Source organism: Velocimicrobium porci (assembly GCF_009696045.1).
GTDB classification, from domain to species: Bacteria; Bacillota; Clostridia; order Lachnospirales; family Lachnospiraceae; genus Velocimicrobium; species Velocimicrobium porci.
In genome coordinates, this window is record NZ_VUMT01000001.1 from 115,343 (window position 1) to 173,013 (window position 57,671).

A 57,671-nucleotide genomic window follows, 5' to 3' on the forward strand; every position below is an offset into this window, starting at 1 on the left:
TTTCTGCCTGTGAAACAGATGATGAAGCTACAATAGAAAAAGCAAAGAAAAAAGTAGATGATGCTATTTCTTTACTTGATGACTATAATAAAGCATTAGAAAAACTGGCAAAAGAAAAGGATATGAAAATAGAATACTAAGAGCATTTAAGAGAAATACAGATGTCACAAACTATCTGTTCCAGATAGATTTGTGGCATCTTTTTTATTATTGTAAATTTTCCATTTATTATATTGACAGTCGCCAAATAGCGAGTATAATAGACAGTGTTGCGTTTAGTTTTACTAAACTTCAAGTTTATTATTACTTTTATAAAAAAGAGGTGGTCGCACCAGATGAATATCGGTCATAAAATCAAAACATTACGGATTCAAAAGGGACTCACACAAGAGGAACTGGCAGATCGTGCAGAACTGTCAAAGGGCTTTATTTCACAGGTAGAACGGGATTTAACTTCCCCCTCTATCGCCACACTAGTCGATATCCTGCAATGTCTTGGAACAAATCTGGAAGAATTTTTTGTAAAATCAACTCCGGAACAAGTGGTATTTAAGAAAAACGACTACTTTGAGAAATTAGATACCGAATTAAAAAATAAAATTGAATGGATTATCCCAAATGCACAAAAGAATATGATGGAACCAATTTTACTTACACTAGAACCTGAAGGCTCCACTTATCCGGATAATCCACATGAAGGTGAAGAATTTGGTTATGTTATAAAGGGAAGTATTCTTATTACAATTGGTAATAAAAATTATCCTGCAAAGTCGGGTGAATCTTTTTATTTTACACCAAACCAAAAGCATTATATCACCGCAAAAAGTAAGGGAGCCACGATTCTATGGGTATCAACTCCCCCAAGTTTTTAAGAATAGAAAGCCTTTAATGGCACATGGAGGTAATTATGGCAAATAAATTAATTGAATTAGTAAATATTTCTAAAACTTATGGGGATAATGTCGTCTTAGATGATTTAAACCTTTATTTTAATGAAAATAAATTTTTAACATTATTAGGTCCCAGTGGATGCGGAAAAACAACAACGCTTCGTATCATGGGAGGATTTGAAACGCCCGATACCGGAAGTGTTTTATTTCAGGGAAAAGATATTAAAAGTATTCCTCCAAACCACAGACCATTAAATACAGTTTTTCAAAAATATGCTTTGTTTACTCACATGACAGTTGCTGATAACATTGCATTTGGATTAAAAATCAAGAAAAAAAGCAAGGCTTATATACAGGATAAAATAAAATATGCCCTAAAATTAGTAAATTTGGACGGATTTGAAAATCGTATGCCGGATTCTCTTAGTGGTGGACAGCAACAGCGTATTGCAATTGCACGGGCAATTGTAAATGAACCTAAAGTGCTTTTATTAGATGAACCACTCGGTGCATTAGACTTAAAACTACGGCAAGATATGCAATATGAATTAATTCGTTTGAAAAATGAATTAGGAATTACATTTGTATATGTTACACATGACCAAGAGGAAGCACTTACAATGTCTGATACAATCGTTGTAATGAACCAAGGATACATTCAACAAATCGGATCACCGGAAGATATTTATAATGAGCCTGAAAACGCCTTTGTAGCAGATTTTATTGGTGAAAGTAATATCCTTTCTGCAACTATGGTAGAAGACAAATTAGTTAATATTTTAGGTGTAAATTTTCCTTGTGTTGATACAGGTTTCGGTCAAAATAAACCGGTTGACGTCGTAATCCGCCCGGAAGACATTGATTTTGTTGCTCCAGATGAGGGGCAATTAAAGGGTCGTGTTACTTCCCTTATATTCAAAGGTGTCCATTATGAAATGGAAGTTATGGCAAATGGATTTGAATGGCTTGTCCACAGCACAGATATGCAGCCTGTTGGAACTGAAGTTGGAATGAAGGTGGACCCATTTGATATTCAAATTATGAATAAACCTACATCTGAAGATGAGGAGGCAGTAAAAGTCGATGAATAAAAAATTTTTTGCAACTCCATATATTATTTGGATGACCGGATTTACCATTATCCCTTTACTGCTCATCCTATATTATGGCCTAACAGACAAAACAGGTGCTTTTACAATTGATAATATTGTATCAATTGCCACACCGGAACATGCAAAAGCCCTTTTTTTGTCTATTGGTCTTGCATTAATAAGCACATTAATATGCCTTATTCTTGCCTATCCATTAGCAATGATTTTAAAAAGTCTGCAGGTAAACCAAAATCGCTTTATTGTATTTTTATTTATTCTTCCAATGTGGATGAATTTTCTGCTCCGTACAATGGCGTGGCAGACACTTTTGGAAAATCAGGGTGTTATCAATGCAATTTTCCGATTTCTCGGATTGCCACAAATGAAATTAATTAATACAAGTTATGCAATCATATTTGGTATGGTCTATAACTTTCTCCCATTTATGATTCTTCCAATCTATAATGTATTAATTAAAATTAGTGATGATATTATTAACGCAGCGAAAGATTTAGGAGCAAATCAGTTCCAAGTATTTTTAAAAATTATATTTCCTTTAACACTTCCCGGTGTTATTAGTGGTATTACTATGGTATTTATTCCAGCACTTACTACCTTCGTAATTTCTAACCTGCTAGGTGGAGGAAAAATCCTCTTAATAGGAAATGTAATTGAGCAGGAATTTACATTCTCTGGAAATTGGCATCTGGGTTCAGGGCTTTCTCTTGTATTAATGATATTTATCCTTGTAAGTATGGCACTTCTCGCCAAATATGATAAGAACGGGGAGGGAACTGTATTCTGATGAAAAAGTTTTTTAAATATTTATATCTTGTACTTATATTTATATTTTTATATGCACCAATTGCTACTTTAGTTGTACTTTCATTTAACCGCTCAAAATCCCGTGTCCGCTGGGGAGGATTTTCTTTGCGGTGGTATGACCAGTTGTTTGGCAGTTCTACTATAATGACTGCACTTTATAACACACTGTTAATTGCTTTTTTATCCGCATTAATTGCTACTATTATTGGAACAATGGCAGCGATTGGAATTAACAAAATGAAAAAAGTTCCAAAATCAATTGTAATGGGTGTAAATAATATCCCTTTACTAAACGGAGAAATCGTAACCGGTATCTCTCTTATGCTTTGTTTTATTGCATTTGGCATTTCTTTGGGATTTAAAACTGTTTTAATTGCACATATTACGTTTAACATTCCTTATGTTATTTTAAGTGTTATGCCGAAACTAAAACAAATTACACCCGGAACCTATGAAGCAGCTTTGGATCTCGGAGCAACTCCTACTTACGCCTTTTTTAAAGTTATTTTTCCCGAACTGCTTCCCGGAATTTTATCAGGTTATTTATTGGCATTTACTATGTCCTTAGATGATTTTATTATCACTCATTTTACAAGAGGGGCTGGTATTAATACACTTTCTACATTAATTTATAGTGAAGTAAGACGAGGAATCAAACCAACGATGTACGCATTATCTACATTACTGTTCGTTTCCGTACTTGTTCTGCTGCTTTTTATAAATCGACCAGTAAAACCGAAAAAGAAAAAAAATTAATTTTATAATCTCTCGGAATCTTGAGTGATTATGATTACACACTTGAAAAACGAACTTTGAAAAGTAAATATTATCATTTTTGAGCCAAAAGTAAAAAAATGAGCATGAGAAACAGACATAACTGTCGCCATGTCTTGAAAAAAGATATATAATAGAAATTGGATTATGCCGTTGTACGAATTAACTTTTTCAGGGCTGATTCATAGGGCAAATCCCATGCATCAAGATGTTGCAGCATCATGATGTGATAGAGGCGGCAGTACCACATCTTAGAAGAGCGGTGTCTGCCGTTTTCTAATAGAAAGTCTAATTTCTCACGTTTATTGGAGCGTTCTGCAGAGGTTCTTGCATGAAATTCAGTTTTCCATTCAATACTGTCACGAGGTGGTATGTTAATGAATCGAGGGTTATCCTTCATGGCAAGATGTACGGTTCTGCCATATTTGGAATCGGAACAGGGATGTTCACATGAGCATCCATATTTTCTGCTTGCAAGAGGACAGCGATATTTAATTCTGTTTTTTGAAGGCTCAGAGCCATCATGATTCATACGTCGACCCTCTTTGCATACAGGAACCCCATCTTTGCCAATGGTAAAGTCATCCTTGTATTTTACTTTGATACCACGTTTTTCATTCAGGTCGATGAAAGGTGTAATCCCTTTGCGTTTGCAGTATTTATAAACCGGCATGGCATCATGTGCAGAATCAAGAAGCAGCTTTTTGACATGAAAATCAGGAAGAAAACTTTTCATTCTGAAAAAGGTGTGAATAAAACCATGAGAGTCATGCCTGGAAGCAGGATTCAGTAAAGGAAAGACAGGAAGGTCACTTTCTGAATCAGAAGCAACCAGCATATATAAATCGTATCCATGATAAAAACAGGAACGGGATGAATCCCATCCGATGTCACAATCAGGCTGGGAAAAGTAGCGGTCACAGGAACAGTCACTGATACCTTTAGAGGCACAATCACAAACACGATGCTTCCGTTCCCTGGCAGAAGTAACAAAAGGAGTACCGTCACCGGCAAGAGCCAGCGTATCGGGATTAATAAGCTGTTTAGAAACAGACTGCTGTAGGAATTCCCGATTATAAAGGTCAAACAGGGAACCATAAGGCTGTTCTTCAATGGAAAAAACGGTATTTTCCAGTTCATTCAGCAACTGTTCTACAGAAACTTTTTCAACAGACTTGGCTTTTGCGCCTTTTTGAGAAGGCTTTTTTACAGAAATTTTGGGTGGATGTAAATGAGGAGAGAGATTGTTTTCATCCGAATCCCACAGACGGTCAATAAAGTCATAAAAGGTGCCGATACCAGGGGTGTCACCAAAATCAAAACCACTAAGAATGGCATAAAGAGGATTGATTTTAAGCTGTGCAGCCCATTTCGTGAGGGAAGTAACCTTAAAGGCAAGTGACAGCAGGTAGGAACGATGCATACAGGAAGGAATTCTTGGTTTCGGACCAAAGATGGAATATTTAGACCTGAGTTTCTCATCGGTATAAGAAAGATCGAGATTCCAGAAACGGTCGATGATATCCCATGTGGAACGTGCAATGGAGTCAGGTTCAGGATAAAATTTACGAAGATTAGTAACAACAAAGTTCTGGTAGTCAGCATGACTGCCACAGTTAACAGGTAACAAAAAATCGCCTCCAATCGAAAAATATGCTTATAAATAAGGGCGCGAAGCGCCGCATTTTTCGATGGATTTGTCAAGTGTTTTGGCAAAAAAAGTGGGGGATTTTAATAGAAAAGGAATCTGAAAGCCTTATATTTACTGGCTTAAAGATTCCGAGAGATTATTTTTAATTTGAGGAGGATTTTTAATGAAAAGAAAAGTTTTATTTCTACTTCTTGCAGTTACTTCTGCCTGTTTTTTATTTGGATGTGGCAATGGTAAAAAGGCAGGAGAAAATGGAGAGGTTAAAGTCTATAACTGGGGAGACTATATTGACGAAGAAGTAATTCATATGTTTGAGCAGGAAACCGGAATTAAAGTTGTCTACGATATGTTTGAAACAAACGAAGAAATGTATCCTGTTATTGAAGCTGGCGGCACAAAATACGATGCAGTCTGCCCATCCGACTATATGATTGAAAAAATGATTCAAAATAATTTATTACAAAAAATTAATTTTGACAATGTACCTAATATTAAAAATATTGATAAGCAACAATTAAAGGATTCAAAGGCATTTGATCCTGACAACGCTTACTCCGTTCCTTATACTTACGGAACACTTGGCATTTTGTATAATAAAACTTTGGTAAATGATAAAGTTGACAGCTGGAATATTCTCTGGGATAAAAAATATAAAGATAATGTGCTGATGTACAACAGTGTACGTGATTTATTTGTACCTGCTCTGATTTTAAATGGGGAATCTTTAAATACTACCGATGAAAAGACTTTACAAAAAGCAAAACAATTGTTAATTGAACAAAAACCTCTTGTACAGGCTTATGTTATGGATCAGATTAAAGATAAGATGATTAATGGTGAAGCTGCACTTGCAATGGCTTATTCCGGTGAATATCTGGCTATTCAAGAGGACAATCCGGATATTGAGTTTGTTGTTCCGAAAGAAGGAAGCAATTGTTTTATTGATTCCTGGGTTATTCCTGCAAATGCGGAAAATAAGGAAAATGCGGAAGCTTGGATTAATTTCTTATGCAGACCTGATATCGCTAAAATGAATTTTGAATATATTACCTATTCTACTCCTAATAAAGCTGCTTATGATGAAATTGACGACGATTATAAGAAACTGGAAGCTGTTTTCCCAACAAAAGAAACACTCTCCAGATGTGAAGTATTTAAGTATATCGGAGAAGATGCAGATAGTATCTACAGTGAACTCTGGAAAGAAATTAAAGCAAATTAATTTTATTTTCATCAACTACAATCATAAAAGGACTATGATAGAAAGAAGTAAATTTCTTTCTACCATAGTCCTTATTTTAGTTTTCTATTTTCTGTTATCTTCTTCTTCCAACAGGGTTATATTCTTCTTTTTGTCTATAAACTTTACCTAATTTAATTGTTTTCTTTGAAGTTGTAATTGTAAGTTTTACTTTAAGTGTATCTCCATAACCAGATATAATTAAAATTTCATTCTTACCTTTCTTAATACTTGTTTTTTTGTTAAATGTTGAATTTTTTAATGTATCTGAAAATGGCACCCAGTCCTGATTTGGTGGTACCATATAAAACTCAGCATACCGAACATCATTTACTACTTTTACATTTATTTTCATTTTTCCCTTAGCCTTTGAATACAAGTTAAGCTTCATAGTTTCTCCGGCATACACTGTAATTGTTTTAGTAACTTTGTTCGTGTAAGATGCAGCATCAACCGTCTTAGGTACTAATGTCAATACCATACTAAATGCTACTACAAGAGCTATCATTTTTTTTGTTAAATTTTTCATAACTTTTCCTCCTTTTCTTTCTGAAATTCTCTTTTGTTGTCTGTTTCTTTTATATTATAACGTAAATTTTCTGTTTTTTTACATTTTGGTCTGAACAGTCATTTTTTTGGAACGAATGATAATTTTCCCGTTGCCGGATTATCAATAAGGCTACCATCTTCTTCAAATCTTGAACCATGACAAGGACAATCCCATGTCCGCTCAATTGGATTCCATTTTAATGCGCAGCCCAAATGAGGACAACGTTTGAATGTAGGTGTTAATAAATTTAGCGTAGCTTCTATCCCATTTAAAAAGAGTTGAGGATGCCATATACTTCGGCTTGGAGAGAAAACTCTGCTCCATTCGTTTTCTTTTTCCTGAACTAAATCACTCAAAAGCATTGCCGATACCATCGCAGATGTCATACCCCATTTATTAAAACCGGTTGCTACATACAAGTCTTTTGCATGTTTTGAATATTGTCCAATATAAGGCACACTATCCAGGCTCATGCAATCTTGCGTCGCCCAATGATAACGCTCCGTTCCTTCCAGATAGTACTCCTTTGCAAAGGCTCTTAATTCATCATAATTTCCGCCCTGTTTTCCTGTTCTATGGCTTCCTCCACCAAGTAAAAGCAAATTATCATAGTTTCGGAAAGAAAAGCCTTGTTTTGCCTCATCGACATACATTCCGTTTACATTTTGTGCATGTTCCAATGCTATAACATAAGAACGATGTTGATACAATTTTAAAAAATAACTTCCATTTTTATTGATAAATGGAAAATGGGTTGCAACGATAATTTTATTTGCATAAATCTCACATTCTTCATTCCAAGCTTTATTTGGTGCAATCTCCGTTATAAACGTATGTTCATATATGTTTAAGTTTTTCGCAAGTCCGGCAATAAATTGAAACGGATTAAATTGTGCCTGCTTTGAAAATTGAATTGCCCCTTCTGTTTCAAAAGGAAGTGGTAATTTTTCCACAAACTTTGCGGGAAAACCAAGGGAATTAACTGCACTTACCTCTTTTTCAATCCATTCACGATTTTTCAGTGTATAAACAAAGGAATTTTTTTCTTCAAATTTACATGGTATTGTTTTTGCAAGTTTACGATACATTTCAAGTGCTTGTTCATTTGCCCGAAGATATACCAGTGCCTGTTCTTTTCCTTTGTTCCTTATCATTTTGTCATAAATTAATCCATGCTGGGAAGTAATTTTTGCTGTTGTATTTTTAGTAATACCACTTCCGATTCGTTTTCCCTCTACAAGTATATAATCAACACCTGCAAGTTCTAAGAAATATGCACATAAAATACCAGATAAACCACCACCAATAATTAAAACGTGCGTTTTTTTCTTTTCTTCCAATTTATGAAAATCCGGTAATTTGATATGGTCTGTCCAAACTGACTGCGACATAAAAATCCCTCCATTTTGAAAAATACTTTTTTATAGCTTTTCCAAAAAATGGAGGGATATACTTATTTTAACTTTGTCAAAATTTTATTATCCGATTTCTTTTAATAGTTTTTCTGCAAGCTCTTCTGTAATCGGCATTGGAGAATTGCCGGCAAATCTTTCTTCTGAAACTTTTTTTGCATTGGACAATAGTTCTTCTTTTGTAATATTTAATTTAGAAAAGGATTCCATACCAAGTACTTCATCACGAAACCATTTGAATTTTTCGGAAGTAATCTTTCCAATCTCAGAATCCGTTGCATTTTCTGGAAATTTAGCTCCAAGAATATAACCGATTTCTTTTATTTTTTTCGCTTTCACAGAAGCCGTATATAGCATTGTTCCAGGTAATGCATAGGCACATGCTGCTCCATGTGGGATTTTATACTCTGGTCCAATCACATGAGCTAAGGAGTGTCCTACATGAGTTCCTGCATTATTAAGCATCCAGCCGGCTAATGCTGCTGCAACCATCATTCGTTCTCTTGCCTCTAAGTCTTCTCCATTTTTAACTGCATTTGGAAGGTATTTTACAATTAGATACATAACTTTTTCACAAATTGCATCGGTAATCGGAGAAGACAAATTGGAAGTATATCCTTCCATCGCATGAGCAAATGCATCTAAGCCGGTTGAAATTGTAAGCCCTTTTGGCATTGTTACCGTTAATTCAGGGCAAAGAACTGCATATTCACTCACTGCATTATCGGATAAAACAGCTAATTTTTCATGGGTATGGATATCCGTAACAACCGCTGCATTAGATAATTCACTTCCGGTTCCGGATGTTGTTGGTACCGCAATTAATCCATCACAAAAAATAGGGACTTCTTTTTCTATTACATAATCTTCAATCTTTCCGCCTAATGTACGAACAATATTAATTCCGCGAGCCGTATCAATTGCACTTCCTCCACCGATACCGATAATACTGTCACAACCATTTTCTACAAACAGACTTGCTCCGGTATTTACCAAGTCTGTTGAAGGATCGGAAACAACTTTATCATAAATACAAACCTCTATTTTATTTTCTTCTAATGTTTTTAATAATGCTTTTACCATTGGCATTTCCAGTTGAAATGTTCCGGTTGCAATCATTGGTTTTTTATATTCTTTTTCTTTCAAGATTTCTAAAATTGTTGTTGAAAGTTCATGCGTTACTGAAACTTTTACTTTCTGCTCTAATTTAAAATCCATAATAGACCTCTCTTCTTCTTTCTTTTTGATTCAACCATAAGATTCCCGATAACTTAATACTCATGATACAACAAAATTATAGTCCTATTTCCTTTGCTGCTTTATCTGCTCTTTCACAAAATTCTTTTACCTTTGGAATATCTTTTTCCATTACTCCGTCATTATATTTGTAGCTTGTTTTTGTCAAAGAATCAACTCCATAAGGTTTTACTGTTTTGATACATTCTTCTACGTTATCTGGTCCTAGTCCTCCGGCAATAATAACAGGAATATTAACCGATTTTACAATTTCAGCATCAATGCTCCAGTCGTGTGTCTGACCACTGGCACCAATTCCTGTATCTGCTGCCAAACCGGAATCAGTCAAAATATAATCACAGAATTTTGCATATTCTTTTGCACGGTCTACTGCTTCTTTTCCATCTACCAATACTGCCTGCATTAATTCTACACCAGGGCATTCTCTATGAAGTCTTTCTGCAAATGCTTCATCAGCAGTAAATTCCATTCCGGCAATGTGAAGAATATCCGGTTTCACACGTTTTGTAATAAAAATCATCTCATCCGGATCTTTATTTAACATAATTGCCACACATTTTACGCCTCTGCGTTTTGCTTCATCAAAAATACGGTCTACTACATCAAATGGTACTCTATGTGCCGGTACTCCACCACTTTGCATAGGAACAAGTCCGATGTGGTCTGCTCCTGCATCCATTGTAGCAACACTTTCATTGTAATTAACTAAAGAATAAATCTGTTTTTTCATTTTTTAATCTCCTATTCTTGTCTCGTTCTATTAATAAAATTTTGTTATTTTTCTTTACTATTTCTTATAATCTATTAAAATTAATTGTTTCCAAGTTTTGAATCACCAAATTTTTTTGCACGCTCTATTACATTTTCTACACTTAATTTTGGTGAAACAGATTCTTCTGCTTCTACTGTCAGGCTGGCTGCTGCCTGTGTCAATTGACCAATTTCTTTTAGTGAAAGTTTGTCCTGGTAGTAAAACCTTGCCCATGCAATTGTTGCCATACTGCAATCTCCTGCACCATTTACACTGACAATATTAGAAGGCAATATTGGAACTATGCTAATCTCACCATCTCTAGAACACAAAATTCCTTTTTCTCCTAAGGAAATAAACACATTGCGAATACCTTTTTCATTCAAAGCCCTCGCTGCCTCCTGTGCAGTTTTCTCATCAACAATATCAATTCCCGTCATAAGCCCCGCTTCTAATTCATTTGGTTTAAATGTATCAATTCTTTTTAATACATTCTGAAATCTTGTCATCTTTGCAACTGATACCGGATCAGCAAAAATTGGTACCGTACAATGCTCTGAAAGCCATTCTATAGACTCTTTCGAAACATTTCCATCAATTACACATAAAGAAGCCTTGTTAATAAAATCAATTTTAGTGCCTAAAAATTCCGGTGTCATATATTCCAAAATTTTCATATCGTTTACTGCAGTAACCATATCTCCTTTCTCATCTGTCACGTACAGATACGATGAGCTTTTTTCATTCGGAATACATTCGGAATAGTCAAGATGAATGTTATTATTCTTACATTCTTCGGAAAGAATCTTTCCAAAATAATCATCGCCATATACAGTAATCAAGTAGGTTGGAACATTTAGTTTTACTAAGTTCTGAGCAATATTTTGTCCAACTCCGCCAACTGTCATTCGAATTTTTCCAATATTAGAATCTCTTTCCCTATAAATATTTCCGCACAGTCCTGCCAAATCGAGATTCAAACCACCAATTACTACTACATAACCATCCGTTGGCATTTTGGCACCTCCCTTATTTTGTTTTCTGTCTATATTATATACCATTTCAAAATCTTTTTCAACATTTATTTATAAACTAAACTTATGTTTATATCTTTACTTATAACATTGACAACAAATGACTCTGATTTTATGATACTAAGGTCAAAATTGAGACCCGCAAAAACATGAGAAAGTAGACTAAACAGGGCGGATTTCGAATGTCTTTAGGATGATGGAAGCACAAAGTGCGTAGTCATCCGTAGGTATCAGGGGGCCAAATATGTTTTGACCCAAACATCATTTCCCACTGTTTTTCATTTCATAAAGAAAAATTTATCAATTATTTTCTATTTTAAAAGAATAACTTTCCTATAATACGAATAGACTGTTGTAAAATCAATTTCTTTTACAACAGTCCATTCCAATTACAAATCTAAAATTCATTTTTAAGACTTCGGGTAAATAATTTATCCAATGTTTCTTTCGGTTCTTTTCTATTATATAATACATCATAGACAGCATTACAGATTGGAAGTTCCACATGATATTTTTTTTCTAAATCAAGCAGTGCTTTTACCGTATAGTATCCTTCTGCAAGACTATCATATTTTTCGCCTTTGACAAACATCTCACCATACATTCTATTATGACTGAACTCTGAAAACACAGTTGCTTCAAAATCTCCTAAATGACATAATCCGTAAGCAGAAAGCTCATTTCCTCCCATTGCCTTAATCAATCTCGCAACCTCTCTTGTTCCTCTTGACATTAATGCACCTTTTAATGTTGAAAGATTCAAACCATCAAGCATACCTGCTGCCACACCAATTACATTTTTTGCAGCACCTCCAATTTCATTTCCAATTAAATCCTGCCCATAGTAGAACCGAATTAAATCACTACTAAATGAATCAACCAATTTTTGCTTCGTTTCCTCATTTTTGCTGTCAATTACCATACAGTTAGGAATTCCTCTGCAAAACTCCTGAACATGTCCCGGACCAAGCCATACAGCAACAGAACAGGTTGAAGACATATTATCTTCTACAATCTGAGATAATCTTCTTCCCGTTCCAATCTCTATTCCTTTCATACATAACACAAAGATTTTATTTTCTAAATTGTATGATTTTAACTCATCCATTAATCCCTGTAGACCTTGTGAATTAATTGAAATCACAATGACCTCTGCATTAACAGCCTCTTCCAGCGAAGTTGTTAATCGGATTGAATCATTCAAAGTAAGCAGACTATTTTTTCTCGTAGTTAAAAATTCATTCATTTTCTTTGAATCTGTTCTTCCATAGAGTGTAACCTCATGTTTAATGCGGTCTAAATACCATGCGATAAAAGACCCCCATCTTCCACATCCAATTACAGTGATTTTCATATTGTTTCCTCCCAAACTAGTTAGTTTCATTTCCGTCCATTGTAACATTCCCAAAAGGAATGTTCAATCTAATTTTTACTACTTCAGCTCCTCAATCTTAAAAGTTGTATATCCTTCTAGCCGTTCTACAGCCAGTACACAATATCAGCAGAAAAAAAGTAAAAGAGGATAATGCTTTTAAAAGACACTATCCTATCCCATTAATTATTTACTGTCTCACTGTTACTTCTATATTTGCGCTAATAAATGCTACAATCGGAACCGTCAAAATTATTCCAACACTTCCAGCTATTCCTTTCATAATCTCAATCGCAATTAAGTCAGTATTCATTAACTGTGTATATGGAATTCCATAAGAATAAATTAATAACAACAAATTCAATGAAGCTCCTGTAAATGCTAATATCAATGTGTTTGCCATAGTTCCCATCGCATCTTTTCCAATATTCATACCAGATAAAAATAATTGCTTTGATGACAATGTTGGATTTACTTCATGAAGCTCATGAATCGAAGAAGCAATACTCATAGCAACATCCATGACCGCGCCAAGAGACGCAATCAAAATCCCACAAACCAGCAGATTTTTTACCTTTAAGCCATCATCTCCGGCAATCAAAAGGAGTGTTTCCGCCTCTTGTGTCTGGAAACCTGTTAAATGTCCAAATAAACCAACAAAATAAGCAAGCAATCCCGAAACCATGACACCAGCAATTGTTCCCAGGCATGCGGAAACTGTTTTTTTATTGATACTGTCAATTAATATATAACCAATTAATGTCATAGCGACAATCATAACCAATGTAACTGTAACTGCCGGATACCCTTTTATATATAGTGGTAATAAAACAAAGAAAATTCCAATCAGCATTACAATTAAACTAAGCAATGCGGCAAACCCTTTTCTTCCTCCAATTACACACAAGAGAATTGCAAACAATAAAATAACACTATAAATTAAAACTGTCCTGTCATAATTATAAATTGTATAAGTAACACCTGATGTATCCTTTGATGCACGAATAATAAGAGGTGTTCCTTCTTTCGCATAAACATTATATAATGCACTTATATAATTGTCTAAAACTGCTACTTCTCCCTTATGCTCTCCGCTTGTAATTTCTACTTTTACCTTTTGAGAACCACGTAATACTCCTTCTGTTTTTTCATCTTCTTCCACATTATCTTCTATAATTTCTATTGCTTTTCCATGATAATAACTAATATTTTTTTCTGTATTCCTAAGACCCTCTGTATCAATAAATTTTATCGTTACTATCACTAATAAAACGGTTATAATCAATGTAACCGTCTTTATTTTTGTATCCCGGTTCCAAAATTTTCTCCAATCCATCGTTGTATCCTTTCCCTTAAAAAGCAGGGGCGGTTCCCCGCACCTGCTTTTATCCTATTCCTTCCTTTTATTTCACCGTTATTTTTGTATGGTAAGTTTTCTTTTCCTTATTAATAACAACGGTCGTTTTAATCATAGTTGTACCTTTTTTCTTTGATGTCACCTTTCCTGTCTTCGATACCGTAGCAATTGATTTATTTTCTGACTGATATGTAATCTTTTCTTCACCTTTTGCATCATATGGCAATGTGACATTTATTGTTCCTGATTGTCCCTTTTTCATTGTTTTCGATGTTGTTACTTTTGTACGGTCAACCAATGTTGAAACAAGCTCACTGCTTGCTTTTTGAGGAACTATTACATATTTGTCACCACGCTTAATTTGGAATGAAACATACCCATCCTTATCAATCTTTACTTCTGTTTTTGGAATTGTTTCTAATTGGTTCTTTCCTACATGATAAACATAAACTTTTTGACCTTTTACATATCTTTCCCTATCATTCATGTTTACTTTAAATGTTGCCTTTGCCGGAAGCTGTCCCTTTTGTGAAAAATCAAGTAAAATTCCATTTTGCTTATCGTTTACAACCGTCTTTGTTGATTCTCCCAGTATAGAATCATTAGCACCAATTGTAGATAAATCAATTACTGTATTCACACTTTTTATATTAGTCGTATTGCTTAAATCTTTTGCTTTAAACTTCCATGAATAATTTGTCTTGCCTTTTTCATCTGCAATTCTAAATGTAACTGACTTTTTTTCCTCTTTTGCAGTCTTTAATACATCTTTTGATAAATTAACTGCTTTTAATGTTACATTGGAAGAATTCTTTATTGTATTTGGCACTTTAATAGCAACTACTACAGATTTTACATCTTGATGAGCCATTTGTTCTGTAATATCTTTGTCTGCTATATTTAATGTTACTGATACCGGCTTTCCTTGATCTTCTTTACGGATGGATTCTAAGAATTTATCAGTAATAAGAAGTTCCAAATTCGCTGTAGTCTTTCCTGATTTTCCTTCCATACATTTTGCTTCAATATCTGCATCATATCCTGTAACTGCTCCATTTTTATCTTCTTTTGTTCTAATTGTAATTCTAGATTCTGTCGCTTTATCTTCTATGATAACTGTGCTATCCTTTTTATCCTCTTTTGGTTTGCTACTTGTATCATTCGAAGAATGATTAGAACCAGAAGAACTTACCGGTACAACCTCTGAGCGGTCACGTACACGGATTCTTGCACCATCCGGATCGTAAGATACTAAACCGACTGCACTTATTTTCTTACCGACTACTGCAATATCTTCTAACTTTTTACTATTTTCATTCGAATATTTTACATATCCATCAATAAACACTCTTGCTTCCACACCACTATTGTCCTGTACTTTAATTGTTTCAACAATACCTTCTTTTTGAATTACATCTGTAATGGTACCTTCTACACGAACAAGGCGCCCACCTTCTTTGGCATAATCCATAGCATCTTTTGTAGATACTTCCTTTGGTTTAATTGGATTCATTGTAGTATCAATTACATTTGCCTCAATTACCCGTAACTCTAAATCACCTAAATATTCATCAACTGCTCCGACAACACGAACTTTCTGCCCAACTTTAATATCTCCTTCATTGATTGGGAAAATATTAATTCCTGCTGTATCATCTTGAATATAAATTGTATCAAAGAACGCATTTCCTTCTGTCGTACCTGCAGTTACCGTTCCTTCTACTGCAAAAACATCACCTTTGTTAGCAGCTCTTACTTCAGAAATATTCGTTGTATGCATTACTTTCTTTACATTATCTAAAATATTTTTCATAATGTTATAGTTCATATATGGTAAATCCCATATATTATCCAATTCTGCCTTTACTTCAAAGTCGGACATAAATACTGTACCGGAAACAAATATATCACTCTTTCCTACCGTTTCATGTACAAGCATTACTGCATTTCCTTTTTCAATTTCCTTATAATATTCATCAAACTTTTTTGTATTTTCAGAAAATGTAGTTTCATGCCCTTTAATTAATGCCGTTGCTTTTCCGGCAGCTTCGGCCTCTTTATCAATTAAAACTGTACAACCACTATATGCACTGTATTTTTGACCCTCTACAATCCCCTTTGTAAATTTAGAATCCTTATCATAATCTGTAGGATATAAACGATAACGTTGCCCACCATTATTCGTATCGTCAACAGCCTGGTCACTGTTTACTCTGGTTGTTGCACCCATCGTTTCTAATAATTTGTTTAGTTCTGTCGAAGTCTGACATTCTTCTCTATCCTGATAGTCCGCAATACCAGATAAAATAACGGTTCCGCCTTTATTAACATAATTCTTCACTGTCTGAATAAACTCATTTTCAAAATGAGACACCGTATATGTTCCGGTATTAGAACTTCCACCTTTTTTAGCTGGTGCAGAAATAATAAGCAAATTACAGTCTTTTAATGTTTCATCTGTAATGGTGTCCTTTGCAATCTCTACTTTAACACTTTCCTGTGCCGCAATTTTAGAGAAGTTACCCATATTCCCACCATAATAACCAGTTACATAATCATTCGAATGGCTTCCATCAATAATAACCTTTGTTATCATGCCTGGATCAACATATTTTAAATTTAACACACCTTTATAAATTTTAGAAACTCCATTCAATTTACCTTTTAATGTAACATTTATATTAACTGATCCTGCCTGATTATAAGTATAATCAAATGTATATTTTTCTGTTGTACAGGAAGCAATTGATGTGAATCCTTTTCCCTTTAAATCTGCTGTATGTATTACCTGATTATCAATACTAAATTCTAATGAATCTAATTCTAACGGAGTTTGTTCATTATTATAAATTTCCGTTGTAATATCTAATGACTGACCTTTTACTGGAAGTGTTTCTGTTGTTGAAACACCTGAAATACCTACTGATTCTACTTTATCGATCCAGACTGGTGCTGTAACAGCGATATCTTTATCATCTTCAGTTACACGAACATAATAGTAAGAATAATCAGCCGGAAGCTTAAATTCAACTGTTCCTTCGTTGCCTGTAACTTTCTTTTCGGCAATACTTAAACCGCCATTTACAATAACTTCTACTTTTCCTACAGAATTGTCGGTTGGATCTTTTACATCGACCTTAATATTAACCTCATTTGGTTTACTATCTAAAATCGTTCCCATACATTCATCATTTAAAGTATACTGAATCTGTAAATCATTATCTTCCGTAGCATAAGTTCTCATATTATTTAATGCTTCATAAACATTATCTCTTGTCAGGCTGTCTGCTAAAACAACCGTTCTTGCAGTATTGGCATCGCCCCATTTTCCTTTATGATTATCCTGGTTATTCGTTGGAGCTACATGCCATCCTTTGTCCAATGCACGAGTATAATATTCGTAAGATGGGAAATAACCGGATGACCCAATTGCACCCTCACCATTACCAACTTCAATTAAAGTAATTAAATTATCAAGTTCCGGATCATAATAAGAAAAATCAGTAAAATCTCCAAAAGTTGCTCCTGGATGATTAAACTGGCTGAATGAATTTGGTACTGTTTTCAATCTTGCATAATAGTTTTGTAATGCAGTATTTCTAGTGGAAAACTCAGATTGTGTTCTACTTTGGAAACCATCTGTTTTAAATGTATTCATATGACCTAATCCGTTTGACCAAGTCATCTCATAGCCATAAATACCAACGAACTTATCATCTGTAAACTTATCTGCTAATTCATGTCCTTCTTTCCACTCTTCACTCATTGAACCGTCCAAAATATTAGCTTTATCAGCATTATCAAAAGAGTTGGAATGGTCTGTTACTGCCAAAAAGTCAATTTGTTTTGCTGTATTTTTTGCATAATCGAATGCCTGTTCACAAGTTCCTGCACCATCAGAATAACTTGTATGGGAATGAACCTGACCAAAATAAATATTATAATTTTCGTTCATCCGCTGAGTAAATTTTACTTCCGACTCTGCACTATCTAAATACCCATCCTTTGTTGCTTTCATTTTAAATGTAATTGGAAAAGTATCCAGTACAATTTTTTTCGTGTAATCTTTCCATGTGACACCATCGTCTGTTGAATATAAAATAGTTGCACCTTCTGTTTCGCTTGATAAAGATACTTCTGTTCCTTTTACCCTTGCTCCACCGTTTGGGCTTGCTTTTACCGGAGCAACCTGTAGCTGTGTATACTTATAGGTAATCGGAAATCCTTTCACACCATTGTTCATTGTATAAGCAGTAATTTCTGCCGGTAACTCATCAAGAATAAGTCCTTCTTCTGTATTATATTCCTGTTCGTCTTTGTCATTATATGTATAATATATAGCACTTGAAGTTGCTGTTGTAAGTGTTACTTTCTGTCCTTTTATAACATTACCGGATTCAGGTGCTGCATTTACAATTGAGATAACAGACTCATCCGGACTTCCAGTCATTACAATATCCATAAATCGATGAGTTGCTGTTGCTGTTATAGCCCCTCCATTTATTGCCTTATCAGAAGAAACTGTAAAACGGATATACAACTGCTCCTGATTTCCTGTCCCTTCCGGAAGATTTGTTACAAATGGTAACATCTCACTATCCTTACTAATTTCTACATCTGCTTCTTTATCTGATATTGGCTCATAATTTAAACCATCTGTACTATAACTTACTTTAAAAAATTTAGGACATGCTTTCGACCCCCTCATTGAATAAGAAAGCATAATATCTTTAAAACCTTTTGTTGATGTAACAATTTCATAATAACTGTCTTTCACCGCTCCTGTCGATCCAAGCCAGTTATTTGCCGCAAATGGATACGTAGGAATAAATGCCCCTGCTCCATCCGATTTCATAAAAGTAAAATAAGAATTCCTATCTGCAAAATCGTTTGCTTTTTCACGATCTGCATAGATTTGAATATCTGTTCCCCCTTTCACCTGACCACTTCCAGCCCATGATGCTAATGAAAGTCTTTTACTTGTCTGTTTATTGTCTTCCCTCGTAACTTTTGTTTCATCAGCACTTACCAGCACCACATTATTTGTGAAAATACTGCTGAACAAAAGAACCATCGCCAAGAAGAAGGCAATAGAACGTCGTTTTTTCACTACCATAACTTTAACCTCCTCTAAAATTTTATTTATGCATTCTATAAATGCTATCTTATATTAGCATTTTTTATATTTCCATCAAAGGACGCAAGACCTTTTATTGTTTATTTTTACTTATAATTATGTTTTTTTGTTTCTCTTTTTGTTTATTTATAACTATACTTTTGCTCCTGTTATTTTATTTATTGTATATTTTTTAATGGATATTTATAAGTTTTGTTATTTTTTAGCAGTTAAATACTAAAATATTCTCACTTTTTCTAAAAATTATTATCTTCTACTTATAAAATATTCAATTTTGTAGTATGATATTCTCGTACAATGAAATAAATAGTAGTAAAGTGAGGAAAACTTATGCAACCAAAAATCGGAAAATTAGTTTTGATTGGTGCCGGAAATGTAGGCTCCGCCGTATTAAATTCTTTAATGCAATTAAACGTAGTAAATGAAATTGTAGTAATTGACTATAATAAAGACAAAGCTTTAGGTGAAGTATTAGATGCAAGCCATACAACTGCCTTCGTATACAGTTCGAATGTAGTTGTAAGAGTTGGTGATTACAGCGATTGTGCTGATGCACAAATTATTATTATGACAGCCGGACCTAGTATCAAACCAGGTGACAAACGTGACCGAATGGTGCTTCTTGATAAAAATGTTACTGTTATGTGTGAAACAATGGAGAAAATCACTTCTTATACACGAGAAGCAATTATTATTAACGTATCAAATCCTCTTGATATCTTAACTTATGTTGCACAAACAAAATTCGACTATCCAAAAGAAAAGCTTTTCGGAACAGGAACCTTATTAGATACCGCCCGCTTTAACAGAATGATTGCAGATATTTGCCACGTAGATGCTAAAAATGTAACCGGTTTTGTTCTCGGTGAGCATGGAACAACTTCTTTTGTACCTTGGAATACGGTAAACATTGTAGGAGTTCCTTTTGAAGAATTCAAAACCCAATTCTCATTAACAGAAAATATTAATAAAGAAAAAATTCTAAATGATATCAAAGAAGCAGGTATGGATATTTTACAATTAAAAGGTTATACAAGCTCTGGTATTGCCTTAAGCGTATGCCGTCTGGTTGATGCAATTATTCATAATGAACATTGTGTACTTCCTGTTTCTATCCTTTTAAATGGTCAATATGGTATCCACGATGTTTCTCTAAGCCTTCCTTGTGTCATCACCTCAGGGGGAATTGAACGTGTTCTTGAACTCCCTCTTGATGAAAATGGAAAGAAGGATTTACAGATTTGCGTTGATAAATTAAAGAATATTATAAAAGATTTAAACCTATAGACTTACATTGTAAAAAGTTTCTCGCAAAGCGAGATTCTTCGCCTGAGGCGGGTCGTTTTAGCGATATAATTCATCGCCGAGAACTCACAAAATCTCATATAAATGCTACGTTTTCATGGGTTCTCGGCATTTTATTTTTCACTAATTTCCAAAACAAACGCTTTTCTAAATAAAAGAATCTAAAAATGCCTGATACGAACAAAGCCCTGCTTTATACCATCTGCAAGTTCCACATATTCTATCAAATGTAGCTTCATCCATCTTTTTTCTCAACAGTTCTCTCAACTCGTTATAAGAATATGTCTTGCCTTGTAATGATAAAGCCTCTATCACATTTTTATCTTTTGCATCAACATCCTTTGTTCCAAGTCGACATTGGTTTTCCCCTATGCAATTCGGACAATTTTTACAAATCACATCTGCTTTTGTTATAATTTCTACTTCTGTACCAGAAGCTCTTGTTTTTTGTATAACCGATTTCATGCCTTCGGTAAACTTATCATTATACCCTTCTCCTTTAAATAACTGCATACAAAGTAAATGATGTCCTCTTATTTTCATCTTTTTATTAACTCCCTTTATCTCTTCGTTCAATCCATTTCTGACTTTTTTTAATCTAATATTTTAGTTAACTCCTCTTCCCACGCTTCTTGAAGTAATTGCTCTTTATATTTTATTCCTTCTATCCTTCTCAAAAAATCAGTAAAGTCATATTGGATTCTTGCATCTGAATATACTTTTGGTTTTTCAACCATTTCCTCTTCAACAAAAAATACGAATTGAAATAATCCTTTTTTTGTTTTCTCCTCAAATATAAGACTACATTTCGGACTTTCTCCAAAAATCCAGAAAGGTTGTTTATATTTTACCAGATAATTTTTATCTTTAACACCTTCTATATATTCTTCTTTTTCTATTGCAAATCGTTCTAAAAAAATTTCTGTAATTGCTTTCTTCAGACCTGGTATCTGAATCATTGGATTGAATTCTTTTAAATTCACTACCCTTGCACGCACAGATTCGACACCGTTAAACTTTAATTTTTTTACATTTACTTTAAGAGAATGCGCTAAATGTTCCATATTTATATCAACCAGCAGCGTTCCATGAAGAATTCTCTTATTATCCTCTTCATAATAGGCAATACCGGAGAATTTTTTATGTCCCACTAATAAATCATTATTCACATGCTCGATGTGTTTTACCTGATAAGAATTTAATGCTTCCAAAATTCCATCTAAAAAACATTGCTCTAGTTTCTGTCTTTCACTTTCTAACCTGTTACCTTTATCATATAAAAAAGAATAATTTAAATTTCCCAAATCTTGATATACACATCCCCCACCTGACAATCTCCTTGCAATATTAATCTGATTTTCTTCACAATAAGAAATATTGCACTCCAAATATGCACACTGGTTATTTCCAAGAACAATCGTTTTCTCCGACTGCCACAAAAATATAATCGCTTCATCGGCTTTTAAATTTTTTAATAGCTCTTCTTCAATCGCTAAATTTTCATAGATAGAATCTGTTGTTGAAAGAATAACTCTATTCACAGTAATGGATTGCTCCTATTGATAAGCCAAGAGAAGCTTCATGAATCAATTCTCCCAGTGTTGGATGTGGAAATACCGTACGGAGAAGTTCTTACCTTTCTTATCCATCGTCAATTCATTTTTGTCTTTTTTCTAAGGCGTAGTATACCACTACATAAGCTGTGTTTTCTATCGGCAAAGAAACATCCATTTTTGTTCTTGCCCAAAGAAACACAGCTTATTTATTAATCCGGCACTCTGACCCGATATTCTAATGTAACTCTGCCTGTTCCAATAATTCTTTTGCTCTGTTATAATCCATTTCTGAAACAAACACGTCTAACCCTTTTACCACACCAGCTCTGATTCCTGTCTGGCTTATCGGATTCGTTCTGTCAATCCTACTTTCTTCTGAACTTTTCTCAATGTCTTCGTTGCGTAATATTGTGCCTTTTCATCATTCATTTTAATCATGCTATCCAAATATTTCTTATCTTTTAACAACTGTTGATACTTGTCTTGTAATGGTTTTAACATAGATGCAACTGCCTCTCCGACTGCAAGTTTAAAATCACCATATCCTTTTCCATCAAATTCCCGTTCTACTTCTTCTCTTGTTTTTCCGGTTACAGAACTATAAATATCAATTAAATTACAAATACCAGGTTTTTCTTCTGAATAAACTACTTCACATCCGGAATCAGTAACTGCACGTTTGAATTTGCGAATAATCGTATCTGGATCATCCATTAACAAAATACTTGCATTCGGATTTTCGTCTGATTTAGACATCTTCTTTGTTGGGTCTTGAAGACTCATGATTTTAGCACCTACTTTTCCGATATAAGGTTCTGGAATTGTAAATACATCACCATAAATACTGTTAAAACGCTCAGCAATATCTCTTGTAATCTCTAAATGCTGTTTTTGGTCGGCTCCAATTGGAACTACATCTGCCTGATAAAGAAGAATATCTGCTGCCATTAACACAGGATACGTAAATAAACCTGCATTTATATTATCAGCATGCTTTGCAGCTTTATCTTTAAATTGAGTCATTCTGTTTAATTCACCCATATAAGTAAAACAACTTAGAATCCAGCTCAGTTCTGCATGTCCAGACACATGTGACTGATAATAAATACAATTTTTTTCCGGGTCAAGACCTGCTGCTACATACAGAGCATACAAAGCTCGTGCCCTCTGTCTGAATTCTGTAGGATTTTGTCTGACTGTTAAAGAATGAAGATCCATTACTCCATAAATACATTCATATTCTTCGTTCAACGTTACCCAGTTCTTTAAAGCTCCAAGATAATTCCCCAATGTTAAATTCCCGGTTGCCTGCATACCACTATAAAGAACTTTTTTTCCATCTATCATGTTTCTCGCTCCTGTCTTATTTCAATATTTTTATTACCCATTATAGCCTATTCCATCCCAAATGTCCAATCGAACCAAACGCAAACAATACCGACTTGAATATAGAAATAAATTATCGTTTACAAACAAATTAAGTTTATAAAACAAAAAATATAGTAAAGACATTCCTTTTGTATACACAAGTGAACCTTTACTATATTTTCAGTTAATATGATTTTTTATTCTGCAAACATTGCTGTAGACAAATACCGCTCTCCCGTATCCGGTAATAATGCAACAATCGTTTTTCCTTTATTCTCCGGTCTTTTTGCAAGCTCAGAAGCAACAAAGGCACTTGCTCCCGATGATATACCAACTAAAATTCCATCCTTTCTTGCAATCAGACGCCCTGTTTCAAATGCCTCCTCATTTGTTACCGTAACAACCTCATCATATATTGTCTTATCTAAAACATCTGGTACAAAACCGGCACCAATTCCTTGTATTTTATGTGGTCCAGCAGTACCTTTTGATAAAACCGGAGAATCCGCCGGCTCTACTGCCACAATTTTAACATTAGGATTTTGTTCTTTTAAATATCTTCCAACTCCGGTAATTGTACCGCCTGTTCCGATTCCGGCAACAAAGATGTCTACCTTCCCATCTGTATCCTTCCAGATTTCCTGTCCTGTTGTCTGATAATGTATCGCCGGATTTGCTTTGTTTTCAAATTGGCTTGGAATAAAACTATTTGGAATCTCTTTCGCAAGCTCTTCTGCTTTTGCAATTGCCCCTTTCATACCTTTTATTCCTTCTGTAAGAACAAGTTCTGCACCATATGCTTTCAATAAATTTCTTCGCTCCACACTCATTGTATCCGGCATAGTTAATATAATCCGATAGCCTTTTGCCGCTGCAATCGAAGATAATCCAATTCCTGTATTTCCACTTGTAGGTTCGATAATCACAGAACCTTCTTTTAATAATCCTTCTTTCTCCGCCTCTTCAATCATTGCATTCGCAATCCGGTCTTTCACACTGCCTGCCGGATTAAAATATTCCACTTTTGCCAAAATAGCATTATCTAATCCTTTTTCTTTGCTTAAACCTTTCAATGTCACTAACGGTGTATTTCCTATTAATTCTGTAATTGATTGATATATTTTCATCGTATCTCTCCTTTTTCTTTATATAGTTTTCCTATCTGTTTAGTATGATTATATAATCTATTTTTCATTTTGTCAAACATTTTTTATTCCAAATGATGTCGGGGGCAAAAGATATTTTTTAATTTCCCTCTTAAATACAATAATCTCCCTCTGTAAATCTTTTGCTTTGTTCAACCAAATCCTCTAAAGTGACACTGTCCACATAATCATTAATTACGTTATAGAGTCCCTGCCAAAAAGGAAGCGTCATACAGAACTCTTTTCTTTCACATTGATTTGGCTCATCCTCCAAACAGGCAACTGGAGCAATGCTCCCTTCTGTTATTCTTAATATATCCCCTGCTGTATATTCTTTTGGATCTTTTGCAAGTCGATATCCACCATTATTTCCACGAGAACTTTTTAAATAACCTGCTTTATTCAATAATGGAACAATCTGTTCCAAATATTTTACTGTAATCCCCTGACGTTCAGCGATTGCTTTTAACGGAATAAACTCTCCCGTATCATAAATCGCTAAATCCAGCATAACTCGCAATGCATATCTTCCCTTTGTTGATATTTTCATAGTTCTATCCTTGCCTAAACCGCCCTGCCTCATACTAAAAGACAAGTATCAGCATTATCCTTTCTTTTATTTCTTTACTTATATTATATAGTTTAAAATATCGAATAGCAATACAGGCATTTTTTATTTTTTTTTGCATATAGTATTGGTAAAACAATAATTAGGAGTTCTTATGGTTCAAAAACATTCCTTTTTAAATCACCACACCATTGAAATGATGAAAACTGCCCTTCCATATATGAATCCACAGGCTCAAAAGTCCATTGAAGTTCTCGTAAAGACAGAAGAACTGTTAGATACCGTTCATGTACTGGAACAGCCTAGCGAACTATCTGCCTGTAATGTGAATAAAGAACCATTTGATATGGAAGCTATGCTTCTGCAAATGAAGCAAGTCGGTACAAAAAAAGAACAGGAAACAATCGACAGTCTGCTAAACTTTATGAAAATGCAGAAACTTCTTCAAGCATATAGTCTTTTTATAAACAAAAAACAGACTACCGATTCCAATTCTGAAACAAAAGATGCTTCTGGCTCTCAGGATACGTTAATGGAATTTCTTATGTCACAACTTAGTCCCGAGCAAAAATCAAACTTTGAGAATATTAATTTAGTATTAAATGCAATGAACAATTAGGAGGAATTATATGAATGATATGACATGGCTACATAATGAAGCCTTGAAAAATATTGATCCACAAAAAATGGAAGTCATTAACAATCTGGTAAAAGAAACAAACGGCAAACCAATCGCCCAATCCATTCCTTATTTAATGAAAGCCAACAAAGAACTTAGTAAAAAAGGATTAGAATTTACACCCGATGAAACTGCATTAATTATGGAAATTCTCACAAAGGATATGACCATTGCTGAAAAAGAACAGGTAAAAAAGATGCAGACGCTTATCAATTCTCAATTAAAAAAATAAAAAAAGAAACCAGAAATCAGAGTCCAACTATTGATTCTGATTTCTTTTTTTATTTTTTTACAATTAATTGTTGCATCTTGCCAAAATCTTATTATAATAATAATTACGTTTAAAAGACATGGAGGTAGAAAAACTATGAAAACAATTCGATTGGCTACATTAGAAGATGCTGAAAGAATACTGGAAATCTATAATCCTTTTATCACAAATACAACGGTTACATTTGAATATGAACCGCTTAATGTAGAAGATTTCAGGCAGCGAATGCAAACGATTATGTCTAAATATCCTTTTATTGTATGTGAAATTGACAATCAGATTGCCGGATATGCTTATTGTAGCCCTTTTAACCCCCGTGCGGCTTACTCTTGGGATTGCGACAGCTCCATTTATGTTGATCCATCTTTTCACGGAAATGGAATTGGACGCTTTCTATATGAATCACTATTTAAGATTATGAAAGAACTTGGCTATTATAATATTTACGCTCTTGTGACAGATCCTAATCCAACCAGCCTGGCATTTCATAAACGGCTTGGATTCATTCTTGAAGGCTTTCACGAGGCTGCCGGTTATAAATTCAACCGCTGGCTTGGAATTAACCGATTGGTAAAACGGATTGGAGATTTTGATAAAACACCAGAACGAGTAAAATCCATTCAAGAGGTTGATATCAATTCTTTGATTGGAATGTGTAATCAAAATTACCAAAAATAGTAAATTTTGTCAAAAAAACGGTTGAAGATCCAAATTACAGTTCTTCAGCCGTTTCTTATTATCCTATACAATTCGCAAATAATTCTGTTGACAAATATCTTTCCCCGGAATCCGGAAGTATAATAACGATATTTTTTCCTTTATTTTCATCCCTTTTTGCCAGTTTCACTGCTGCACAAACAGCGGCGCCCGCTGAAATTCCAACAAGGACACCGTCGGATTTCGCAATTTTTCTGGAAGTATCCATTGCTTCCTCGCCGCCAATTTTAATAATTTCATCTACAATTGAAGTATCCATTACTTTCGGAATAAATCCGGCTCCAATTCCTTGTAATTTATGTGCTCCTGCCGGCTCTCCTGACAATACAGCAGAAGTATCCGGTTCAACTGCAACAACTTGAATATTAGGATTTTTTGCTTTTAATGCTTTTCCTGTTCCAGTTAATGTACCACCTGTTCCAACACCTGCGACTAATATATCAATTGCACCGTCTGTATCTTTCCATATTTCCTCTGCTGTCGTTTCCATATGTATTTTAGGATTTGCTTTATTTTCAAATTGCTGAGGAATAAACGCATTTCCATACTCTTCCTTCAACTCTTCTGCTTTTCTTATCGAGCCTGCCATTCCCTCTTGTCCGGGTGTCAGAACAACTTCTGCACCTAATGCCGCTACAATTCTCTGACGCTCCACTGACATTGTATCCGGCATCGTTAGAATAAGTCTAAGACCTTTTACAGCAGCAACAAACGCCAATCCAATCCCAGTATTTCCACTCGTTGGCTCAATTAAAACTGTATCTTTATCAATTTTCCCCTCTTTGATTCCTTCTTCAACCATTGCGTATGCAACCCGGTCTTTAATACTTCCAAGCGGATTAAAATATTCTACCTTTGCTAAAAGAGTCGCATCCAAATTTTCTTGTTTCTCAAAATTTGTTAATTCTAACAACGGTGTATTTCCAATTAATTCAATCAATGATTTCGCAATTTTTGACATCTTTTCTCTCCTCTTTTCTTTGTTATGCTTTTTATACTCCTATTTTTTCCCCTTGTCAATCTTACGAATAAAAATTTCATATATTTTTTCTCTTAACAAATCTCTATTTTGCCGATATACTATTATATGTCAAAAACAAATATTTTATAATGTTAAGATAAATGAGGTGTAATTCATGAGTATTTCCAGTAATCGAATATCATCTTCCCAACCTGCAATTAACCAGACATCAACTAACAAAGCTTCTACCAGATCCGTTGGAAGCTTAAGTAATTACGCTACTTCCACTCCTGCCAAACAAATATCGGTCGGAGAAGTAATCAAAGGAGAAGTAACTGACTTAAGAAATAATGAAGTTACTGTCACACTAGAAGACAATACTGTCGTAACCGGGCATTTAGAAAATGGAGAACAACTTGCAATTGGTGATATGGCAGCATTTCGAATTAAAGATATATCTATCAACGGAATTGTTTTAGAAGCACTTCCAAAAAGCCAGGCACTAATTGAAAATAGTACAATAACCAAAGCACTAGAAGAAGCCGGATTACCTAAAAATGATAAAAACAGATTAATTGTCCATGAGCTTATGAAGCAGGGAATGCCTATAAATAAGCAAAGTATCCAATCCATTTTGATACAATCTTATACACACAAAACACTTGATATCAGTACCATTGTGCTAATGGCAAAACATCATATATCCATGGAAAATGGTGCAGGAGAACAACTGCAAAACCATATCAACAATACTCACTCCATGATTCCGGAAATTAAACAGCTTGCTGAATTGGTAACCGATTTTTTTGAAGAACAGCTTCCTTTCTTTTCCACAGAGCAAACTGTATTATTGGGAAAAGAGATGCTACAGATTGTTTTATCAAACGAAAGTCCAAACTTTCATGCTCAAAAAACTCCAGACCTTTCTTTTCTTTCAATAAGTCAAAGAGAGGAATTAACCGAGCTGTTAGAATCTTTCTCACTTGATGAAATTCAGAAAAATGATGTTTTAAATGGTTCAATTTCACTTCGGGATGCAAAAAATCTGATTCTTCTTAATATGGAATCGGCAAAAGAACTTGATTTTCAAAAGCAAGAAGAACTGCGAAATTCAATAATAGAAGAAGCGGAACATTCTAATGTTCCCGTTGATGAAGCCGTACTAGAGCAAGAACTATCTTCTTTGCCAAAAACAATCGACCTTTTTGATTCTCCGATTGTAAAATCAATTTTTGAATCCTATCATAATTACCAGCTAGATCAAAATGAGCTGGCGGCTTTTTTACAGCCAGAAGAAATAAAAAAACTTGGAGAATTACTGGAAAACTTTCCTATTAGTCCAACTTTAAAAGAACTCATTTCTTCTGGAGATGCATCGGTAAAAGAAGTGCTGACAACTTTAAAAAATGTTCTCTCTTTTACTCCTGCCAATGAAACCAAAGAGCTATTCCATTCAAAAGAATTCCTTAAAATCTTTCAGACTTTTCTTCTTTCTGAATGGACACTGACTCCAAAAGATTTAAAAGACCCACAAAAAATGAACTCTTTTTATGACAAGATGTACCAACAGCTTGAACATTTAAGCAAATTAAATCTTGGAAGAGGTTCTGGCGAAACGGCTTCCAATTCTTTAAAACAGAACCTATTATTTACACAAACATTAAATGATATATTTACTTATATTCCACTTCCGCTCCGCTTAAAGGAACAACTGACACAAGCGGATTTATATGTTTATACGAAAAAAAAGGATTTAGCAGCCAATTCCTCTAATTTAAGTGTACTATTACATTTAGACATGGAGTTTCTAGGTTCCTTGGATATTCATCTTACCTTAAATAACAATCGAATTAATGCTAAATTTTATTCCGAAGAGGAAAACACAAAACAACTTCTACTCAATAATATTGCTGATTTGGAACATAATCTGAATGAAAAAGGATATCTATTCCAGTCTGAATTTTCCATTCAAGAAAAATCAGTTGATATTGTAAAAGATTTTATGGAACAGGGTGTTAAATCAACTTCCCTAAAACGCTACACATTTGATATCAGAGCTTAGTATAATTTTACATTTGGAGGATTTTATGTATCATACATTACTATTTGATTTAGACGGAACGATTATCAATTCAAAAGAAGGAATTACAAAAAGTGCCCAGTATGCTTTATCCTTTTTTGATATTCATGAATCCGATTTAGATAAATTGGAAGTATTTATCGGTCCGCCACTTGGTCAGTCATTTCAAGAATATTATCACTTATCAGACGAACAGACAAAAAAAGCGGTTACTCTCTTCCGTGAACGCTACGCTTCCATCGGTGTTTACGAAAATGAAGTATATGATGGGATTGAAGACTTGCTTGCCTCATTAAAAGAAACCGGAAAGAAGATAGCTTTGGCAACCTCAAAGCCTGAAAACTTTGCAATTGCAATTTTAGAAAAATATAATCTTTCTTCTTATTTTGACCTTATTGTTGGAAGTAAATTAGATGGAAGCAGAGATTCAAAAAAAGAGGTGATAGAAGAAGTTTTCCACCGCCTTTCCTACTCTGAAACAGACAGGAAGGAATGTATTATGATTGGCGACAGAAAGCATGATATTTTAGGCGCTGCTGCCTGTAATATAGATTCCATTGGCGTTCGTTACGGATTTTCAACCGGGCAGGAATTGGAAGAAACTAATGCGACTTTCGTTCTCGAATCGGTACAAGAATTAAAGCAGTTCCTGCTTACCCATTAACAGAAAAAATTATCATTATCCAATAACTAACTCAAAAGTCTGTTGAAAGTACATGCACAGATATGATTTTTGTTAGAGGAATAACAAATACATCATATAATTGCTTCAATTTTCAACAGACTCTTTCTTCTTTACAATACTTGCAGATGCTCAAGCAAAATCTTTGTACCAATCAAAACCAGTATAGCTCCGCCTGCAAATTCTGCTTTATTTTTATATTTTACCCCAAACTGATTTCCAATTAAAACTCCTATAATCGCAAGCACCATAGTTATAATTCCAATAATAGAAATTGCCTCTATTATATTTGTTTTTAAAAATGCAAATGTTACTCCAACTGCAAGCGCATCAATGCTTGTTGCAATCGCAAGCATTAATATTTCTTTTAAATCAACTTTTATTTCTTCACATTCCACTTCCTCTGACCGGCGTGATTCCAATATCATATTTCCTCCAATAAACGCCAAAAGTCCAAATGCAATCCAATGATCAACGCTCGTAATATATTGTTCAAATTGCTGACCTAAAAGCCAGCCAAGAAGTGGCATCAATGCCTGAAAACCACCAAAAAAGGCAGCAATAATCAGCGTATATTTATAGTCTACCTTTTTCATATTTAATCCCTTACAGACTGACACCGCAAAAGCGTCCATTGCTAAACCAATTCCAATTAAAGAAAGTTGAATAAAATCCATTTTTCTCCTCCGTATTCTCTAAATAATATTATATGAAACCAGGGTCAAAAGGTCATGCTTTTTGCAACAATACTCCTTTCGCATCTGTGCACATCCTCGCGGAGCGTTTTTGCTTTATAGGAGACGAAGTTTCCTATAAAGCAAAAAATAAAGCAAAAAAGTCGGGTAACAAACTGTACCCGACATAATATCTTATCAAAAAACCCAGGTACAGCACTAAAACTGTACATGAGTCTTGTTATTTAATGCAAGCCAGACCATTTGGTCAGTATGTTGACTTACCACGTTTTCACGCCAACTACTCCTCATGACTGTATCTATTTTACCATATTTTTCGTTCTTGTCAAGAAATTTTATCAATAAGCAATAACAGAGCTTATATTTCTTCTAATTCATTGAAAAGAATATCGTTTACTGACGATGGATCGGCTTTCCCTTTCATTTCTTTCATTACCTGTCCGACAAGGTAACCGATTGCTTTCTTCTTTCCACTCTTATAATCTGCAACTGACTGTGGATTTTTTTCAATAACTGCTTTAATAATTTCTTTCAGTTTATTCTCATCCTTCACTGTCTTTAAGCCATTTTTTTCAACATAACTTTTAGGATCGATATCTTCAGAAAAAATAAGCTCAAAAACTTCTTTTGCAACAGTTCCTGTAATTTCTTTTTTCTCAACCAATTCAATCAAGTCAGCCAGATGAACTGCGGAAAAAGAGAGTTCCTCCGGTTCCATTTCCCGTTCATTTAATAATCGCATTGCTTCAACCATGAGCCAGTTAGATACTTTTTTTGGTTTCTTACAGATTGCTACGGTTGTTTCAAATAAGTCTGCTAATTTTTTTGAACTTGTCAATATAGAAATATCATATTCTGGAATGTCGTATTCTTTTTTGTATCGAATCATTTTTTCATCGTGAAATTCCGGCTGGTTTCTTTTTACTTTCTCAATCCATTCTTCACTAATTATAATTGGTACAAGATCTGGTTCTGGAAAATAGCGATAATCTTTTGCATCTTCCTTTGAACGCATTGGATAAGATAATTCTTTATTGTCATCCCATCTTCTTGTCTCTTTTATTACTTTATTCCCTGACTCAATCCGTTCAATTTGGCGTCTTGTTTCTCCTTCAATCGCACGTCTGATTGCTTTAAATGAATTCAAATTTTTCATTTCAGTTCTTGTCCCAAGCCTTTCCTCTCCAACTTCACGAACTGAAATATTCACATCTGCTCTCATAGATCCCTCTTGTAATTTACAGTCAGACGCACCAAGATATTGTATAAGCAGACGAAGTTTTTCCAAATAAGCAATCACTTCATCACCAGAGCGCATATCCGGCTCGGATACAATCTCAATTAAAGGAACACCGGAACGATTGTAATCAATCAAAGAACTTTCTTCCCATTCATCATGAATCAGTTTTCCTGCATCTTCTTCCATATGAATCTCATGAATTCCGATTCTCTTCTTGTTTCCTGCTGTTTCAATTTCCAGATATCCATCGTGACAAATTGGAAGATAGAGCTGGGAAATCTGATAGTTCTGAGGATTATCCGGATAAAAGTAATTTTTACGATCAAACTTACATTGTCTTGTAATCTCACAATTTGTCGCAAGCCCTACCGCCATCGCATATTCAACAACCCGCTTATTAAGTACAGGAAGAGAACCCGGCATACCGGTACATACAGGACAGGTATGAGTATTTGGCTCTCCCCCAAATTCTGTACTGCAAGCACAAAATATTTTCGTTTTCGTCGCAAGCTCTACATGAACTTCAAGTCCTATTACCGTTTCATACTGCATGTCCAATCCCTCCTTTTAACTCTTTCTCCTGATAAAACGTCTTTGTCTGCTCAAATGAATATGCCGCCCGGATTATCGTGTGCTCATGGAAACAATTTCCTATCATCTGTACTCCGATTGGAAGCCCTTTCTTATCGATTCCACAAGGAAGACAAACCGCCGGCAAACCAGCCAGATTAACCGATACAGTATAAATGTCCCCAAGATACATTTTAATCGGATCGACCAGACTTTCAGAAAGCTTCGGTGCTGTCGTCGGTGCTGCAGGTGCTAAAATAATATCATACTTCGCAAATGCCTTATCAAATGCTTCTTTAATTAACGCCTTTGTTTTTAATGCCTTTAGATAATACGCATCATAATATCCGGAACTTAGTGCAAAAGAACCAAGCATAATTCTTCTTTTCACTTCGGATCCAAATCCTTCTGAACGGGTTTTTTTGTACATTTCATGCAGTCCTTCAAATTCTTTTGCACGATATCCATATTTTACTCCATCAAACCTTGCAAGATTTGAACTTGCTTCTGCACATGCAATCACATAATAAGCCGGAATTGCATAATCAATTAAACTTAACTCAAACTCTTCTATTACAGCACCTTTCTTTTCCAATTCCTTTGCTACATTAAGAACCTTTTCCCTTACTTCATCTTCTAATCCGTTCGCAAAATAATCTTTCGGAATTCCTACCTTCATTCCTTTTACATCATCCACTAACGCACTCGTAAAATCATAAGCATTTCTCTTAATACTGGTACTGTCTTTTCTGTCATAAGAAGCAATCATTTCTAAAATTGTCGCACAATCCGTTACATCTTTTCCAATTGGTCCGATTTGGTCTAAGGAAGAGGCATACGCAATCAGACCATATCTTGATACCGTTCCATAAGTTGGTTTCAATCCTGTCACTCCGCAAAAAGAACTCGGTTGACGGATAGAGCCTCCCGTATCAGAACCCAGAGAAAAAAAACATTCTTCTGCAGCTACTGCAGCACATGAGCCACCGGAAGAACCTCCCGGGACATGTTCTTCATTCCATGGATTTTTTGTAGCTCCATAATAAGAAGTTTCTGTTGTACTTCCCATAGCAAATTCATCCATATTTGTCTTTCCAATTACAATAGCTCCCTCTTTTATCAGATTTTCCACTGCAGTCGCTGTATAAGCAGGATAAAATCCCTGCAAAATCTTAGAAGAGCATGTCGTTTCCATTCCCTTTATACATAAATTGTCCTTAATCGCAACCGGAACACCTGCTAATGCTCCTGTCAACTTTCCACAATCAATCCCTTTTTGAATAACTTCCGCATTTTTTAATGCTTCTTCCTTTTGAATGGAAACATAACAATTCAAGCTCTTTTCTCTTTGCTCTATCTGTTTAAAGCAAGCTTCTACTGCCTCTTTCACCGATACCTCATGACATTTTATTTTTTTTCCAAGTTCTACTGCTGTTTCTTTTATCAATTCCATCTCTTCCCCTCCTTAATCAATCGTCTTTGGAACTTGAAAACATCCACTTTTTTTCTTCGGAGCATTTAATAAGATCGCATCTTTCTGATTCTCATTTTCCACTTTATCTTCCCGAAATACATTGGTAACAGGGAAAATATGTGACATTGGTTCTACATTCCTTGTATCCAGTTCTTTTAATTTGTCAATATAAGAAAGCATCTGATTCATATCATTTTTTGCTTTTTCTTTTTCAAATTCTGATAGTTGTAATTTTGCAAGTATTCCAACATATTCAATCATTTCATCTGTTATTTTATCTGCCATTTTGATATTCTCCTTTTCCTATTTTAAAAAAATCCCAAAGTAAGGAGTCCTTACTTCGGGACGGGATTAGATTTATCACATTACTCAGCATCAAATATTGTGTTTAATGTTTTTTCCATATCTGCCACCAGATTAACTACTAATGCATTTCCCATCATAAATCGACGTTTTCGCAATGGCATTTCCACTGTTTTTCCCTTAACCAAACAATATTTTGTATGATTTGTAGGAAATCCCTGAATCCGTTCCGTTTCCGTAGCTGTAAGCAATCTTACTCTTCCAGTCTTCTTATCTTTTACAATATGAGTTGTTCTACTAAATCCACCTTCTGATGTCAGCATTGTACGTGCTGGTTTATCTTCCTGATCAATCATGGAAATGGCACCTTCTGAAAATACATATTCATGTCCTGTCGCACTTATACGTAATAATTTTTTTGCGCCTTTCAGATACTGCCAGGTTTGCCTATCTTCTTTCGGAAGTCGTTGTTCCGTTTCATCACTATGTGTAACTGCTGGATCTGTATAGTATAATTTTTCTTCTGGAATAAAATACTGTTCCTCCACTTCTCCTGTCTCCATAACATCTCCAAGCGTTATCTGTTTCCCATGATAATCCGGTATGGTTTTAATTGTATATATTATTCCATCTTTCATTATTCCAGAATTTTCAAATGCACATTTAAATGTGTCAGATACTTCTCCTACTTCTACAGGAAGTTCCTTAATATTCATCTTTGCAGATTCCGCTTTATTTACTGAGAATGTTTTTGCAAAAAATCCCTCTTTCAAAACTGCTTTTTCCATACATTTTATTTTTTTATCTTTTTCCAATATATCCATATATCCAATTGTTTCTCGAATTCTCTTGGCATATTTCGTGTTATTTTTATAAGCAAAAATAAATGTTCGGCGTCGCCTCTGCTGGTATCCATATTCCGCAGCATTTATCACACGCCATTCCACTGTATAACCTTCATCTCGAAAACATGCAAGAATCACACCAAAATCCCTACCTCTTTGCTTAGCAGGCGATTTTAACAATCTATCAACATTTTCCAATAATACAAATGGTGGTTTCTTTGCTTCTAACGTTTCACGTATTGACCACCATAAAATTCCTTTTTTTCCCTCAAGTCCTTTAGACGTAGCTAACGAAGAAGCTACTGAGTAATCCTGGCACGGGAAACCGCCAACCAACAGGTTAAAATCAGGAATCGTTGTTTTATCCACATCCTCAATATTGTAATTCGTTTTATCTTCTCCATTATTGTCTAATCGTGTCCCAAATCGATATACATAACAGTCATGGGCGTACTGTGTCCTTTTCTCTGCTGGCTCCCACTGACTAAACCAAACCGTATCCCATTTTTCTTCTTTCCCATAATCTTCTACTGTTTTTATATTATTAAGTCCACATCTAAAACCACCCACTCCGGCAAACAATTCGCAAACTGTTTTCTTCACTTTTTTTACCTCTTCTTTTTAGTATCGAACGATCGTTCTTAAATATGATAACCTATTTTTATTTTCTTGTAAAGATTCTTTTCTATTTTTTAGTATGATTTTATGAAATTTTTAATCTGTTGTTTCATATATTTTTTGTTAAACCAAAAACACTGTTTTGTGATATATTTCCCTGTAGGTATCGGAACGTCTTTCAACTCCTTTGGAATTTCTTTAAGCGTAATAACCTCTGCAGGCTTTTTTAATCTCACCGAATTACCATTTTCACAAAAATATTCACTTTCTCCAGCCTTATTTCGTACATGTGCTACTTTATTGAAGTCACTTTTCGGGAAATTATTTTCATATACAAATATCAACTGTCCTTCTTTGTCATGCGATAATTTCTGCTGCAGTTTTATTCCATTCTTTATTACTTTTCTCGTTTCTTTCCAAACTTCTTTTACCTTATTTTCATCTTTTTTAGGGATATACCATATCATAGCATTGTTTAAGACTTCTTTTCCAGCCGCGTTCTTAGAAAATATCACAAGCAAGAATTTTGAATCAACCATTTCATCATAAACAATAGACTCTGTCCAACTTTTTTCTTTCAATAATGCATCAAAATCAAACACTGAAAAGGACATATCCTGCGTTGGGGTTCCATTTTCATCAATTGTAATCGTTCTTAATTTATAGTTCGCTTTTTGAAACTCATCCGTTTCTTCCAATTCACACTCACTGTTGTATATTTGCTTAATAATATCATTTTTATCCCTATATCCATTACGATAATTAGAAAATTCTTTTTTCAGTGAGTCAACTGTTCTTCCCAAATATTTTTTCAAAATTTCAAGCAGAATATCATCAAATTCTTTTTCTTTGGGCAATGCAATATCTGGCAAAATACAAAATATTTCCTCAGTGCTAATCATTCTTTCGTTAAATAATTTTGTCATATATGACTTCTTAAAAGAATACGCCCTTGGTTTTGCCTTCGGATATCTATCATCATATTTTACTTTTTCATCTCCTCCACTACCTTTTCTAGCAGGGCTCAAATACATGAAATCTCGTTCTGATAATTTATGTGCTTTTCCTTCTTTTACATATCGTGCAATTTTTTCCCAATCATGCTGGATAATCATCTGATCCCTTTCTGGTAATTTTTCCAACAAAATTTCATCTATTTTTTTTACACTAAAATCCTCGCGTTTCACACCTTTTATATACTGATAATACATAACAAGTAAATGATGATTTTTCGTCCAAAATCTGCTTTTTTTATATTCATTCCAATTTTCATCTTTATAATTAATTTTCCCAAGTGATAATCTTTCTTTCGCTCTATATCCTCTGCTATTAATCAAAAAAGGAGTTACTTTCAATTCGATATCAGCCTCCTTAAAATCTGGTTCATCCTCTCTATTGCATGCATAGTTAAACCAGCCTTCTTCATATGACTGCCCGATAGCCCCCTTTCCATGTTTCTCCTCTAATCCATTTTCCTGCTGAAATTTTTTTGCTAATTCAAAAATTTTTTTGAAAGAATGTCCTATCGCTTCTTCCGCTCTTTGTCTTACTTCCTCTGAAGTTTTATATTCTCTATTACCCATTATCAATCCTCAATAAAACTCTTATCTAACTGCGACAAAATATAACTATTATTCAACCAAAAACACTGTTTCGGATACTGTCTCCCATCTGGAAGTTCATAAGTATCTTTTGCGTTTTGTGCATGCGGTCTTACATGGCATACTGGATTTTCTGATGCTTTCGGAAAATTATTATAATTCTTTCCATTCTTCTTTTCTATCTGAAGTCCTTCACGAATTACTTTCTGTGTCTTTTCCCAGACAACTTTTACATTACTTTCCAAGTCATCATATGGAATGTTCCAAAATTGACACCCCTTCAGCTTCAATTCATCCTGCTGGTCAAACTTATAAACTACAAATAAAAATCTTGTTTCCCGCAAGTAATTTCCAAACGTAGAATTTTCCCACTCTTCATCTACTAATTCCTTAAATTTAAAAGTCGGGAATGACATATTTTGTCTTATCTTTTTATTTTTTGCAATGCGTATAGTCTTAACTACCACATTTGCCTTTTCAAATTCTTCAGCATGATTTCCCTTTATCCCTAACATTCGATATGCTAACATTGCCTCCAGGTTTTTTGGTTTCTTTTGATACTCTATATGAAATGTGCTACATAACTCAGTAACTGTTTGATTACAATACATATCTATTTTATGTACAACATAGTCTTCAAAAGATTCTTCTGCATTTCCCCTAATAATTGGTTCATACGTATTTTTTCCTGGAATAATATAATTATTGAGAACATATGTCATGTATGAATTTTTAAATGCAAATGCCCGTGGCTTCGCTAATTCCTCACTAAACGGCTGTTTCCGTCTGTCTTTAGATGTTGCTGCCTTTGGTGCAGCTCCCAGATAGAGAGTATCTCCCTCAGATAATTCATGTGCTTTTCCGTTTCTGATTTTTTCAACAATAATTTCAAAATCATGTTTTATAATTTTTATGTCTTGTTCCGGAGGTGCAAACAGCTTCACATAACCAATACGATAATCCAAACGATTCTTTATCTCTTGTTGATACAAATAATACACCAATAAAATCAAACGAGCCTTTTGCCACATATGACTATCTTCAAATGTTTCATTCACAACTGAAAAATAGTCAATCATTGTCAATATCAATCTCTCCTTGGCTACTAGAGTTCCATTTTTATTTTGTTTATATGGTGTTACTTTAAGCTCCACACCCGCTTTATCAAAGTCCGGTCTTGCATCATTATTCGCCTGATAATGAAAAAATCTTTCTTCTATCAGTTCTCCCAAACCGCCTTTTCGCTTTTTGTTTTCATGCTTCACTTCATAATCTGCTGTTTCTCTGACAACCATCGCTTTCGTGATATCGTCTTGCCTGCATATATCTGCAAACGTTTTTCCAATCAGATTTTTCGCATATGTTTCGATTGAAATAGGATCCGTTTCATCGTATTTATTTGAATAATTTTCCATTTACCTCTCCTCTTCATTCCTTTGAATATTACGCTCTATTTTCTTAACCCAATAATCTGGATTTTTCCTTTTTCTAATTTTGGTTTCAATATTTTCCAATCTTTACTATAAAAAATGCAGTTCTTTTATTAATATAATCCATTTCATTGTATCAAACTAACAGCTACTGTTCAATTCTTTTCCCTAAAAAGAAAAATTCCCCATCTCTTGATGAGGATACTTACACACAGTTTGCCTATGCATGTAAACAGTTCGGTGTATGGTTATCGTCCAGTAGTGTTTCACAGGTAAAAGGACGTATACAACACTTAAATCAGGCAATACAGTCATGCCTGCCAATCGAATTAAGACTCGCAGGCATAACAACCATAAATATCAAGCACAGCCTCAGAGACAATAACCGATATTATTATCATATACTTGACAATGTTTTTTATTAATTTTTAGTTAAAAAGACTTCCAATAAAATCTACTACACTGCTGATAATATTATTGAAAAAATTGCTGATTTTGGCACCAAGACCATCTGTATTAACTCCTAGATCAGCCAGTTTATCATATAGTTTCTTGGCCTGTTCTTTCATAGAATCTACGTCCAAATCCAAATCGGATACTTTTCCCATAAGCTTTGTAACCTGTTCAATCTGTTCATTCGATAAATCAAAGTTTAGTTCTTTCGCAGCTTCTACGATTGCATCTTTAATTTCTTCCGGTGTATCAAGATTTTTCTCTGCAATGTTTTGCTTTACTAGTGCCATCAATTCTTCTACTTTATTGGAATCTCCTGTATTTTCTGCTATTTCACCTGTCAGTACAAGCTCATTTACCGCTGTGTCCATCGCTTCTTCACTAATCTCTTCACCCGTCATTACAGAATATGCTTCCATTGCACCGACAAGTGCTGCCGTACCTGTAATATTAAAAGGTCCTGCAACTACAACTCTTGCATTTTTAATACCGGCAGTAATTAATGCATTCGTATACATCCCTTGTGTACAATATGTAATATTATGGGTGTCCACCGTAATGCCAGTTCCATCTGCCTGCTTTTCAACTAAAACAGAAGACAAAGCACGAGAACCGATAACAGACGCATCCATATATTCTCCTAAATATTTCTTTTCATCTGCATTTGTAACCTGAATTACATCATAATTTGCCAAATTAGTTTCCGAAACACCTAAAAGCTGATAAACCGTTGCCTTTTCACTAGCCTTTAAATCTGCTCCCAATGCTAAAAATGGTTTTTCCTCTCCTTCCACACCATCTGCCTTTGCTGAAATTGGCATAGCCGAAACTAAAAGCATTGCTGCCATACAAAGCACGAACCACTTTTTATAATTTTTCTTCATTTTCCTTTTCATCATTTTCTTCAACCTTCTTTTCCTTTCTTCCATGTTTCTTGTTACTCTAAATTTATCCTGTTTCTTATGTTTCTGATTTTCAATCTTCTTCAATATTTTTAATCTTTTGTAAATACAAATGGCGTAAAAACATCGTACTTAATACGACAGAAGCTATTTCCGCTAATGGAAATGACCACCAGACTTGATTTAGTCCAAAGCAGATTGCTAAAATATAAGCGGATGGCAAAATAACAACAATCTGTCTTACAACAGATATAATCAAACTAAACATACCATTTCCAAATGCCTGAAATACAGCACTTAAAATAATACTATATCCTGCAAAGATAAAACAAATAGAAATAATACGAAGTGCAGGCACTCCAATTTCCATCATATGTTCCGAAGCATTAAACATCTGAAGAAGTGGTTCAGGTGCAACCTGAAATAGCACAAATCCAAGAAACATAATGACACAAGCGATAATAACGCTTAACTTAATTGTATCAATGATACGCTTTTTATTTCTCGCTCCATAATTGTATGCAAGAATCGGTATCATTCCATTATTAAGACCAAATACCGGCATAAATACAAAACTATTTAATTTGAAATAAATTCCAAAAACAGATACTGCCGTAGATGAAAACATTAATAAAATCTTATTATAACCATAAGTCATTACAGAACCAATAGCCATCATAATAATGGATGGAATACCAACTTTGTATATAATTTTAATAATTCTTCCACTTGGTCGAAATCCTCTCCATTTAATTGTTATCTCCGGATTTCGTTTCATATTAAACCAATAAGCCAATATCATAGCTACAATTTGTCCCATAACAGTCGCTACCGCTGCACCGGCAACCCCCATCTTTGGGAAACCTAAAAGTCCAAAAATAAGGATTGGGTCAAAAACGATGTTAATAATGGCTCCAATTCCCTGTGTTATCATTGTATAGAAGGTGTTCCCTGTAGCTTGTAGCAGTCGTTCCAACGTAACTGCCCCAAAAATACCAATAGAAACAATCGTAATTACAGACATATACTGTGTTCCGTGAGAAATAATATCCATGTTGTCTGTCTGCATTGAAAAATAGGTTCTTGCTCCAAATAACCCAAATAAAGCAAATAAAATAGAACTAAGCAATGCTAAAAATAATCCATTCATTGCTGCTTTGTTCGCTTCTTCATACTTTTTTTCACCAAGGCTTTTTGACAAAAAAGCATTAATACCAACGCCAGTACCGGAAGCAACTGCAATCATCAGATTTTGAATCGGAAATGCAAGGGAAACTGCCGTTAGGGCATCTTCGCTTATTCTTGCTACAAAGATACTATCTACCACATTATAAAAAGCCTGAACTAACATAGAAAGCATCATAGGCAAAGACATTGTAATCAATAGCTTAGGAACCGGCATTACTCCCATTTTATTTTCTTTTCTCTGTTGTAATTCTGCCATAAAAATATTTCCTTCCTCTATCTTATTTCATAATGCTTTATTATGCCACAAAGCATTATGCCGGCGATACCATTCGCCCTCCGGCTAGTATAACATAAGTTTTGCTACTTGTCACCCTAGACACAAATGTCTTATAATAATAACGAGCAAATTTAACTTTTTACTGCCAATTTTAAAAAAATGAAAAGGAGTTTTAAATATGCAAATTACAATTGAACAATTAAATCAACTAAAACAGCAACAAATCTCTAAGGATTTAGCTTCTTTAAAAACAAACGAGCATAAAAATGTATATCAATATATATTGCACTTAATTAATTCGAATTCACTTTTGACCAAAGAGACCCTTTCCATTTTTCATGCCTTATATCAAGATGCTTCCCTGTCTTACCAAGATAAATTTACCCCATCCGATTACCGTAATTGCACTCTGGTTCCTCTTACAGCAAACCACAAGCCTCCCAAACCAGAAGACCTTCCTCATCTGATGGAACATTATCTCAATCAAATTAATACTTCCAAAGGTATTTTCTCCCCTATCGAGTATGCTGTCCTGTGCCATAAAAGATTTTTAGATATCTCACCATTTTCGGATTACAATCTGGAAGTTGGAAAACTGCTTCTTGACTATCTTTTGTTAGCAGAAAATCAAATATGTTTTCTTCCAGATAATGATGCAAAATACTTTAATGCTTTAGAGCAGGCACAACAAATGGATTATCCGGTTATAGAACCTCTAATTCAATATATTAGTTCCTATGTTGTTCAAATAAAGTAATTGAAATTCATCGCTTTTTCTAGTAATTATATCATATTTTTTACGTTTTGAGATACACAAAATGGATATCACAAAATATACATTTTATACGAGTTATCATCTATTAACAAAACAACATAACATGATATAAAAATAATATTTTGTGATATCTACTTATAATTCTTTTGATTCTATATCATATATTACAAATTTTTCCTTCCTCTAGTCGAATAATTCTTTCACATCTTGAAGCAACATCTTCATCATGAGTAACGAGAACAACTGTTGTTCCTTCACGGTTTATTTTTTTCAAAATATCTATGATATTTTCAGTATTTTTTCTATCTAAAGAGCCCGTCGGTTCATCTGCTAATAATAAGTTTGGTTTCATAGTTAACGCTCTGGCAATCGCAACCCTTTGTTTCTCCCCTCCCGATAACTGATACACTGGCTTTTTTAATAATGATATAATGTTCAAGTCAAATGACAATTCCCTTACTCTTCTCTCTATGTTTGTCTTACTTTTATTACTAATATACATAGGTATAGCAATATTATCAAAAACAGACATTTTAGGAACTAATGCAAAATCTTGAAAAATATAACCAATCTTCTTGTTTCTGTAGGAAGCACAAAAACTTTTACTCTTTTTCTTCATACTGACATTTTCAAATAAATACTCTCCTGTATCAAATGTGTCTACAAGTCCTAAAATATGGAGTAATGTAGTTTTTCCTGAGCCTGATTTTCCGACAATTGCTAAAAATTCTCCAGCTGGAACCGATAAATCAATTTCTTTTAATGCGTGATAAGGTTCTTGAAAATCATCACGATACATTTTGGATATTTGTTTTAATTCAATCTGCATTAATTTTTCCTCCATAAATGTTATAACTCATCTTTTTTCAAAAAATATCTAGTAAAACCAAATCCACATAACTCTAAAAAACAACCGTATATAAGAGTCACAAAACTATTTATTTTCGTCCATTTATAGGCAGTTATAATATGAATATTAGGCAATCCTATAAAACTAATTATAACTACAAAAATACTAAATAAAATAATAAATGAAATCTCTCCAAATTCAATTTGATAAAATTGCTTTTTCTGCATGCCTAACAATTGATAAATAGAAAATAGCTGTCTATTATTTTTTGAATAAATAAACATTGCTGATACCATTCCCAATATAACAATGCAGACATAAAGTACTTGAATTGATATAATATGTTGATATTCTTGTTTTGTTTCTTCTCTACTATTTTTTTTCATTTCGTCAAAAGAAATTAAATTACCATATTGAATCAGTGATTGAATTGTCTGTTTATTCACATTTTTTTGTAACATTATAACTAAAGAACATGGGCTAAATATTTCACTTTTTCCTAAAACTAACGAATCATCCACAGTCAAAATAATATTCTCTCTAAATACCATACTATCTTGGTAAGTGCCTCTTTCCCCCATCCAATCAAGTAGCATAACTCTTTCCGGTTCTTGTAAAATTCCAATCACTTTCATTTTTCTAAGCTGACCTGATTCCGTCTTAACTTCTATCATTTGATTGACCTTATATTTTTTTGCTATTTTTCCACCAATTATCACTTCATTCCTATCTGGATATTTAGAAAACCATGTTCCTTTTTTCAAAGAATATACAATTTTTTGCATAGCATCATTTAAATAAACAGTTGTAATTTTCTTACCAGACTGTCCTGCTTTATTTAATATAAGCTGGTTTTGTATGTTATATCCAATTTCTTTTACACCTTCAATATTTTTGAGTTCTTGTAAAAGGTTTTCTATAAAACCACTTGAATTATTTCCGGTATAATAACTTACAGCTCCGGATAAATAATAAGTATTTTCTGGATATTGCTGAATATACGAATTAATTGCATTCGTTTGAAGAGCAGACGAAAATGCCAAATTGATTTCTAATAAAATATTAGCTAAAAGAATAAAAAGAATTGTATTCGTTACTAAATTCATTCGATAATTTTTTAAAATTAAATGTACCATCGTTCCCCCACTACTTTTCAATTATTTCAACAACCTGCTTGTTTTAAGCTTTTACTACTATTACATATAAAGCTCCATATTGTTCCAAGCATACAAATTAAAATAATACAAAAACTTACTAAAAACTGCTTTATAGATAATCTCTCCATACTATTGATAAAATAATAAATTAGTTCTCCAGCCAAGCATACAATAATAACTAAAAAACATATTTCTATAGTATACCAAAAGAAAACCTGTCTATTTTTTAATCCACATAAACGAAAAATGTAAAATTCTCTTTCCCTCTGATTAAAAAAGTAATATGCAATTCTCATATTATTGACCATACAAATAATAGCAAGCAAAATTAAAAACACATTATTTTTAAAAAAAAATATATAAGAAGGCATTTCTAGCTGGTCTTGATTCCAATCCTTTTTCTTATATTCTTTTTCTATTTCTTCTTGCAAATTTAATATTTCATCTTTCTTAATTCCATCGCAATATTTACACGAAACAATACACTCCTGTTTATTAAACAATAAATTTTCTTGCAACATAGAAAAAAAGTCTAAATTAGAAATGATTATATCCTCTTCAAAATCACCTTCTATATTTTTACACTTATATTTTTTTTCTCCAATTTTTATCCAATTTTCTTCTCCAAATAGAAAATTTTTAGTTTTTAAACAAGTGTTCAACGGAATTTTCAAAAGTTCTCTTTTCTCTGTTCTCACGTAACTTCCAACCGTTATACTTTGTTGTTTAAACTTCAAAAAAATTGTCAGCTTTATCTCTTCTAAGCCTTCTTTTTCCTCTAAATCTTTAACAAATTTATGCAATTGTTGAAACGAGGAAATATGAAATTCAGATGTATAATTTTTCAAAATTTCTTGTTGATATTGTTCTAGATAATAAAAATAATCATTCGTAGATAAACTTAAAAGTAAGAAACAAAATAATAAATTACAAATACATAAAATAAGTGCTGTTTTTTCTTCTTTTATAAAAGAAAAAAGTGCCGTTTTATGTAGTTTTTCCAATGACATATTGCTACTCCCCTGCCAATCATTTTTTCATATATACAATACTTAGTATAATTATACTTTTTATACATGTCAATAAATTATATTTTTTATATTTAAACCCTTGCTTTGCATCTTTTAAAAGCTCTGCCCAATAAACATTGACCAGAGCTTTTATTCTTCTATATTTCTTTCACCCCATACACCGCATTTTCCTTCAACTGTTCTTCAATCCTAAGCAACCGATTATATTTTGCAACTCTCTCCCCCCTGCTTGGTGCTCCGGTCTTTATCTGACCGGTTCCAAATGCAACTGCTAAGTCTGCGATTGTCGTATCCTCTGTTTCCCCAGACCGATGAGAAATAATAGTTCGAAATCCTGCCCGTTGTGCCATTTTTACCGCCTCTATCGTTTCTGATACTGTTCCTATCTGATTTGGTTTTATTAATATAGCATTCCCGCATTTTTCTCTGATTCCTTTTTCCAAACGTTTTGTATTTGTAACAAACAAATCATCGCCAACCAGCTGAATCTTTTTACCCAATTTCTCTGTTATCGCAATCCAGCCCTCCCAGTCTTCTTCATCAAGAGGGTCTTCTATAGAGCAAATTGGATATTTATCACACAGCATTTCCCAATGCTCAATTAATTGATACGAAGTCACATCTTTTCCACTCTTAGGAAGATGGTACTGCCCTTTTTCTTTTCCTTTCCATTCGCTTGAAGCTGCATCTAATGCAAGTAAAAAATCTTTTTTTGGCTCATAACCGGCTTTCTCAACTGCAGCTAATATAAATTGAATTGCTTCTTCATCACTTGTTAAATTTGGTGCAAAGCCTCCTTCATCACCAACAGAAGTAGCGAGTCCTTTTTCTTTCAGTAATAATTGCAAACTATGAAATACTTCCGAAGAAGCACGCAAAGCCTCCTTAAAATCACTTGCTCCAACCGGCATAATCATAAATTCCTGCACATCTACTGTATTTGAGGCGTGCGCACCTCCATTCAATATATTCATCATAGGTATTGGTAATATATTAGCAGAAATTCCCCCTAAAAATTGATAAAACGGCATATGATAACTCTTCGCTGCTGCCTTTGCACATGCAATTGATACAGCTAAAATTGCATTGGCACCTAATTTAGATTTGTCATCTGTTCCGTCCTCTTTTTTCATTGCCTCATCAATTTTATAAATATCATTTACATTCATTCCAACAATCGTTTCCCGAATTTTCGTATTTACTGAATTAACTGCCTTTTTGACTCCTTTTCCTCCATATCGTTTTGCTTCCTTATCTCTTAATTCTACTGCCTCAAAAATACCTGTAGATGCTCCACTTGGTGCCATACCTCTTCCGGTAACACCATTTTCTAATAAAACTTCTGCCTCGACGGTTGGATTCCCTCTGGAATCTAAAATTTCTCTCCCAATAACCTGTTTTACATTGAACTGCTTCATATTTTTCTTTCTCCTCGCTAATTCTTTCAACATTTTTATTTTACTTTATCCATAGTATAACGAAATTATGGAATTATATTCCTAATGAATAGGTTTTATGTACCAACGCATATTATTTTATAAGTCTATATTTATAAATAGGAGATGAATATGAAAAAAAATACTATAAAAACAATGTTAAATGGTCTTATTGTCGGAAGTACAATGTTAGTGCCGGGAGTTAGTGGCGGTTCCATGGCAATGCTGCTTGGCATCTATGACAGGTTAGTCCATTCTATCAGTTCTTTTACTAAGGATATGAAAGAAAATTTTCTATTTCTAGTATTATTCTCTATTGGAGGATTGCTCGGTATGATTTTATTTGCTTCCCCGCTTCTTCGGCTAATTGAGCTTTATACCATTCCTATGCTCTATCTTTTTATTGGTATTGTTGCAGGCGGAGTTCCAATGATGTATGAAAAATCCGGTGTTAAAAAAATTGATTTAGACTCTTTTTTGTATTTTATGCTTGGTTTCGTATCAATTTTTTTAGTTTCTGCATTACCATCTGACCTTTTTCCAAAACAAACCAATTTAAGCGGAATCGGACTTGTTTTTTTAATTATGGCAGGCTTTACTGCAGCAATTGCTCTTGTTCTCCCCGGAATCAGTGTTTCTTATATGCTGCTCCTTATGGGAATCTATGAAGAAACAATGAAAGCAGTAAGCAGACTTTACCTTCCTTATCTGATTCCATTAGGAATTGGTGTTTTTCTTGGTATTATATTGACAACCAAACTTTTGGAACAGGCAATGCAGCAGCATCCAAAAGCTACCTATCTTGTTATACTCGGTTTCGTCATCGGTTCAATTGCAGAAGTATTTCCAGGCATTCCAACAAGATCAGAACTGCTTATCTGTTTTCTTACTCTGATTGCCGGTTTCCTATGTATCCACTTTATCAGTAAACTCCAGAAAATATAAATTCTCTTTTTTTTCGATATTGCATATAAATAATATAAAGATAAAAAGGAAATTTATATTATGCAAACTCAAGAATTTATACCAATATATGGAACAATTCAATCCATTCAGCCTGTAAGGAGTGAATGTTGTCAACATAATCTTACAGTTCGTACTCGTGAAGGAATTGTAAATGTTATTGTTGGTGCGGAAACCTATGTAATCAAGGACATTTCTCTTCGTGTTGGTATGTCAATTGCTGCCTTTTATGATGCAAATGTTCCAGTTCCACTCATCTTTCCTCCACAATACCGGGCTGTGGCAATTGGTCGCCAGGTGTTAAATGAAACAATTGTAATGAACTTCTTTGACAACAACTTGGTTTCAGCCGATAACTCTCTTAAATTGAACATTGCACGCTCCACAAGAATTATCGCATCAAATGGTCAGCCATTCACGTGCAATATCAGAAACCGTGTCCTAATTGTTTTTTATCAGACTTCAACCAGAAGTATTCCTGCACAGACAACGCCAAGTAAAATTATTGTTATGTGCTGACCTGCAGCAATTGATTTACTACAAATCCCTTTTTTTGTATAGTTTTCCTCTTTTTTTCTATACTAATATTAGAATTAAACCATTTATCAATTGTCATACAAAGAAAGGATACATTATGAAAATAAAAAATAATAAGGCAACACCAAAAAAAGAAACAAAAAAACAACAAGATATTTCATCGTTAAAAATAACTTCCATTTATGATGATGATAACATCCCTGAAATTGATACAAATACTTTTACCCCAGACGAGGTACCTCGTAGGGATGGACCAGGTGGTGAATAAACAGTTGAAAAGCTATGTTCGTTCTTCCATATTGGGATTTTTCTTTACGTTTATTGTGGGAACATTACTCCATTTTGCTTATGATTTCTCTGGACAAAATTTTTTTATTTCTCTAATTGCACCTATTAATGAGTCAGTATGGGAACATTTGAAGTTATTATTTTTTCCAGTCCTTCTTTATACGTTTGGAGAATTATTAAGTAAGAATGAAGCTCCTTCTTCCTTATTTACAGCAAATATGATTGGAGTAGTGATCGGAATGTTTACTATTCCAATTCTATTTTATAGTTACACTTTTTTACTTGATACAAATTATCTATGGCTTGATATCACTATCTTCATCATAGGTATTATTGTCACATTTCTAGTCAGAAATTATTTACTAAAAAATCAAAAATTAGATGTTAATTCAAATTTTTACGGCTGTCTATTATTTTTTTTGATTATCGTGCTTTTCTTTTCATTTACTGTAAACCCACCTGAATTGGGAATTTTTATTGATTATTCTGCAAAATAAGGAGCCATTGTACTTTTTGATTCTGGTATCATAAAATAGTACAATGGCTCCTTATCTTTCCTGGCTACCTTTTCTGGTTAATTGGCTGTATTCCTTCTTTTCTTACGTTATGAGTCTGATTTTGGTTCTCAACCTTCACTTTTTGAGTAGCACTATTAAACATTTCATTTTCTTTTTTACGTTGTATTTTTTCTTCTTTTTTCATTTTTATGCCCATTCATATCGCAAGCCTGCTTACGATACTGCCCAGATTCATTTATTAAAAGCAAGGGCAGCTAGATATTTTCCTTTCTTTTCATTATCGCTTTCACTCGTTGCAGCCTGTCATCTGGCTGCAACAAATAAATATGAAACCTTTTACCTTACGATAGTAGTATGGGCTTATTTCAATCCTATTATGCAAAAAGCTGAATTCTGTCCTATTTAGAATTCAGCTTTTCGATTATTCCCATTTTCTTGTTGTTCAAACAATTCTTTAATATTACTATTCCTCTTCTGCATCAATTTCTCCGCTTGCAATAATTGCCGCTGAAGCAGACGTAATAACAGTGACAATAGCTGCTACAACACAGATAAATATAATTGCTGCTAAAAAGATAAACATAAAATCAGTCCCTTCTTTCTACCACGATGATGTTTTCTTCCTATCTGAGTTTGATTATAACATATTTCAAAAAAAAATAAAACAACTACTTTTCTCTTATTTTATACCATATGCGACGAAACGATTCCCATGCATCTGCCTCCAATGGACTTTTCGAAACCGATTGGCTGCAAAAAAAATCCGAATCCACCGTTCTCCGTAAATTTTAATCTCTCCATTTTTTGAGAAGAACGGGAATATAATTCTATTAAAAATCACTCTGACAAAAGCTTTCTCATATCTATCACATACAATGAAAATGCCACCTTTTTTTAATACACGATATGCCTCTGCAAATACTTTTTCTGGCTGCTCATAATAATTAATACCGGAAACACATAAAACAACGTCAAATTGTTTTTTCTCATAAGGAAGTTTTTCTGCATCACCCTCTATAATCTGAGCACTATTTATATTTTTTGATTTTGCCAATTTTACCATTTTAGAAGATATATCAGTTCCATATAATATAATACTTTGATTATCTTCTCTAATCTGTTGTAACAGTTCACCTGTTCCGCACCCTATATCAAGTAAATTCTCAACATTTCTCTTTTTTAGTATTTTCCGAATAACTGGATAAAATGTTTTTTTCATCTTAGTCAATCCCTCTTTTACAGACTATATTTTTACAGTCTACACTGTTTACTGTATAAAATTATCCCAACGCAACATCTAAAATCATCATCAATACAAAACCAATTGCAACCCCAATTGTTCCTATATTCGAGTGTTCTCCCTCTTGAGCTTCTGGAATTAGCTCTTCGACAACGACGTAAATCATTGCCCCTGCCGCAAATGCCAAAAGATATGGAAGAACAGGAACAATTAACCCCGTTAATAAAATGGTTATAACTCCTGCAATTGGCTCAACAATACCAGACAATGTACCATATCCAAAAGCTTTCGCCTTTGACAGTCCTTGGCTTTTCAATGGCATAGAAATAATTGCACCTTCCGGGAAGTTCTGAATCGCAATTCCAATTGACAATGCAAAAGCTCCGGTAGCAGAAATTAGTACATTATCCGTTACCAATCCTGCAAACACAACGCCTACCGCCATACCTTCCGGGATATTGTGTAATGTAACCGCCAAGACAAGCATCGTAGATTTTTTTAAGCTTGTCTTTACCCCTTCCGGTTTCTCATTATCCAAATGTAAATGTGGAATTACACTATCTAATATCAATAAAAATAAGATTCCCAATAAAAAACCAACTGCCGCCGGAATCCAGGCAATCATACCTGCCTCTTTCGCCATATCAATTGCCGGCATTAATAACGACCAGATTGAAGCTGCAATCATAACTCCTGACGCAAATCCAAGTAACGCTTTTTGAAGTTTTACATTCATCTCACGTCTTAAAAAAAAGACCATTCCCGAACCCAAAGTTGTTCCAATAAATGGTATCAGCAACCCTAATATTATATTTTTTTCCATTTATATAATCCGCCTTTCTTCTTCACTATATAGTTTATTCATTTATAAATCTTTTATTTCATTACATCAACTTGGAATAGACTTTCCATTTGGCGAATGACTCGGACGCCGTAAAAATTCATTCAGCCGTTCTATAATTCGGTCGGAAGCAATATGCTCTAAAAGATGAGCATCCTCGTGTGCTTCTTTCAATGTATATCCTAAATACTCTGTTAAAAAGACCTCCCATATTCTATGAGCACGGATAATTTTCATACACCATTCTTTCCCTTTATCCGTCAGCATTGACCCTTTATAAGGTACATATTCAATCAACGCTTCTTGTTTTAATTTTCCAATCATTTCTGTCACAGAAGCTGGTGACACCGACAATTTCATTGCAATTGTCTTATTGGAAACCAACCGGTGCTCTCCACCTTCTTGATATATTATCTTTAAATAGTCCTCTTTACTTGCAGTCAATGCTCTCACCTCTTTTTTAGGCATGCCTAATTTTGTTTTTATTTTATAATGCAAGATAAGAAATTGCAAGTAAAATTTTATTAATTTTTCAAATAAATTAATATGACCACCTTTTAGTTTTATAGGAGACGAAGTTTCCTATAAAGTAAAAAAACGACTCAATATATACAAATGAGCCGCCTTTTATAGTCTATAACCAAATGGATATAGATACATATTTACTTGACAAAAATATTATAGCATAATTTTTTACAATTTCATAGAGCATTTTCTTGCTTCTATCCAATTTATCTCCCTATAACCTATGAAATACAACACCTTAACAAAATCTTAATCGCAAAGTACAATATCTAAAAAAGCCGGACTATCCTCAAATCCATAATCATTAGCACACAACCATCCGATTTTCCCATTTGTACTTTTAAATTTCACAAAGACCTTTTCTTTTGAATAATAAATACTAACCGGTCTTACCTTTTCGCCTTTTTTTAGAGTAAAAGCAGTACCCTTAGACTTATCAGGCTCCTTATAAAAAGTTACTTTTTTAGCTACTGTAAGCTGATTATCTCTATTATAGATTTTATGAATCGAATAAGTATTTGTTTTCACGCGACTTACTTTCCCATTTTTTAGTTGATAAGGAATAATATCAAAATGATTTCCAATCAGACAATCAACAAAAAAAGCTCTGTCTACCATTATATAAAATTTTCCATTTCCGTCTGCTTTATTCAAAATCCCTGATGTAAGATGAAAGTGCTCACCAAGCTCTTTATAACCTAAACTGTATACCTTCTTCATTTTTCCTTCCTTGTATTGATACAATGCAGAAAAAATAACATCCTCTGAGCTTCCCATACTATACACCCAGATATCCATAACCCCATCTTTCGTGTCAATATCCGTAATCTGCATATGCGGATCATACGCATCATAAAGTCCTTTCACGGTTGTCTTTATTTTTCCATTGATAATAATTTTATAGGTAGAAATATCATTCTTATTCGTTTCCAATTTATAGGAAACTGCCTCCTTTTGTCCATCTTGATCTAAGTCAATCTTGTAGGTTTTGTTTTCCTTTAAATTGTGTATCTTACTGGCAGCCAGTGACAACTCTGATTTTATTCCCATAACTGTTACCGTGGTCACTGCCACACAAAGTGCAAACTTTATGAAACGATTACTTTTCATCCTCACTTACCTTCCTTTTTATTTAATTGCATGATTGCTTTTTCTTATAATATCTGTATAGCAGTTCCATCATAACAATGATAATATACGAACACTTTTCCTGCCATATATATAGTATAACTCAAAAATCTAATGCTGTACACAATTTTATAGGCATCCTAAAAGAAACTGAAATATTGAAACATTGAAAAATTCTGTAGACTTCTCGTAGACTTTAATCATAATTTGACACGTTTCAATATTTCCAGCAAAAGAAAAGAGGACTCTCAAATTTTATTGAAAGTCCTCAAACACTTCATTTTATAGGATTTTAATTAGAACTTACCAGCCTTCGCTGCTTCCTCAATAGAAACAGCCACAGCAACTGTAGCACCAACCATTGGATTATTTCCCATACCGATCAATCCCATCATTTCAACATGTGCTGGTACAGAAGAAGAACCTGCGAACTGTGCATCACTGTGCATACGTCCCATTGTATCTGTCATTCCGTAGGAAGCTGGTCCGGCTGCCATGTTATCTGGGTGAAGAGTACGTCCTGTACCACCACCGGAAGCAACTGAGAAATATTTCTTTCCCTGCTCGATACATTCTTTCTTATATGTACCTGCAACTGGATGTTGGAAACGTGTTGGGTTTGTGGAGTTACCTGTGATTGATACATCAACTCCTTCTTTATGCATGATTGCAACACCTTCTCTTACATCATTGGCACCATAGCAGTTTACTTTTGCACGAAGACCATTGGAATAAGATTTACGGAATACTTCTTTTACTTCACCTGTATAGTAATCCATTTCTGTTTCAACAAATGTAAATCCGTTGATTCTGGAAATAATCTGGGCAGCATCTTTTCCAAGACCGTTTAAAATAACGCGTAATGGTTTTTTACGAACTTTATTTGCTTTTTCAGCAATACCGATTGCACCTTCTGCAGCTGCGAAGGATTCATGACCTGCCAAGAAAGCAAAACATTCTGTATCTTCTTCTAATAACATTTTTCCTAAATTACCATGTCCTAATCCTACCTTACGCTGATCAGCAACAGAACCAGGAATACAAAAAGCCTGAAGTCCTTCTCCAATTGCTGCAGCAGCATCAGCAGCTCTCGTACAACCCTTTTTGATAGCAATTGCAGCACCTACTGTGTAAGCCCAGCATGCATTTTCAAAACAGATAGGTTGAATTTTCTTTACTTGGTCATATACATTAAGACCGGCATCTTTTGTAATTTTTTCAGCTTCTTCAATGGAAGCAATGCCGTATTCATTTAATACTTTATTGATTTTATCAATTCTTCTTTCATAAGATTCAAATAATGCCATGATTTCGCTACCTCCTCAATTATTCTGCACGTGGATCGATGATTTTAACTGCATCGTCAACTCGTCCGTATTGTCCTTTTGCTTTTTCCCAAGCTTCGTTTGGTTCATCACCTTTTTTAATGAAGTCTGTAAATTTGCCAAGGCTTACGAATTGGTATCCGATAATCTGGTCTTCTTCATCTAAAGCGATTCCTGTTACATAACCTTCTGCCATTTCAAGGTAACGAGGACCTTTTTTCAAAGTTCCGTACATCGTACCAACCTGAGAACGAAGTCCTTTTCCTAAATCTTCAAGACCTGCTCCAATTGGAAGTCCATCTTCGGAGAAAGCAGACTGTGTTCTTCCGTAAACAATCTGTAAGAATAATTCTCTCATAGCTGTGTTTATAGCATCACATACTAAGTCTGTATTTAATGCTTCAAGGAGTGTTCTTCCCGGTAAAATTTCTGAAGCCATAGCAGCAGAGTGTGTCATACCTGAACAACCAATCGTCTCAACCAAAGCTTCCTGGATAATACCATCTTTTACATTTAAAGTAAGCTTACAGGCACCCTGTTGTGGTGCACACCAGCCTACACCGTGTGTTAAACCGGAAATATCCTTCACTTCTTTGGCTTTTACCCATTTTGCTTCTTCAGGGATTGGAGCAGCACCATGGTTAACGCCTTGTGCTACTGGACACATCATTTCTACTTCATGTGAATAAATCATGTTATAACTCCTTTCAATATACATTCTACTTTGTATTATTTTTAACAATACTCGTTTGAAATTAGAGCCCAAACAGTTTGGACTCTTCCTTATTCTCTCACAAAATGACAAAATAGTCTATAGATATTTGCAATTTTCTTTTATTTTTTTTCATCCTGTTTAAGAACAACTTCACCTTGTTTCTTATAAATACTATTACTTTCTACCATTCCACGCACCATAGACAATGGATAAATATTCGTATTTTTACCAATTATTGTTCCTGGATTTAATACACTTCCACATCCAACTTCTACATTATCACCTAGGATTGCTCCCATTTTCTTTAAACCGGTTTCAATTTTTTGACCTTGATAAGAAATTGTTACTAACGTTTTATCGGATTTCACATTAGAAGTAATCGAACCCGCACCCATATGGGATTTATATCCTAATATCGAATCTCCGACGTAATTATAATGAGGAACCTGTACTTTGTTAAATAAAATAACATTTTTTAACTCTGTCGAGTTTCCAACAACTGCTCCCTCTCCAACAATCGCATTGCCACGGATAAACGCACAATGTCTGACCTCTGCATCTTTCCCGATAATCGCCGGACCATTTATATACGCACTTTCATATACATGTGCCGATTTTGCAATCCAGATATTGTCACCACGTTTTTCGTATTCCTCCTCTGAAAGTGTATTCCCCAATTTAATAATAAATTCACTTATTTTAGGAAGAACTTCCCACGGATAAGTTATATCCGTAAAAATATCTTTTGCAATTGTTTCTTCTAAATTAAAAAGATTCTTTATTTCCATTTTTTCATATGACATTTTTTAATTCTCCTCTTTTCTTAATTTTTTCTATTTCTTTATCGAATTGACATAATATAAATTTGGCAAGGATTCCATTCATTTCGCTCCAATCCTATTTATAATAAGTTGCAGACTGATCAAACAGTTTCCTTAACTCATATTGATTTGCAAGCCCTTTTACTCCCTGTGTCCATTGACTTACAAATCGATTCAGCTTTTGCATGTATTCTTCTTCCGTAATCTGACCTTCTGCTACATAATTAAGTCCTTTTTCCCAGCTTGCAGTAAGCTCTGGATTAAGAAGAGAACGAATCGACAAGTTTACAACATGATAAATCAATTCTCCCTGTAAAGTCGGAGTAATAATCTGTGTCTTTTTATTTAATTTTAAATATTCAATCCGAACAAGCTTATTCAAAATCTCAGCACGAGTTGCACTTGTACCAATTCCACTTCCCTTTATTTGTGCTCGAAGCTCTTCATCTTCAATCAATTGACCTGCATTTTCCATTGCAAGAATCATAGAGCCGGAATTATAGCGTTTTGGAGGAGAAGTTTCTCCTTCTTTTATCGCAAATGCTTCTACCGGAAGTTCCATTCCCTTTTTTAAGCCTGCTATTACCCTGATTAAACCTTCATCTAATTTATTGCCATCATCTGTATCCCTTTCCTCTTTTTCTTGCTGTATTATGCCATTAGCACTATTTTTCTTTGAAAAAGAATATCCCATGACAGATAAATACCCCTGCTCCGTCATAACACGAAATGAGGAAAAAAACTTTTCAATTCCGACCTTAGTCGTAAGACTTGTTTTTTGATAGACTGCAGGGGGGTAAAAAATACTCAAAAATCTTCTCACAATTGCTTCATATACCTTTTTTGCTGTCGGTGTTAATGAATTTAGTGCACCAAGTCCCTGCCCTGTTGGTATAATTGCATAGTGGTCTGTAATCTGCTTATCATTCACATATTTTGTCTTTGCAATTCCTTGGTAGCTCTTATTTTCCAGTATTACAGACGCATACTCTTTTCCATACTGGTAATTACAGAGTCCTCTAATATTTTTATAAATCTCCTTGCTTACAGCTGTTGATAATACCCTTGCATCCGTTCTTGGATATGTAACTAATTTTTTTTCATACAATTCCTGCGTGATTTTTAGCGTTTCATCCGGACTAATCTTAAATAATTTAGAACAGACATTTTGAAGTTCTGCAAGATTAAATAAAAGTGGAGGCTGTTTTTTTTCCTTTTTTCGTTCTATCGCTTCTACTATTGCTGTTACCGG

The 57,671-nt window shown here is 34.1% G+C and carries 54 protein-coding genes and 1 pseudogene (2 of these 55 running past the window's edge); 17 read left to right on the top strand and 38 right to left on the bottom strand.

Annotated elements, in window-relative coordinates; genetic code table 11:
- The 5 genes from FYJ58_RS00500 to FYJ58_RS00520 all read left to right on the top strand — a co-directional run.
- A protein-coding gene (locus tag FYJ58_RS00500; protein ID WP_154515625.1) for a hypothetical protein crosses the window boundary here: on the top strand, positions 1-140 show its final stretch. Its footprint begins 346 nt before the window's first position; only the last 140 of its 486 coding nucleotides appear in the window; its start codon lies off the left edge, out of view; it ends in the stop codon at positions 138-140.
- A gap of 195 nt (positions 141-335) precedes the next feature.
- Positions 336-872 (top strand): cupin domain-containing protein, encoded by a 537-nt coding sequence (locus FYJ58_RS00505; protein ID WP_154515628.1) that lies wholly within the window; start codon positions 336-338, stop codon positions 870-872.
- Between the two features lie 35 nt (positions 873-907).
- On the top strand, positions 908-1,981 hold the full coding sequence (locus FYJ58_RS00510; protein WP_154515631.1) for an ABC transporter ATP-binding protein: 1,074 nt from the start codon (positions 908-910) through the stop codon (positions 1,979-1,981).
- On the top strand, positions 1,974-2,786 hold the full coding sequence (locus tag FYJ58_RS00515; RefSeq protein WP_154515634.1) for an ABC transporter permease: 813 nt from the start codon (positions 1,974-1,976) through the stop codon (positions 2,784-2,786). The genes FYJ58_RS00510 and FYJ58_RS00515 overlap by 8 nt, the downstream gene beginning before the upstream one ends.
- Complete coding sequence (locus FYJ58_RS00520) at positions 2,786-3,562, top strand: ABC transporter permease (protein ID WP_154515637.1); 777 nt, start codon at positions 2,786-2,788, stop codon at positions 3,560-3,562. The genes FYJ58_RS00515 and FYJ58_RS00520 overlap by 1 nt, the downstream gene beginning before the upstream one ends.
- Before the next feature lie 163 nt (positions 3,563-3,725).
- Here FYJ58_RS00520 and FYJ58_RS00525 read toward each other — a convergent pair whose 3' ends face one another.
- Positions 3,726-5,210 (bottom strand): hypothetical protein, encoded by a 1,485-nt coding sequence (locus FYJ58_RS00525; protein ID WP_154515639.1) that lies wholly within the window; start codon positions 5,208-5,210, stop codon positions 3,726-3,728.
- A gap of 184 nt (positions 5,211-5,394) precedes the next feature.
- On the opposite strand from FYJ58_RS00525, the gene FYJ58_RS00530 reads away from it, so the two are divergent.
- Positions 5,395-6,453: an ABC transporter substrate-binding protein gene (locus FYJ58_RS00530; protein WP_154515642.1), complete on the top strand. Its 1,059-nt coding sequence runs from the start codon at positions 5,395-5,397 to the stop codon at positions 6,451-6,453.
- Positions 6,454-6,547: 94 nt separating this feature from the next.
- On the opposite strand, the gene FYJ58_RS00535 is transcribed toward FYJ58_RS00530, so the two are convergent.
- The 8 genes from FYJ58_RS00535 to FYJ58_RS00570 form a co-directional block, all read right to left on the bottom strand.
- A complete protein-coding gene (locus FYJ58_RS00535) occupies positions 6,548-7,000 on the bottom strand; it encodes a hypothetical protein (protein WP_154515645.1) in 453 nt (150 codons plus the stop codon).
- A 98-nt stretch (positions 7,001-7,098) separates the two neighbouring features.
- On the bottom strand, positions 7,099-8,412 hold the full coding sequence (locus tag FYJ58_RS00540) for an FAD-dependent oxidoreductase (protein ID WP_154515648.1): 1,314 nt from the start codon (positions 8,410-8,412) through the stop codon (positions 7,099-7,101).
- 87 nt (positions 8,413-8,499) lie between these two features.
- Positions 8,500-9,651, bottom strand: a complete 1,152-nt coding sequence (locus tag FYJ58_RS00545) for an iron-containing alcohol dehydrogenase (protein ID WP_154515651.1) — start codon at positions 9,649-9,651, stop codon at positions 8,500-8,502.
- A 76-nt stretch (positions 9,652-9,727) separates the two neighbouring features.
- On the bottom strand, positions 9,728-10,420 hold the full coding sequence (locus FYJ58_RS00550; protein ID WP_154515654.1) for a phosphoribosylanthranilate isomerase: 693 nt from the start codon (positions 10,418-10,420) through the stop codon (positions 9,728-9,730).
- 80 nt (positions 10,421-10,500) lie between these two features.
- On the bottom strand, positions 10,501-11,457 hold the full coding sequence (locus FYJ58_RS00555) for a PfkB family carbohydrate kinase (protein ID WP_154515657.1): 957 nt from the start codon (positions 11,455-11,457) through the stop codon (positions 10,501-10,503).
- A gap of 415 nt (positions 11,458-11,872) precedes the next feature.
- Positions 11,873-12,829, bottom strand: coding sequence for an NAD(P)H-dependent glycerol-3-phosphate dehydrogenase (locus FYJ58_RS00560; protein WP_154515660.1), 957 nt, complete (start codon positions 12,827-12,829; stop codon positions 11,873-11,875).
- 208 nt (positions 12,830-13,037) lie between these two features.
- Positions 13,038-14,183, bottom strand: coding sequence for a YibE/F family protein (locus FYJ58_RS00565; RefSeq protein WP_154515663.1), 1,146 nt, complete (start codon positions 14,181-14,183; stop codon positions 13,038-13,040).
- A 67-nt stretch (positions 14,184-14,250) separates the two neighbouring features.
- On the bottom strand, positions 14,251-19,320 hold the full coding sequence (locus FYJ58_RS00570; RefSeq protein WP_154515666.1) for a CehA/McbA family metallohydrolase: 5,070 nt from the start codon (positions 19,318-19,320) through the stop codon (positions 14,251-14,253).
- 351 nt (positions 19,321-19,671) lie between these two features.
- Here FYJ58_RS00570 and FYJ58_RS00575 point away from each other — a divergent pair, with 351 nt between their 5' ends.
- Entirely contained in the window at positions 19,672-20,628 is a 957-nt protein-coding gene (locus tag FYJ58_RS00575) for an L-lactate dehydrogenase (RefSeq protein ID WP_154515669.1), read from the top strand.
- Between the two features lie 165 nt (positions 20,629-20,793).
- On the opposite strand, the gene FYJ58_RS00580 is transcribed toward FYJ58_RS00575, so the two are convergent.
- The 5 genes from FYJ58_RS00580 to FYJ58_RS00600 all read right to left on the bottom strand — a co-directional run bounded on the left by FYJ58_RS00580 (position 20,794) and on the right by FYJ58_RS00600 (position 25,265).
- The gene (locus tag FYJ58_RS00580; RefSeq protein WP_154515672.1) at positions 20,794-21,189 is read right to left on the bottom strand and encodes a DUF1284 domain-containing protein; all 396 of its coding nucleotides are present in this window, start codon (positions 21,187-21,189) and stop codon (positions 20,794-20,796) included.
- 50 nt (positions 21,190-21,239) lie between these two features.
- Positions 21,240-22,187, bottom strand: a complete 948-nt coding sequence (locus FYJ58_RS00585; RefSeq protein ID WP_154515675.1) for a lipoate--protein ligase — start codon at positions 22,185-22,187, stop codon at positions 21,240-21,242.
- A 357-nt stretch (positions 22,188-22,544) separates the two neighbouring features.
- A complete protein-coding gene (trpS, locus tag FYJ58_RS00590) occupies positions 22,545-23,549 on the bottom strand; it encodes a tryptophan--tRNA ligase (protein WP_154515678.1) in 1,005 nt (334 codons plus the stop codon).
- Positions 23,550-23,767: 218 nt separating this feature from the next.
- Positions 23,768-24,697, bottom strand: coding sequence for a cysteine synthase A (cysK, locus tag FYJ58_RS00595; protein WP_154515681.1), 930 nt, complete (start codon positions 24,695-24,697; stop codon positions 23,768-23,770).
- A gap of 130 nt (positions 24,698-24,827) precedes the next feature.
- Positions 24,828-25,265 (bottom strand): RrF2 family transcriptional regulator, encoded by a 438-nt coding sequence (locus FYJ58_RS00600; protein WP_154515684.1) that lies wholly within the window; start codon positions 25,263-25,265, stop codon positions 24,828-24,830.
- 172 nt (positions 25,266-25,437) lie between these two features.
- Here FYJ58_RS00600 and FYJ58_RS00605 point away from each other — a divergent pair, with 172 nt between their 5' ends.
- From FYJ58_RS00605 to FYJ58_RS00615, 3 genes are all read left to right on the top strand, one after another.
- Positions 25,438-25,902: a hypothetical protein gene (locus FYJ58_RS00605; protein WP_154515687.1), complete on the top strand. Its 465-nt coding sequence runs from the start codon at positions 25,438-25,440 to the stop codon at positions 25,900-25,902.
- Positions 25,903-25,912: 10 nt separating this feature from the next.
- On the top strand, positions 25,913-26,194 hold the full coding sequence (locus tag FYJ58_RS00610; protein WP_154515690.1) for a hypothetical protein: 282 nt from the start codon (positions 25,913-25,915) through the stop codon (positions 26,192-26,194).
- A gap of 135 nt (positions 26,195-26,329) precedes the next feature.
- A complete protein-coding gene (locus tag FYJ58_RS00615; protein WP_154515693.1) occupies positions 26,330-26,911 on the top strand; it encodes a GNAT family N-acetyltransferase in 582 nt (193 codons plus the stop codon).
- A 58-nt stretch (positions 26,912-26,969) separates the two neighbouring features.
- On the opposite strand, the gene cysK (FYJ58_RS00620) is transcribed toward FYJ58_RS00615, so the two are convergent.
- Positions 26,970-27,911: a cysteine synthase A gene (cysK, locus tag FYJ58_RS00620; RefSeq protein WP_154515696.1), complete on the bottom strand. Its 942-nt coding sequence runs from the start codon at positions 27,909-27,911 to the stop codon at positions 26,970-26,972.
- 175 nt (positions 27,912-28,086) lie between these two features.
- On the opposite strand from cysK (FYJ58_RS00620), the gene fliK reads away from it, so the two are divergent.
- Together fliK and FYJ58_RS00630 are read left to right on the top strand one after the other, a co-directional pair.
- Positions 28,087-29,973, top strand: a complete 1,887-nt coding sequence (gene fliK / locus FYJ58_RS00625; RefSeq protein ID WP_154515699.1) for a flagellar hook-length control protein FliK — start codon at positions 28,087-28,089, stop codon at positions 29,971-29,973.
- Between the two features lie 25 nt (positions 29,974-29,998).
- Positions 29,999-30,655 (top strand): HAD hydrolase-like protein, encoded by a 657-nt coding sequence (locus tag FYJ58_RS00630; RefSeq protein ID WP_205839114.1) that lies wholly within the window; start codon positions 29,999-30,001, stop codon positions 30,653-30,655.
- Between the two features lie 131 nt (positions 30,656-30,786).
- Here FYJ58_RS00630 and FYJ58_RS00635 read toward each other — a convergent pair whose 3' ends face one another.
- The 10 genes and pseudogenes from FYJ58_RS00635 to FYJ58_RS00675 all read right to left on the bottom strand — a co-directional run bounded on the left by FYJ58_RS00635 (position 30,787) and on the right by FYJ58_RS00675 (position 42,248).
- On the bottom strand, positions 30,787-31,350 hold the full coding sequence (locus FYJ58_RS00635) for a manganese efflux pump MntP (RefSeq protein ID WP_154515705.1): 564 nt from the start codon (positions 31,348-31,350) through the stop codon (positions 30,787-30,789).
- Positions 31,351-31,726: 376 nt separating this feature from the next.
- On the bottom strand, positions 31,727-33,160 hold the full coding sequence (gene gatB / locus FYJ58_RS00640) for an Asp-tRNA(Asn)/Glu-tRNA(Gln) amidotransferase subunit GatB (protein WP_331464127.1): 1,434 nt from the start codon (positions 33,158-33,160) through the stop codon (positions 31,727-31,729).
- A complete protein-coding gene (gene gatA, locus FYJ58_RS00645; RefSeq protein WP_154515711.1) occupies positions 33,150-34,631 on the bottom strand; it encodes an Asp-tRNA(Asn)/Glu-tRNA(Gln) amidotransferase subunit GatA in 1,482 nt (493 codons plus the stop codon). Before gatA ends, gatB begins: the two co-directional genes overlap by 11 nt.
- A 12-nt stretch (positions 34,632-34,643) precedes the next feature.
- On the bottom strand, positions 34,644-34,937 hold the full coding sequence (gene gatC / locus FYJ58_RS00650) for an Asp-tRNA(Asn)/Glu-tRNA(Gln) amidotransferase subunit GatC (protein ID WP_154515714.1): 294 nt from the start codon (positions 34,935-34,937) through the stop codon (positions 34,644-34,646).
- Positions 34,938-35,017: 80 nt separating this feature from the next.
- Complete coding sequence (dcm, locus tag FYJ58_RS00655) at positions 35,018-36,403, bottom strand: DNA (cytosine-5-)-methyltransferase (RefSeq protein ID WP_328597763.1); 1,386 nt, start codon at positions 36,401-36,403, stop codon at positions 35,018-35,020.
- 89 nt (positions 36,404-36,492) lie between these two features.
- Entirely contained in the window at positions 36,493-38,001 is a 1,509-nt protein-coding gene (locus FYJ58_RS00660) for a Sau3AI family type II restriction endonuclease (protein WP_154515717.1), read from the bottom strand.
- Positions 38,002-38,003: 2 nt separating this feature from the next.
- The gene (locus FYJ58_RS00665; RefSeq protein WP_154515720.1) at positions 38,004-39,434 is read right to left on the bottom strand and encodes a Sau3AI family type II restriction endonuclease; all 1,431 of its coding nucleotides are present in this window, start codon (positions 39,432-39,434) and stop codon (positions 38,004-38,006) included.
- A gap of 6 nt (positions 39,435-39,440) precedes the next feature.
- A pseudogene (locus FYJ58_RS15280) lies at positions 39,441-39,547 on the bottom strand (very short patch repair endonuclease); the annotation flags it as partial.
- A 330-nt stretch (positions 39,548-39,877) separates the two neighbouring features.
- A complete protein-coding gene (locus tag FYJ58_RS00670) occupies positions 39,878-40,801 on the bottom strand; it encodes a DUF1002 domain-containing protein (RefSeq protein WP_205839115.1) in 924 nt (307 codons plus the stop codon).
- Between the two features lie 76 nt (positions 40,802-40,877).
- Positions 40,878-42,248, bottom strand: coding sequence for an MATE family efflux transporter (locus tag FYJ58_RS00675; RefSeq protein ID WP_154515726.1), 1,371 nt, complete (start codon positions 42,246-42,248; stop codon positions 40,878-40,880).
- Positions 42,249-42,447: 199 nt separating this feature from the next.
- Between FYJ58_RS00675 and FYJ58_RS00680 the strand changes: the two genes are divergently transcribed.
- Positions 42,448-43,026, top strand: coding sequence for a Fic family protein (locus tag FYJ58_RS00680; RefSeq protein ID WP_154515729.1), 579 nt, complete (start codon positions 42,448-42,450; stop codon positions 43,024-43,026).
- Positions 43,027-43,201: 175 nt separating this feature from the next.
- On the opposite strand, the gene FYJ58_RS00685 is transcribed toward FYJ58_RS00680, so the two are convergent.
- From FYJ58_RS00685 to eno, 4 genes are all read right to left on the bottom strand, one after another.
- Positions 43,202-43,873 (bottom strand): ABC transporter ATP-binding protein, encoded by a 672-nt coding sequence (locus tag FYJ58_RS00685; protein ID WP_205839116.1) that lies wholly within the window; start codon positions 43,871-43,873, stop codon positions 43,202-43,204.
- Positions 43,874-43,893: 20 nt separating this feature from the next.
- Complete coding sequence (locus tag FYJ58_RS00690) at positions 43,894-45,030, bottom strand: ABC transporter permease family protein (RefSeq protein ID WP_154515735.1); 1,137 nt, start codon at positions 45,028-45,030, stop codon at positions 43,894-43,896.
- A gap of 26 nt (positions 45,031-45,056) precedes the next feature.
- Positions 45,057-46,061 carry an ABC transporter permease family protein gene (locus FYJ58_RS00695; RefSeq protein ID WP_154515738.1) on the bottom strand — a complete coding sequence of 335 codons (1,005 nt, stop codon included), beginning with the start codon at positions 46,059-46,061 and terminating at the stop codon, positions 45,057-45,059.
- Positions 46,062-46,219: 158 nt separating this feature from the next.
- On the bottom strand, positions 46,220-47,500 hold the full coding sequence (eno, locus tag FYJ58_RS00700; protein ID WP_235912517.1) for a phosphopyruvate hydratase: 1,281 nt from the start codon (positions 47,498-47,500) through the stop codon (positions 46,220-46,222).
- A 150-nt stretch (positions 47,501-47,650) separates the two neighbouring features.
- On the opposite strand from eno, the gene FYJ58_RS00705 reads away from it, so the two are divergent.
- From FYJ58_RS00705 to FYJ58_RS00720, 4 genes are all read left to right on the top strand, one after another.
- On the top strand, positions 47,651-48,463 hold the full coding sequence (locus FYJ58_RS00705) for a DUF368 domain-containing protein (protein WP_235912518.1): 813 nt from the start codon (positions 47,651-47,653) through the stop codon (positions 48,461-48,463).
- Between the two features lie 60 nt (positions 48,464-48,523).
- Positions 48,524-49,000, top strand: a complete 477-nt coding sequence (locus tag FYJ58_RS00710; protein WP_154515747.1) for a hypothetical protein — start codon at positions 48,524-48,526, stop codon at positions 48,998-49,000.
- A gap of 115 nt (positions 49,001-49,115) precedes the next feature.
- A complete protein-coding gene (locus FYJ58_RS00715) occupies positions 49,116-49,286 on the top strand; it encodes a hypothetical protein (RefSeq protein WP_154515750.1) in 171 nt (56 codons plus the stop codon).
- Between the two features lie 4 nt (positions 49,287-49,290).
- Positions 49,291-49,803, top strand: a complete 513-nt coding sequence (locus tag FYJ58_RS00720) for a DUF6512 family protein (RefSeq protein ID WP_154515753.1) — start codon at positions 49,291-49,293, stop codon at positions 49,801-49,803.
- Between the two features lie 64 nt (positions 49,804-49,867).
- On the opposite strand, the gene FYJ58_RS14685 is transcribed toward FYJ58_RS00720, so the two are convergent.
- The 9 genes from FYJ58_RS14685 to FYJ58_RS00760 all read right to left on the bottom strand — a co-directional run.
- Entirely contained in the window at positions 49,868-50,020 is a 153-nt protein-coding gene (locus FYJ58_RS14685; RefSeq protein ID WP_205839117.1) for a hypothetical protein, read from the bottom strand.
- A 483-nt stretch (positions 50,021-50,503) separates the two neighbouring features.
- Positions 50,504-51,043: a class I SAM-dependent methyltransferase gene (locus tag FYJ58_RS00725; RefSeq protein ID WP_154515756.1), complete on the bottom strand. Its 540-nt coding sequence runs from the start codon at positions 51,041-51,043 to the stop codon at positions 50,504-50,506.
- Between the two features lie 61 nt (positions 51,044-51,104).
- Positions 51,105-51,887 carry a ZIP family metal transporter gene (locus FYJ58_RS00730; RefSeq protein WP_154515759.1) on the bottom strand — a complete coding sequence of 261 codons (783 nt, stop codon included), beginning with the start codon at positions 51,885-51,887 and terminating at the stop codon, positions 51,105-51,107.
- 66 nt (positions 51,888-51,953) lie between these two features.
- The gene (locus FYJ58_RS00735) at positions 51,954-52,349 is read right to left on the bottom strand and encodes a metal-dependent transcriptional regulator (protein WP_205839118.1); all 396 of its coding nucleotides are present in this window, start codon (positions 52,347-52,349) and stop codon (positions 51,954-51,956) included.
- 330 nt (positions 52,350-52,679) lie between these two features.
- Positions 52,680-53,540: a hypothetical protein gene (locus tag FYJ58_RS00740; protein ID WP_154515765.1), complete on the bottom strand. Its 861-nt coding sequence runs from the start codon at positions 53,538-53,540 to the stop codon at positions 52,680-52,682.
- A gap of 314 nt (positions 53,541-53,854) precedes the next feature.
- Positions 53,855-54,865, bottom strand: a complete 1,011-nt coding sequence (locus tag FYJ58_RS00745; RefSeq protein WP_154515768.1) for a GGGtGRT protein — start codon at positions 54,863-54,865, stop codon at positions 53,855-53,857.
- Positions 54,866-54,884: 19 nt separating this feature from the next.
- Positions 54,885-55,577, bottom strand: coding sequence for an iron-sulfur cluster assembly scaffold protein (locus FYJ58_RS00750; RefSeq protein WP_154515772.1), 693 nt, complete (start codon positions 55,575-55,577; stop codon positions 54,885-54,887).
- Positions 55,578-55,717: 140 nt separating this feature from the next.
- Positions 55,718-56,401, bottom strand: coding sequence for an acyltransferase (locus FYJ58_RS00755; RefSeq protein WP_154515775.1), 684 nt, complete (start codon positions 56,399-56,401; stop codon positions 55,718-55,720).
- Between the two features lie 94 nt (positions 56,402-56,495).
- Positions 56,496-57,671: the 3' portion of a DNA topoisomerase gene (locus FYJ58_RS00760; protein WP_328597764.1), read on the bottom strand. 855 nt of this gene lie beyond the right edge of the window; the window shows 1,176 of its 2,031 coding nt (coding positions 856-2,031); the start codon falls outside the window, past its right edge; its stop codon occupies positions 56,496-56,498.

Bases quoted from the DNA above. Each gene is read 5' to 3' on its own strand.
- FYJ58_RS00535 (WP_154515645.1), bottom strand. From the start codon at position 7,000: ATGAAAAATTTAACAAAAAAAATGATAGCTCTTGTAGTAGCATTTAGT.
- FYJ58_RS00630 (WP_205839114.1), top strand. From the start codon at position 29,999: ATGTATCATACATTACTATTTGATTTAGACGGAACGATTATCAATTCA.
- FYJ58_RS00715 (WP_154515750.1), top strand. From the start codon at position 49,116: ATGAAAATAAAAAATAATAAGGCAACACCAAAAAAAGAAACAAAAAAA.
- FYJ58_RS00555 (WP_154515657.1), bottom strand. From the start codon at position 11,457: ATGCCAACGGATGGTTATGTAGTAGTAATTGGTGGTTTGAATCTCGAT.
- FYJ58_RS00615 (WP_154515693.1), top strand. From the start codon at position 26,330: ATGAAAACAATTCGATTGGCTACATTAGAAGATGCTGAAAGAATACTG.
- FYJ58_RS00665 (WP_154515720.1), bottom strand. From the start codon at position 39,434: ATGGAAAATTATTCAAATAAATACGATGAAACGGATCCTATTTCAATC.
- eno (WP_235912517.1), bottom strand. From the start codon at position 47,500: ATGAAGCAGTTCAATGTAAAACAGGTTATTGGGAGAGAAATTTTAGAT.
- cysK (WP_154515681.1), bottom strand. From the start codon at position 24,697: ATGAAAATATATCAATCAATTACAGAATTAATAGGAAATACACCGTTA.
- FYJ58_RS00570 (WP_154515666.1), bottom strand. From the start codon at position 19,320: ATGGTAGTGAAAAAACGACGTTCTATTGCCTTCTTCTTGGCGATGGTT.
- FYJ58_RS00550 (WP_154515654.1), bottom strand. From the start codon at position 10,420: ATGAAAAAACAGATTTATTCTTTAGTTAATTACAATGAAAGTGTTGCT.
- FYJ58_RS00540 (WP_154515648.1), bottom strand. From the start codon at position 8,412: ATGTCGCAGTCAGTTTGGACAGACCATATCAAATTACCGGATTTTCAT.
- FYJ58_RS00510 (WP_154515631.1), top strand. From the start codon at position 908: ATGGCAAATAAATTAATTGAATTAGTAAATATTTCTAAAACTTATGGG.
- trpS (WP_154515678.1), bottom strand. From the start codon at position 23,549: ATGATAGATGGAAAAAAAGTTCTTTATAGTGGTATGCAGGCAACCGGG.
- FYJ58_RS00740 (WP_154515765.1), bottom strand. From the start codon at position 53,540: ATGAAAAGTAATCGTTTCATAAAGTTTGCACTTTGTGTGGCAGTGACC.
- FYJ58_RS00750 (WP_154515772.1), bottom strand. From the start codon at position 55,577: ATGATTTATTCACATGAAGTAGAAATGATGTGTCCAGTAGCACAAGGC.
- FYJ58_RS00675 (WP_154515726.1), bottom strand. From the start codon at position 42,248: ATGGCAGAATTACAACAGAGAAAAGAAAATAAAATGGGAGTAATGCCG.
- FYJ58_RS00600 (WP_154515684.1), bottom strand. From the start codon at position 25,265: ATGAAAATATCAACAAAGGGAAGATATGCATTGCGAGTTATGCTGGAT.
- FYJ58_RS00560 (WP_154515660.1), bottom strand. From the start codon at position 12,829: ATGAAAATCACTGTAATTGGATGTGGAAGATGGGGGTCTTTTATCGCA.
- FYJ58_RS00660 (WP_154515717.1), bottom strand. From the start codon at position 38,001: ATGGGTAATAGAGAATATAAAACTTCAGAGGAAGTAAGACAAAGAGCG.
- FYJ58_RS00705 (WP_235912518.1), top strand. From the start codon at position 47,651: ATGAAAAAAAATACTATAAAAACAATGTTAAATGGTCTTATTGTCGGA.
- FYJ58_RS00580 (WP_154515672.1), bottom strand. From the start codon at position 21,189: ATGAAAATAAGAGGACATCATTTACTTTGTATGCAGTTATTTAAAGGA.
- gatC (WP_154515714.1), bottom strand. From the start codon at position 34,937: ATGGCAGATAAAATAACAGATGAAATGATTGAATATGTTGGAATACTT.
- FYJ58_RS14685 (WP_205839117.1), bottom strand. From the start codon at position 50,020: ATGGGCATAAAAATGAAAAAAGAAGAAAAAATACAACGTAAAAAAGAA.
- FYJ58_RS00575 (WP_154515669.1), top strand. From the start codon at position 19,672: ATGCAACCAAAAATCGGAAAATTAGTTTTGATTGGTGCCGGAAATGTA.
- gatA (WP_154515711.1), bottom strand. From the start codon at position 34,631: ATGGAATTGATAAAAGAAACAGCAGTAGAACTTGGAAAAAAAATAAAA.
- FYJ58_RS00610 (WP_154515690.1), top strand. From the start codon at position 25,913: ATGAATGATATGACATGGCTACATAATGAAGCCTTGAAAAATATTGAT.
- FYJ58_RS00695 (WP_154515738.1), bottom strand. From the start codon at position 46,061: ATGTCATTGGAAAAACTACATAAAACGGCACTTTTTTCTTTTATAAAA.
- FYJ58_RS00755 (WP_154515775.1), bottom strand. From the start codon at position 56,401: ATGTCATATGAAAAAATGGAAATAAAGAATCTTTTTAATTTAGAAGAA.
- fliK (WP_154515699.1), top strand. From the start codon at position 28,087: ATGAGTATTTCCAGTAATCGAATATCATCTTCCCAACCTGCAATTAAC.
- FYJ58_RS00730 (WP_154515759.1), bottom strand. From the start codon at position 51,887: ATGGAAAAAAATATAATATTAGGGTTGCTGATACCATTTATTGGAACA.
- FYJ58_RS00530 (WP_154515642.1), top strand. From the start codon at position 5,395: ATGAAAAGAAAAGTTTTATTTCTACTTCTTGCAGTTACTTCTGCCTGT.
- FYJ58_RS00745 (WP_154515768.1), bottom strand. From the start codon at position 54,865: ATGGCATTATTTGAATCTTATGAAAGAAGAATTGATAAAATCAATAAA.
- FYJ58_RS00515 (WP_154515634.1), top strand. From the start codon at position 1,974: ATGAATAAAAAATTTTTTGCAACTCCATATATTATTTGGATGACCGGA.
- FYJ58_RS00505 (WP_154515628.1), top strand. From the start codon at position 336: ATGAATATCGGTCATAAAATCAAAACATTACGGATTCAAAAGGGACTC.
- FYJ58_RS00680 (WP_154515729.1), top strand. From the start codon at position 42,448: ATGCAAATTACAATTGAACAATTAAATCAACTAAAACAGCAACAAATC.
- FYJ58_RS00545 (WP_154515651.1), bottom strand. From the start codon at position 9,651: ATGGATTTTAAATTAGAGCAGAAAGTAAAAGTTTCAGTAACGCATGAA.
- cysK (WP_154515696.1), bottom strand. From the start codon at position 27,911: ATGTCAAAAATTGCGAAATCATTGATTGAATTAATTGGAAATACACCG.
- FYJ58_RS00685 (WP_205839116.1), bottom strand. From the start codon at position 43,873: ATGCAGATTGAATTAAAACAAATATCCAAAATGTATCGTGATGATTTT.
- FYJ58_RS00690 (WP_154515735.1), bottom strand. From the start codon at position 45,030: ATGGTACATTTAATTTTAAAAAATTATCGAATGAATTTAGTAACGAAT.
- FYJ58_RS00520 (WP_154515637.1), top strand. From the start codon at position 2,786: ATGAAAAAGTTTTTTAAATATTTATATCTTGTACTTATATTTATATTT.
- FYJ58_RS00565 (WP_154515663.1), bottom strand. From the start codon at position 14,183: ATGGATTGGAGAAAATTTTGGAACCGGGATACAAAAATAAAGACGGTT.
- FYJ58_RS00710 (WP_154515747.1), top strand. From the start codon at position 48,524: ATGCAAACTCAAGAATTTATACCAATATATGGAACAATTCAATCCATT.
- gatB (WP_331464127.1), bottom strand. From the start codon at position 33,160: ATGCAGTATGAAACGGTAATAGGACTTGAAGTTCATGTAGAGCTTGCG.
- FYJ58_RS00725 (WP_154515756.1), bottom strand. From the start codon at position 51,043: ATGAAAAAAACATTTTATCCAGTTATTCGGAAAATACTAAAAAAGAGA.
- FYJ58_RS00670 (WP_205839115.1), bottom strand. From the start codon at position 40,801: ATGATGAAAAGGAAAATGAAGAAAAATTATAAAAAGTGGTTCGTGCTT.
- FYJ58_RS00605 (WP_154515687.1), top strand. From the start codon at position 25,438: ATGGTTCAAAAACATTCCTTTTTAAATCACCACACCATTGAAATGATG.
- FYJ58_RS00635 (WP_154515705.1), bottom strand. From the start codon at position 31,350: ATGGATTTTATTCAACTTTCTTTAATTGGAATTGGTTTAGCAATGGAC.